This is a genomic window from Myroides odoratimimus, assembly GCF_030326305.1.
GTDB lineage: Bacteria > Bacteroidota > Bacteroidia > Flavobacteriales > Flavobacteriaceae > Flavobacterium > Flavobacterium odoratimimum_A.
This window is the reverse complement of record NZ_JACAKB010000022.1, coordinates 1-57,671: the sequence shown is the minus strand read 5'-3', so window position 1 is coordinate 57,671 and position 57,671 is coordinate 1. Positions and strand designations below refer to the sequence as shown.

Here is a 57,671-nt window from a genome sequence, read left to right as displayed (position 1 = left end):
CGTGTTTTGTGTAGGGAATAGAGAGTATAATGAAGAATATGAGAGGCCTATAAAAGAGTCTAAGGTTGTTTATTATCCTTTGTCTAAATTAAGAAATTATGGTATAAAGAGAGTTGTGTCAGATTTTTTGATGCGCGTCGAAGAGTATGATTTAGAGGGATATTTTATTCATTTAGATGTGGATGTTCTAAATGATAAGATAATGCCTGCGGTAGATTGCAGACAAGAAGATGGGTTGAATTATAAGGAGTTAAAAGAAATACTTATACCTTTAGTTAAAGATAAGAGATGTGTAGGATTGGAGATCGCGATACTGGATCCAGACTTAGATCCTTTAGGTGTTTATACTAATGAGTTTATTGAGAATGTAAGAGATATTATAGAAACATCTCTTTAAGAAAAGGGCTTGTTAACCATTGATTAACAAGCCCCTTTTTTTTATTGTATTATATATAATTTGAAGGAAGTTTTTTTCTTAAAATAGATGTTTTAAAATTTGATTAATAGTAATTCGTTAAAAAAGGTTTTTAGCACGCATATTTCAAATATTTATACTTTATTTTGTATAGCATAAATAATATAAAATGGAAAACATAACAACAGAGCATTACGATATTTTATTCGGACAAGAAGCATACGAACATTTAGGTTCATATTTAAATAACAATGGCTATAGTAAGCTTTTTATCTTGACGGATTCTAATTGTTATGAACACTGTTTGCCTTATTTCTTAAGTAACTTGCCTACAGATGTACCTTTTGAAATTATAGAAGTAGAAGCAGGTGAGGAGAATAAAGTATTAGACACTTGCGCTGGTGTGATTCAGACTATGTTAGAACTAGGAGGAGATCGCAAGAGTATCATTATCACTGTGGGAGGTGGGGTGATTACAGATATGGGAGGTTTTATCGCTTCTATATTTATGCGTGGAATAGACTTTATCAATATTCCTACTTCATTATTAGCCATGGTAGATGCTTCTGTGGGAGGAAAGACGGGAGTGGATCTAAATGGTATCAAGAACTGTATAGGTGCATTCGCTATGCCTAAGATGCTAATCATCGATGTAAATTACTTAGAAACTTTAGAGGCAAGACAAATTAAGGCTGGATATGCTGAAATGTTAAAACACGGCTTGATATTTGATGCCAAATATTATGCGTATCTTAAGGATATCGCGAATGTTGATTTTAATGATTTAGAAACGCTTATTCATCATTCAGTAACCATTAAGAATACTGTGGTAACACAGGATCCAAAAGAACATGGTCTTCGCAAGATTTTAAATTTTGGACATACGGTAGGTCATGCCGTAGAGAGTTACTATCTAATGAATGAGTCTAAAGAAACTTTGCTACATGGAGAAGCTGTTGCATTAGGTATGGTAGCGGAGGCTTATATTTCCAAAGAATTAGGATATTTAACTCAGGAAGAATATTTAGATATAAAAGAAACAATACATACTATATATGGTGTTGTAGAGCTGTCAAATGAAGACATCGAAAACTCGTTAGAGTGGTTAAAGTTTGATAAAAAGAACTACGGTGGTAATATACGTTGTGTATTATTAGATAAAACAGGCTCTGCTATCTATGATATAGAAGTGAGCAAAGAGTTAGTAATAAAGGGGTTAGAGGCTTATTTGAATTAAGGTTCAAAAACAATTAGTTTTTCCTTTTTCATTCCAATATTTTGTTACATTTGCGGTCGTGAAAATAGATGTTTTATATATTAGATTCTGTGTATCTGCAAGGCACAAAGTAAGGCGTTTTGTCATCAGACAAAAGGCCAATTATGTATATGGCATTATCAAGTATTCTAAGGAGGCTCTTAATTCGTTTAGATTCAGAGATAAGTTGCCAATAGTATTTGCCAATATTAGAGTTTGAAAATCAATGTAGTTAAATTTTGATTGTTTTTATGAAGACATAACTATCTAGTACGATAATAATTGACTAATTTAGTTGCAATACAATCAAGTTAATTGAGAAAGAATTTTTTTAACCATTATTAAAAGAAAAAGACATGAACACAAAATATGTTGACTTAATCAACCAAACTTTTTATTTTCCTCAAGAAGAATTCAAATTAAACAAAGATAATCTTCAATTTCACAATATTGATTTAATGGGGTTAGTTGAAAAATACGGAACACCATTAAAATTCACTTACTTACCTAAAATCTCTGAGAACATTAGCAATGTAAAGACTATCTTTAGAAAAGCTATGGAAAAGAATAAGTACAAGGCAAATTATTACTACTGCTACTGTACTAAAAGTTCTCACTTCTCTTATGTACTTAATGAGGCATTCAAGAATGATATCCATGTAGAGACATCTTCTGCTTTTGACGTAAACATTGTAGAGAATTTATTAGAGACTGGTAAGATCAACAAAGATACATTTGTATTATGTAACGGATTTAAACGTGCACAATACATTGATAATATCGCAAATCTAATCAATAATAAACACGAGAATACTATTCCTATTATTGATAACTATGAGGAGCTTGATCTATTACAAGAACAAATAAACAAGAAGTTTAAAATCGGTATTCGTATTGCTTCTGAAGAATCTCCAAAGTTTGAATTCTATACTTCACGTTTAGGAATAGGATACAAGAGTATCTTGCCTTTCTACAGAAAGCAAATCGCTGAGAATCCTAATGTAGAGCTTAAGATGCTTCACTTCTTCATTAATACGGGTATTAGAGATACTGCGTATTACTGGAATGAATTAGTAAAATGTTTGAAAGTTTATATCACTTTAAAGAAAGAATGTCCTACATTAGATAGTTTAAATATCGGAGGAGGGTTCCCTATTAAAGATTCATTAGCTTTTGAATTTGATTACCAATATATGGTAGACGAAATCATCAATCAAATCAAGATAGTATGTGAGGAAGCTGAAGTGGATGTACCTAATATCTTTACAGAATTTGGTTCATATACTGTAGGTGAGAGTGGAGGGGCTATCTATGAAATCTTATACCAAAAGCAACAAAATGATAGAGAGAAATGGAATATGATCGATTCATCATTCATTACTACTCTACCAGACTCTTGGGCTATCAATAAACGTTTTATTATGTTGCCTATCAATAGATGGAATGATACTTATGAACGTATATTATTAGGAGGATTGACTTGTGATAGTGATGATTACTATAACTCAGAGCAAAACTTAAACGCAATCTATTTGCCTAAGTTTAATAAAGAAAAACCTTTGTATATTGGGTTCTTTAATACAGGTGCTTATCAAGATCAGATTGGAGGATTTGGAGGTATTCACCACTGCTTAATTCCACAACCAAAACATATCTTAATAGATAAGGATGAGAATGGAATTATTGCTACAGAGTTATTCTCTGAACAACAGACTGCAGAGCAAGTATTAGATATCTTAGGATATAACAAATAAGAATTAAAAGAAATTATTAATATAAAAAGTAAAAATAAAATGAGTAAAGGACCAATTAGTCAGTTTATTGAGCATAACTATAGACACTTTAACGCTGCTGCGTTAGTGGATGCTGCAAAAGGATATGAAGCACACTTAGACGCTGGAGGAAAAATGTTAATCTCTATGGGTGGTGCGATGAGTACTGCTGAGTTAGGAATTTCTTTAGCAGAGATGATTCGTCAAGATAAAGTACAAATCATTTCTTGTACAGGAGCTAACTTAGAAGAGGACGTGATGAACTTGGTTGCTCACTCTCACTACAAAAGAGTACCAAATTATAGAGATTTGACTCCAGAGCAAGAGAGAGAGTTATTAGATAACCACTATAACCGTGTAACTGACACTTGTATTCCAGAAGAGGAAGCATTCCGTCGTTTACAAAAACACTTAGAAGACGTATGGCATGCAGCTGAAGCTGAAGGAAAACGTTATTTCCCACACGAATTCTTATACCAAATCGTTAACTCTGGTATCTTAGAACAATACTACGAAATCGATCCTAAAGATTCTTGGATTGTTGCTGCAGCAGAGAAGAATATTCCAATCGTATGTCCAGGATGGGAAGATTCAACTTGTGGTAATATCTTTACTTCAAACGTAATTAAAGGAAAATTAAATGTACACACTGTAAAAACAGGTATCGAGTACATGATCTACTTAACAGAGTGGTATAGAGCTAACTCAGGAGGACATGGAGTAGGATTCTTCCAAATAGGAGGAGGTATCTCTGGAGATTTCCCTATCTGTGTGGTTCCAATGATGTACCAAGACTTAGAGTGGGAAGATGTACCTTTCTGGTCATACTTCTGCCAAATCTCTGATTCTACTACATCTTACGGATCATATTCAGGAGCAGTTCCTAACGAAAAAATTACATGGGGTAAATTAGATATCGACACACCTAAGTTCATTGTTGAGTCAGATGCTACGATTGTTGCGCCATTAATTTTTGCATATATTCTTGGTAATTAATTTTTAATTTTTCACAGTAAATAAATGTGATATTTTATTTGTAGTTTACAATTTAGCTATTACATTTGAAACTGAAATAAAGCAAGAACAAAGAATGAAAAGAGTAATTGTTGATTACGCAAAGTTAACGAACGAAATTTTGACATTATTGGTTGAAAAATTTCCTGACGGGTATGATGATGCAGACATTATACGTTTTAAAAACGTAAAGAACGAAACTGTAGAAGCAGTGGAAGTTAGAACTGAGGATACTATATACCTGGTAAAAGTAAGTACTAAGTTAGCAGATAGAATTGAAAACTTCGATGAGGATGAAGAGGATTTCGTAGAAGCTCCAGAAGATTCATTAGATGCACTAAAAGACTTAGAAATTGCTGACGATGAAGATTAACAAAATAATCTAAATATAGAAAAGCCACTCCTAGCGAGTGGCTTTTTTATTGTAGTATATTGACTTTTCAATCTAGCTTAATAAACATAAAAAAATATATGATCTAAAAGGTATTTTTGTTTATGATTATCTAAAGCTTTCTATTCTTATAATTTTTATTATTCTAGATATACTGTATTTGGCTTTTAATTTTATGTAAACTTCCTTAAAGACTATGAACTTCTATAATTTTCAATATATTTGCAAACGATTAAAAATTCACAATATATTTTAAAATATGAAAGCAGGTATAGTAGGATTGCCAAATGTAGGTAAATCAACATTATTCAATTGTTTATCTAATGCAAAGGCGCAGAGTGCTAACTTCCCATTTTGTACAATAGAACCGAATATTGGGGTTGTGAATGTACCAGATCCAAGATTGTCTAAATTAGAAGAGTTAGTAGTACCAGAGCGTGTATTACCTGCTACTGTTGAGATTGTAGATATTGCTGGGTTAGTAAAAGGAGCAAGTAAAGGAGAAGGTTTAGGAAACCAATTCTTAGGAAATATTAGAGAGTGTAATGCTATTATTCACGTTTTACGTTGTTTTGACAATGATAATATCATTCACGTAGATGGGAATGTAAATCCTATCAGAGATAAAGAAACTATCGATATCGAATTACAGTTAAAAGATCTTGAAACTGTAGAAAAGAGATTAGAGAAAGTAAAAAAAGCTGCTAAGACTGGAAATAAAGAAGCTCAAGTAGAAGCTGATTTATTAGAAAGAATTAGAGTAACGTTATTAGAAGGTAAATCTGCTCGTGTAGTAGAACCTAAAAATGCAGATGAGCAAGAGTTATTAGAAGACTTTCAATTAATCACTACAAAACCTGTATTATACGTATGTAACGTAGATGAGGGAGCTGCTGTATCAGGAAATGATTATGTCGTTAAAGTAAAAGAGCTAGTAAAAGACGAAAATGCAGAAGTAATCGTATTAGCTGTAGGAACTGAGGCTGATATTATGGAACTAGAAACTTTTGAAGAAAGACAAATGTTCTTAGAAGACTTAGGATTAGACGAACCAGGTGTATCTAAATTAATTCGTTCAGCTTATAAATTATTAAACTTACAAACGTACTTCACAGCTGGAGTAAAAGAAGTAAGAGCTTGGACTATTAAAGTTGGAGATACTGCTCCTAAAGCAGCTGGAGTGATCCACAGTGACTTCGAAAAAGGATTTATCCGTGCAGAAGTAATAGGATATGATGATTATGTGACTTTTGGTTCTGAAGCTAAAGTAAAAGAAGCTGGAAAACTAAGAGTAGAAGGAAAAGAATATATTGTAAAAGATGGAGATGTAATGCACTTCCGTTTTAACGTGTAATCTATCAAATAGAAAAGACAAAAGAGAAGCTAATTAGCTTCTCTTTTTTTTGCTAATATTTTTAGTAAAAGTAAATTAGGAATTGTTAAAATTTTATAGAATTTTGCAGTAGCAATTAGGCAATTTGTCTTATTATTATATTTGACTTTAAAATCAGTGGTTTAGGGGTTAAATAATCTTTAAGTTTAAAAATATTAGTATCTTAATTCTTTTAATTATAGTCTGACTATGCAGAATAGTGGTTTAAAAAAAATAATCTTATTATTTAAGCAATCTGTGTTTGATTTCTTAGATGACAATGCAATGAAGTTTAGCGCAGCATTGTCCTATTATACCATTTTTGCTTTACCTCCATTAATGTTATTAATTATATCTGCAAGTGGATTTATTTTTGAGGAACAAGAAGTAGCTAATTTCTTCTACGATCAACTAAAAGATATGGTAGGGCCAAATACAACTACTGAGATACAGAATGCCATGAGCAATGTCCAGTTAAATAGAAAAAGTGGCTATATCACTACTATTATTGGGGTAGGTATTTTACTATTTAGTGCTTCAGGGGTTTTTGCAGAGATACAGAGCTCTATAAACTATATTTGGGGACTAGCTGCTAAACCTGATAAAAGTATTGCTAGATTGGTTAAAAACAGGCTGCTTTCTTTCGCTATGATAGGTTCAGTAGGATTTGTCTTATTAGTTAGTCTAATGATTAATTCAATTGTGAGCCTTTTATATAGTTATTTAGGGAATTTCTTTGGAGAAGAAACACTTAGTTTAGTAAAATTACTTAACAATGCGGTGGTCTTTTTAATCATAACTATTCTATTTGTTCTAATCTTCATGACTTTACCTAATGGTAAGTTGAGATGGAAAGATGCCTTTATAGGAGCAGGTTTTACAGCTGTATTATTTATGATAGGGAAGTTTGGAATTGGTTGGTATTTAGGTAATACGGCCTCATCATCACTTTATGGAGCAGCTGGTTCTGTGACAGTTATGTTGATATGGGTATACTATTCAGCGATGATCCTATATTTCGGTGCTGAGTTTACAAAAAATTATGCTATCTTATATGGCAGAAAAATAGTGCCAGGGCCTTATTCCATTGAGATAGAGAAGAATGTTATCAAAAAGTCATCAGAGGATTAAATCCTAAAAAACTGTTATTTCACAATTTTTATTTTAAGCTAATTAGTAGTAAATTAGCGCAAATTCCTACGTTTTTATGCAAGATCAAAATCAATATACCGAAGATAATATTCGTTCGTTAGACTGGAAGGAACATATTCGTATGCGTCCTGGTATGTATATCGGAAAATTAGGAGATGGTTCTTCTCCTGATGATGGTATCTACATTCTAATTAAAGAGGTTATAGACAACAGTATAGATGAATTCGTGATGGGGACAGGTAAGACTATTGAGGTTACACTCAAAGATAAGCTTGTCACTGTACGTGATTACGGACGTGGTATTCCCTTAGGTAAAGTAGTAGACGTAGTGTCTAAAATGAACACTGGGGGGAAATACGATTCTAAGGCATTCAAGAAATCAGTAGGTCTAAACGGAGTGGGTACCAAAGCAGTAAATGCTTTATCTAACTACTTCCGCGTAGAGTCTGTACGTGATGGACAACTAAAAGGAGCTGAATTCTCTGCTGGAGATTTAGTAACAGAAGAAGAATTAGTAGAAACTACTAGACGTAAAGGAACTAAAGTTTCTTTCGTAGCTGATGAGGCAATCTTCAAAAACTATAAATACCGTAAGGAGTATATAGAGCGTATGCTAAAGAATTACTGTTATCTTAATAAAGGATTAACAGTAATGTTTAATGGAGAAAAGTTCTTTTCTGAAAATGGGCTTAAGGATCTTCTTTTAGAGAATATTACGGAAGAAGATCAAGTGTATCCGATCATTCACTTATCAGGTGATGATATCGAGGTAGCATTAACGCATAGTAAAAGTCAATATTCTGAGGAATATTACTCTTTCGTAAACGGGCAGAACACTACTCAAGGAGGAACTCACTTAGCTGCATTTAGAGAAGCTTTAGTAAGAACACTTAAAGAGTTCTATAATAAAAACTTCGATGCTTCAGATATTAGAAAGTCTATCGTAGCAGCTGTAGCTGTAAAAGTAGAAGAGCCTGTATTTGAATCTCAAACTAAGACAAAATTAGGATCTACTGATATGGGACCAGATCTGCCTACGGTACGTACTTTTGTCAATGATTTTGTGAAGACACAGTTAGATAACTATTTACACAAGAATCCTGATATCGCTGATGCGCTATTAAAGAAGATATTACAAGCAGAAAAAGAGCGCAAAGAGTTATCTGGAATTAGAAAGATAGCTAAAGAGCGTGCTAAAAAAGCTAGTTTACACAATAGAAAACTAAGAGACTGTAGAGTTCACTTAACAGATATAAAGAATCCGTTGTATTTAGACAGTACTTTGTTTATTACAGAGGGAGACTCTGCTTCTGGTTCTATTACCAAATCAAGAAATGTTAATACACAGGCTGTATTTAGTTTAAGAGGGAAGCCTCTGAACTCTTATGGAATGACCAAGAAAATCGTATATGAAAATGAAGAGTTTAACTTACTACAGGCAGCATTAGATATAGAAGATGACTTTGAGAACTTAAGATATAACAATATCGTTATTGCTACTGATGCCGATGTGGATGGGATGCATATTCGATTGTTATTAATTACATTCTTTTTACAGTTCTTCCCAGAATTAATTAAAGAAGGGCATTTATACATCTTACAGACACCTTTATTTAGGGTGAGAAATAAGAAAGAAACTATTTACTGTTATAGTGAAGAAGAACGTATAAACGCTATTGAGAAATTAAAACCTAAACCAGAGATCACTCGATTCAAAGGGTTAGGAGAGATTTCTCCTGATGAATTCCAGTATTTTATAGGGGAAGATATACGATTAGATCCTGTAATGTTAGATAAGTCAATGTCTATAGATAAAATGTTAGAGTTCTATATGGGTAAGAATACTCCAGATAGACAAGAATTTATCATAGATAATCTTAAAGTAGAACTTGATGTTGTAGAATAATATTATGAGCCAAGAAGAGAATTTAGATCAAGAGTTAAACAATATAAATAATGAGCATTCAATAGAAGATTTTTCTGATGTTCAAGAAGAAGTAACGGAGACTATTACTAAGGTGACAGGTATGTACAAGGATTGGTTCCTTGACTATGCTTCTTATGTTATCTTAGAGCGTGCTGTACCTGCTATAGAGGATGGGTTTAAACCTGTTCAGAGACGTATTATGCACTCTATGAAAGAGTTGGATGATGGTCGTTATAACAAGGTAGCTAATATTGTAGGACATACTATGCAGTATCACCCTCATGGTGACGCAAGTATTGGTGATGCCTTGGTTCAAATAGGACAGAAGGATCTTCTTATTGATATGCAGGGGAACTGGGGTAATATCCTAACTGGGGATGGTGCAGCAGCTTCTCGTTATATCGAGGCTCGTCTAAGTAAATTTGCTTTAGAGGTATTATATTCTCCTAAAATAACAAACTGGCAGGCATCATACGATGGTAGAAAAAATGAACCTATCAATCTACCTGTTAAATTCCCTTTATTATTGGCTCAAGGAGGTGAAGGTATTGCAGTAGGTCTATCTACCAAGATACTTCCACATAACTTTAATGAGTTAATAGATGCATCTATTAAAATCTTAAAAGGAAAGCCTTTTACTATTTACCCAGACTTCCCAACAGAAGGAATTGCAGATGTATCTAATTATAATGATGGGGCTCGTGGAGGACGTGTTCGTGTACGTGCTAAAATTGCACCGCTAGATAAAAATACTTTAATTATTACAGAGATTCCTTTCTCTACTACTACTACCAGCTTAATAGATAGTATCTTAAAAGCGAATGAGAAGGGTAAAATTAAGATTAAGAAAATAGAAGATAATACTGCGGCTCAAGTTGAAATATTAATTCACTTACCTGCAGGAACTTCTCCAGATAAAACAATAGATGCATTATATGCTTTTACAGCATGTGAGACATCTATAGCACCATTAGGTTGTGTTATCCAGAATAATAAACCTTTATTTACTGGAGTATCAGAAATGCTTAAGAATTCTACTCATCAGACAGTAGAGCTATTGAGAAGAGAGTTAGAAATAGAGCTTAATGAATTAGAAGAGAAGTGGCACTTCCTTTCTCTTGAAAGAATCTTTATAGAGAATCGTATTTACCGTGCGATAGAAGAAGAAGAAACTTGGGAAGGAGTATTAACAGCTATTGATGAAGGATTAAAGCCTTTTGTTGTTAACCTTAAGCGTGCTATCACTCAAGAAGATATTATTAGATTAACAGAGATACGTATTAAGCGTATTTCTCGTTTTGATATTGATAAAGCAAATCAAAATATCGAAGCTCTTGAAAGTGAAATAGAAGCTGTAAAATACAATTTAGAACACTTAATAGATTTCGCTATAAAATACTTTACTACTCTTAAAGAGAAATATGGTAAAGGTAAAGAGCGTCTTACAGAATTAAGAAGCTTTGATACCATTGAGGCAACTAAGGTAGTTCTAAGAAATACTAAGCTTTATGTAAATAGAGAGGAAGGTTTCTTTGGTACGGGACTTAGAAAAGATGAGTATGTATGTGACTGTTCTGATATAGATGACGTTATCGTCTTCTTACGCGATGGTTCTATGATGGTATCTAGAGTAGACGAAAAGAAATTCGTCGGAAAGGATATTATTCATATTGCTGTATGGGATAAGAATGATAAGCGTACTATCTATAATTTGATATATAGAGATGGTAAATCAGGTTCTTCATATATTAAACGTTTTAATGTTACAGGAGTAACTCGTGATAAGATATATCCTCTAACTCAGGGTAAACCAGGATCACAAATCTTATACTTCTCAGCAAATCCAAATGGTGAGGCAGAAGTAGTAACTATCTTATTAAGACAGTTGAGTAATGTAAAGAAACTGAAGTTTGATTTAGACTTTGCTGAGTTACTGATAAAAGGTAGAGTTGCTAAAGGTAATGTAGTTACTAAATACGCAATCAAAAAGATAGAATTAAAAGAGAAAGGTATTTCTACATTACGTCCTCGCAAAATATGGTTTGATGAAACTGTTAAACGACTAAATGTAGATGGTAGAGGAGAATTATTAGGAGAGTTTAAACCAGAAGATCGTTTATTGATTATAAGTCAAAGTGGTAAAGTTAAGACTATTATTCCTGAATTAACAACTCACTTTGATGAAGATATGATCGTTCTTGAAAAATGGAAAGCGAATAAGCCTATTTCTGCATTGTACTTCGATGGAGAGAAAGCTCGTTACTATTTAAAACGCTTTATTATTGAAAACGAAAATAGAGAAGAAGTGTTTATTACAGAACATCCTAATTCAAGATTAGAAATTATATCTACTGATTTTAGACCTTTGTTTGAAATTGTATTCCCAAAGATAAAAGGAGTTCAAAAAGAAAACTTAACTATTGATGTAGAGCAGTTTATCTCTATTAAAGGAATAAAAGCTTTAGGTAATCAGGTGTCTATAGATAAGATAAAACAAGTTAATATCTTAGAATCTTTACCTTATGTAGAAGAAGAGGAAGAAGAGGAGGAGGAAGAAGAAATTATATTAGGAGAAGCTCCTAATATTGAAATAGACGATGACGGTCAGCAAACTCTATTGTTTTAAATTAATTAGATGAAATATAGATACTTATTAACTGCATTGCTATTAACTAGTTTTTTGTTTGCACAAGAGTTAGATGATAAGTTATTTGATAGTAATCGTGGTATTAAAAGTTTAAAAGATAGATGGGATCTTAATCCAGATAGCAAAGGAAAAACCTTTGCTATCACTCCATATAAACCAATATACTTACTTCCTGCACGCTGGTCTAGTAGACCTAATGAGATGCCTACTAGTCTACATGACGCTAACAGTGCTACTGAACCTATTGATTATAATAGAACTGAAATTAGATTTCAGATTAGTTTTAAAACAAAGGTTGTAACAGGATTACTATGGGGAAAAGGAGATATCTGGTTAGCCTTTACGCAAACTGCTAATTGGCAAGCGTATAATGAATCAGAATCTAGACCATTTAGAGAATTAAATTATGAGCCAGAAGTGATCTTTAATTATCCTTTAGATTATTCTATTAATGATTTTAAATTTACAATGGCAGGAATTGGCTTCAATCATCAATCTAATGGAAAGAGTTTGCCGTATTCTAGAAGTTGGAATAGAATAACGATGCATTTAGGAATGGAATATCACAATTGGACTTTCTTAGTTAGACCATGGTTTAGACTTCAAGAAGAAGCTAAGGCAGACGATAACCCAAGGATAGAAGATTATGTTGGTAGAGGGGAGACAATTATAGGATATCAAACTAAAAAGGGGCAGTTATTTACTTTATTACTTAGAAATAATTTAAGATTTAATAAGAGTCATAGAGGGTATGCAGAGTTCACTTGGACATATCCTATAAAGAATAACTTAAAAGCTTTTCTTGTTATAAATCATGGATATGGTGAGAGTATGATTGATTATAATTGGAAACAAACAAATATAGGAGTAGGGATATCATTAATGGAGTGGTTATAAAACTAAAAAAGGAGGAAAACAGTTTATGTTTTCCTCCTTTTTTAATTAAGCTGACTATAGATGAGTAATGCTATTGACACAACAGCTAACGATAAACCAATAATGTTGAGCTTAGATAGTTTTTCTTTAAAAGCAAAATATCCTATAAGCGTACCTAAAAGAATAACTCCATAATTCATTCCAGCAAAGACTACAGTCGGATTATCCGAAAAAGCTTTATGTGCATTTAAGTAGAAGTATATATTCATAAAGTTTAGCAAACCTACTAAACCTCCAAATAGTAAAGTTCTTTTATTTACTCTAAAATTAATTCTTTTAATAATTAAGTAAGCGCTATAAGAAATTAAAGAAAGGATTAAAGAACAAGTAAATATGTAAAATAGAGTAGAAGTGTAGGGAATTGAACTATGTAGCGCTACTTGCTTAAAACATACGTCAATTACTCCAAAACCAATAAAAACAAAAAGTAAGTATAAGTAATTGTTTTTGTTCTTTATTTCATTATTATCGTTTTTCTTTAAGATAAAACCTATAGAGACAAAACCTATCAATAAAGCAGTATATTTTAAATTAGAAATATTTTCTTTAAATATAAAGACAGATGCTAATATTGGAATAAACAAAGACATTCTTTGGGCAATATCAGTTTTTATAATTCCTGTATTTTTAATACTTAGATATTGAACTAAAAATATAGTAGGTAATAAAAGACCTAAACCAATAATTAGAAATAAAGGAAAGTCTGTAATAGATACAGCTGAAGGTTTAAAAATTAAGAATGATAAAAGTACTGTAGTAATATAATTTAAGATAATAATCTGAAATATATTAGTTTTTTCTTTTTTTAAAAGCTTAAACAGAACTCCAACAGAAATACTACTTAAAATACTAAGTATAAGATAGAGCATTAGATTTAATTTATAGTTGATACAAATATACTTTATAATAACTTAGAATAGGAAGTAGAATTAACATTAAAATAATCTATTTTACATAATATGTATTATACACATAAAGTATCTAATATAGATATTACTAATCACTAACTGAATTAACTAGTTCCTATATTAAATAAAATTTACTAATTTTGTACAAAATATTATAGTATATTTATTATTTTTAAGTTTTATAATTAATATGAAAAAGATACCTAAATATAACAGTTGTGACTTATGGGATCAAAATAATGTTTTAAAGGATTGCGTCATTTTTGATTTGCATAGAATTATTCAAATGCGTAATAATGTTGTTTCAGTTGTACATCAACATTCTTTTTATCAAATATTACTTATAATTAATGGTACAGGGATTCATCATATAGATAATCGTATCTATTCAGTAACTAAAGGAGATATTTTCTTTTTAGCTCCAGGTCAAGTTCATAGATGGGATTTTAATGAAACCACACAAGGTTTTATAATAAACTTTACTGCTGATTTTTTCTCTTCTTTTCTTTTAAATAAAGACTTTATTCAATTACTCCCTTTTTTTGAGTATAATTCAGAATATACTAAGCTTAATATATTTAAACAGTATTCTACGATAGTTAATATATTTGACAAAATAACTTTTGAATTTCAAATAAAAGAAACTACAGATCTTAATCTGATTCGTATATATATACTTGAACTACTACTACTCATAAAAAAGCAAGTAAACGAAGAATACAATTTTTCATATACACAGTTACAGCCAACTAATCTTATCAAACAATTTGAACACTTAGTTGAGAAAAACTTCTATGAATTAAGGTTTCCAAAAGAATATGCTAAACTATTATATGTAACGCCAAATTACTTAAATGCTATATGCCAAAAGATTAAAGGACAGTCTGCAGGCGAAATTATAAGAAGTCGTATTTTATTAGAAAGTAAAAGACTACTAGTTAATACTAATCTATCAGCAGGCGAAATTGCTTATAAATTAAGCTTTAAGGACAACTCCTATTTCTCAAGATTTTTTAAGAAATATGTAGGAGTATCGCCTGATGAATATAGAAAATCATAATTGCTTTTAATAGCGTAAAAATGAACAAAAAAATAGCAACAAATGTATTTGTTGCTATTTTTTATTTCTTAATTAACTAAGATTGAATCATCCCATTGAATTTGATCATCATACCATAATGCCCCATTTTTAACTACTAATGGAGCGTTTATATTATTGGTATAAAGTGCTCCTGTTCCTAATCCTTGCGGCATATTAGACTTAAGTGTATAAGTCCACTGTGCTATAGCATTAAGGCCAATATTACTTTCTAATGCAGAAGTTATCCACCAACCAATATTTCTTTCTTTAGCTAATTTTATCCATTCAAGGCTGCCTTTAAATCCTCCTACTAGACTTGGCTTTAAGATAATGTATTGAGGCATAATTTTATCTAAAAGAGTTGCCTTATCATTATAATTAGTAACACCTATTAATTCTTCATCTAAAGCTATAGGAAGTGGAGTTATTTTACATAATTCCTCCATTTTAGCTTCTTGATGTTGTTTTATAGGTTGTTCTATACTATGTAAATTTAATAAGCTCAAGAGCTCTAGTTTAAACATAGCCTCTTCAGGATGAAAGCCTCCATTAGCATCTACTCTAAGTTCTATTTGTTCTGCAGAAAAATGTTTTCTTATGTATTTAAGTAAACCAAGCTCTTTATCAAAATCAATAGCACCAATCTTTAACTTAACACAATTAAAGCCTTCTTTTAGCTTTTCATCTATTTGTTCTTTCATGAAGGCCTCCTCTCCCATCCATACTAAACCATTAATGGCTATAGCATCCTTATTGTCAGTAAAGTTAGAGGGGAATAAGGTAAAGGGATTCTCACTTTCTAAAGAAAGAAAAGCTTGTTCTACACCAAACTGTATAGACGGCCAATCTCTTAGTTCTTCCCAAAGTTTTTCTTGACCTAAATGAATATTCTCTACTGTCCACTGTAGTTTTTCTTCATAATCAGGTCTATCATCAAAACTAAGAGAGCGCAGTATACCGCACTCTCCTATTCCTATCTTATTATTTTCTTCTAATATAAGATACCAAGTTTCTTTCTCTGTAAGAATTCCTCTAGAGGTACCAGAAGGTTTTTTGAATATTAAATTATATTTTTTATATCTAGCAGTCATAACTATAAAGTTAAGCTTTCTCCAATATTTAGAAGCATAAGATCTTTTCCTTTCTCAAAGAACTTACGTTTAGCTTCTTCATGATTTATCTCTATATATCCAAATGTATCAAAGTGGTATCCTAAGACTTTATCACATTTAACAAAGTCTGAAGCTACAACAGCCTCATCTATATCCATAGTGAAGTTACTTCCTATAGGCAAAATAGCTAAGTCTAGATTAGTAAACATAGGTATTAACTTCATATCCATAGTAAGTGATGTATCACCAGATATATAGATATTCTTATTTTTACTTTCTATTACGAATCCACCAGGTTGTCCTCCATAACTTCCATCAGGAAAAGAACTAGAATGAATAGCTGGAGTATATTTTAATTTTCCAAAATCAAACATCCATGATCCTCCATGATTCATAGGGTGAGCCTGAAAACCTTTTGCTTCATAATGTCCTGCTATTTCTGCATTAGATACTATAACTGCCTCTGGATTATTCTTAGCTATACGTTCTACATCAGCTATATGATCTCCATGAGCGTGAGTGATAAGAATATAGTCTACTTTTATAGCATCTACATCTATTGCTTTAGCAGCAGGTAGTGGGTTTCCTGATATAAAAGGATCCACTATAATATTAATGTCTTCGATCTTAATACCTAAGCAGGCATGTCCATAATATGTAATATCCATAATTCTAATTTTTAAAGTACTAAAGCTATTGAAAATAATACAGAAAGTAAAAAAGTACTTAATGCAACTATTTTCATTTGTGAATCTAATTCTCTAGGTTCTCTATTTTTCTTTACAAAACTTAAGTGTTTTAATAAAGGAATATAAGCGATTATAAAAAAATATTTTACTATTGAGAAATTAGCATGTATTCCATAAACGATGAAAGCTACTAAAGCAAACAGAACAATAAAATAATGATACTGTTTAGCGCCCTCTCTACCTAACTTTACAGCTAATGTGTTTTTACCAACTAACTTGTCAGATTCTAAATCTCGCATATTATTAATATTTAATACAGCTATACTTAGATTTCCTACAGCTATAGCAGGTAAGATTACCCAATAATCAAATACTTGACCGTATAGATAGAAAGATCCCAACACACTCACTAAACCAAAGAAGATAAACACAAATAAATCTCCTAATCCTTTATACCCGTATGCTCCTGATCCTACAGTATATTTAATAGCTGCTGCAACACAAGCTACTCCTAAAACAAAGAAAAAGATAGAAGTAAAAAAATTATCCTTACCAAAGGAAATATAAATTAGAACTAAAGCAGAAATAAGCGATAACAATGAAGTAATGATTACTCCTTGTTTCATTTCCTTAGGAGTGATTAAACCACTCTGTAAAGCTCTTTGTGGACCTATACGAGTTTCATTATCTGTTCCTTTTACTCCATCTCCATAATCATTTGCAAAATTTGAAAGAATCTGAAGTAATAAAGTAGTCAATATTGCAAAGGAAAAGATACTTAGAAAAGAAGTATTTGTAGAAAAATAAGGATATGCACACGCACTACCAACGATTATTCCAGAAACAGAAAGAGGTAAAGTACGCAATCTTGCAGCACCTACCCATGCTTTAATTTTTATCATCTATATATTTAAGTAATACTAAAAGCTTATTGCATTTAGAAAGGTATTAGAAGCCAAAATTAAATAGAATTTATGAGATACGATAACGTTTATACGAGTCTATCTACTAATATTTATCCTATTGCTTAGCCAATAAGTTTTAGCTTAAGATATTTATGTGGTTTGGCGAAGGTATAATATAAAGCATAAATTGGATTCGCTCCTTTTACAGAGAAAGTCAAAGTTTGATCATCTGCTATTTCAAAAATAATAGCATTAGATGTGTTCCAATCTATTTTAGTACTAAGAATATGTTTACCTTCTGAAATATCAAAAGTCATTTCTGTTCCATTAGCTATAGACCCTATTTTCTCTCCATCTAAGAAAATAGTATAATTTCTAAATCGCTCTACAAATGCTTTTTTTCTTCTTATTATTAATTTTGCCATTTTCTACTGTCTCCTGGTTTGTAGTAAAGTTAAAAAGTTATTCAAGAATTAAGGGTATAAAGTCAGAAGTTATTTAAAAACTTTTTAAAACAGTATTCTACCCTATTTATTTTCGTTTAAATTACTATATTTTACCCTATAACAATAAGTTATGACTATTTGTTTTTAACTTTAACTTATTTATTTTCAGCGTATATTACATATTATGTAAAGTAATAATTTAAGTAAATAAGAAGCCTTAAATCTAATTTATAGGATTACTGGTATAGAGGATTTGAATCAGGTAAGGGAGTAAAATTAGCTTATAAACACTTCTTTTTTTAAAATAAGAACGTGGTTATTTATAAAAAAGAAATTGGTTTATTACAATTAAGTTAGATACTTATAGACGTTGATTAAATAATTAAATCAATAAAGTTTCTTCGGAGAGTCATTGGGCACTCTTTGGACGTTCTGCGGAAAAAAGGCCTCTGTTCCGAAGAAACACTTAACTTTACCGAATACCTTCCAAGCAAAGAGGATATTGAAATATATTACATCACTAAAAACCAATGAGTTATATCTTTTAAATTGCCTTTTTTTGGAAAAAAGTGGAAGTTTTTGGACTTTTTAGCCAAAAAATGCCAAAATATTCCATCAAGACTTCACCTATAATTAAATTTTAGTTTACTTCCCTCCTTAGCTTATATAAAAAAGCCATCCAATTTTTGGATGGCTTCTATATATCTAGAGTTTATTAGATATAAACTACTATGGAATCCATTTTTTAGGGAAGTTAGGTTTTCTCTTTTCTAAGAATGCATTTCTTCCTTCTATAGCTTCATCGGTCATATAAGCCAGACGAGTTGCCTCACCTGCGAATACCTGTTGACCTACCATTCCATCGTCTGTTAAGTTCATCGCGAACTTAAGCATCTTGATGGAAGTAGGTGATTTAGCTAATACCTCTTGTGCCCATTCATAAGCAGTATCTTCTAATTCTGCATGAGGAATAACAGCATTTACCATTCCCATTTCGAAAGCTTCTTGAGCAGAATAGTTTCTACCTAAGAAGAAGATCTCTCTTGCTTTTTTCTGACCCACCATTTTAGCTAAATATGCAGAACCATATCCACCATCAAAACTTGTTACATCAGCATCTGTTTGTTTAAAGATAGCGTGTTCTTTACTCGCTAGAGTCATATCACATACTACATGTAAGCTATGCCCTCCTCCTACAGCCCATCCTGGAACTACTGCAATTACTACCTTAGGCATAAATCTGATAAGACGTTGTACTTCTAAGATATTTAGACGATGCATACCATCATCTCCTACATATCCTTGATGTCCTCTAGCCTTTTGATCTCCTCCACTACAGAATGAATAAACTCCATCTTTAGGTGATGGTCCTTCTGCAGATAATAATACTACTCCGATAGATGTATCTTCTTGTGCATCATAGAATGCACGATATAGTTCACTAGTTGTTTTTGGTCTAAAAGCATTGCGAACCTCTGGTCTATTAAAAGCAATACGAGCTACTCCATCACACTTTTTATATGTAATATCCTCAAACTCGATAGCTGTTTCCCATTGAATCTTACTCATAATGTTTTTTAATTTAGGGTAAAAATAACCTATTTTTTGCATTATATTGCCATTCCAAAACATTATAATCCATGAAAAAAACACTATTATCCCTATCTGTCCTATTTCTTGGACTAGGCGCATACGCTCAAAAGTATGATTTTCAAAACATTGTAGATATTCAAGGTACACCTGTTACCAGTCAAGGAAAAACAGGAACTTGCTGGAGCTTTAGTACTTCTTCATTCTTAGAATCTGAAATAATTAGAAAAACCAACAAGCATATTGACCTTTCTGAGATGTATAACGTCAGAAATACATACCCTAAAAAAATAGAAAACTATATTCTTAGACAAGGAAAGACTCAATTTGGCGAAGGTGGTTTAGCTCACGATGTGATTAACAGTATGAGAGATTATGGATTAGTTCCTGTAGAAGCATATTCTGGACTAGTAGGACAAGAAACCTATGATCATAAAGAGTTGTTTAAAGTATTAAAGAGTCTAATAGATGCTTTTGCTAAGAGTGAGGCTCCGATCTCTAGTAATTGGAAAGAACTAACTGAACACGTACTAGATACGTATATGGGAAGTAATATTAAAGAGTTTACTTATCAAGGCAAAAAATATACTCCTGAGAGTTTCTTGAAAATGACTACCCTTAATCCTGATGATTATGTAACAATTTCTTCTTTCCAAAATAAAAAGAATTATTCTTCGTTTATTCTTAATATTCCAGATAATTTCTCTAATGGTAGTATGTATAATCTTCCACTAGAAGAGTATATTGCTAATATTGATTATGCTTTGGATAATGGCTATACGCTCTCTTTAGATTGTGATGTTTCAGAAAAAACGTTCTCTGGTAAATATGGAATTGCTTTTATTCCAAATGACAATGCTGATACAGAAAAAGGCTTAACAGAGATTATTAAAGAGAAAGACATTACTGCTGATTACAGATTACAAGAGTTTTATAACTTTAATACCCAAGATGATCACCTAATGCATATCGTAGGAAAAGTAAAAGATCAAAAAGGAAATATTTACTATAAAGTTAAAAATTCATGGGGACCAAATAGTGATCGTGTAGGAAATGATGGTTATATTTACATGAGTATTCCATACATGAAGTTAAAGTCTATTTCAGTGCTTTTACACAAAGATGGATTACTTAAAAAAACAAAAGAACAATTGAGAATACAGTAGTTATAAGATATTAAAATAAGGCCAGTTATAAAATCACTCTAACTGGTCTTTTACTTAAAAGAACGAATGATTAATAAACGATATTTTGCAGTAACATTAATAGCAGTATTATCATTATATGCTTGCCAAGAGAATAAAGAATTAGCTACAAATATTCCCATCATAAAAGAACATAATGTACGTGTGGATAACCCTTATAAAGTGGAGTTTCCAGAGGTTACTACAGATTATATTTTAGAAAAGGCACATATTATAGAGAATTTTTATAACGATAATATTAATAAAAACGGATATACAGGTAGTTTCCTAGTGGCTAAGAATGGTCAGGTTATTTATGAGAACTATTCTGGAGTATCAGATAGAAGTGGAAACGACTCTATAGGAAGCGAGACCTCTATGCATGTTGCTTCTGTTGGTAAGGTTATCACAGCCGTTACTATTCTAAGATTAGTAGACAGTGGTAGATTAGACCTTAACCAGAGCGTATCTGAGATTATAGAAGGATTTCCTTATCCTGAGATAACGGTAAGAACCTTGTTAAGTCACAGAAGTGGTTTGGGGTATTATGGATATTATAAGAATATCTGGGATAATAAAACCACTGTTACAAATGAAGATGTAATAAAAGTAATTAATAAAAAAAGAGTATCACTAGACTTTACTCCTAATACTCGATTTACGTATAGTAATACTAACTATGTATTATTAGCGTCTATTGTAGAGAGAATCACTCAGAAGACATTTAGAGAGGCTGTAAGAGAGTTAATCTTTGATCCGTTAGAGATGAGCCACAGTTTTGTTTTCGATGATCTAACCAAAAAGAATGAAGTAACACAATCTTTCTCTGGAGGGAAGAAACTAATGAGATGGGACTATATGGATGGAACTTATGGAGACAAAAACATCTATACGACTCCTAGAGATTTTCTGAAGTTAGATACAGCTTTATATTCTGATAATTTCCTAAGTGCTGATCTTAAACAAGAAATGTTTAAAGGATATAGCTTTGAGAAAAAAGGAAATAGAAATTATGGGTTAGGAATAAGATTATTAGAGATGGACAATGGCGATATGTATACGTATCACAATGGCTGGTGGAGAGGAAATACTTCTTCATATATAAGACTAGCTAAAGATAATGTATGTATCATCTTGTTCTCTAATAAATATTCTACACTGACGTATAAGACTATTCATTTATCTCATCATTTTGGGGATTATCCCGTAGGAGATATGGAACTCTAAAAATATAGATTATGAAAAAAGCGAACATTATTTTTGGTACAGATTATGCTATTTGCCAAGCTCCTATGTTAGGAGTAGCCACACCAGAGATGGTAGCAGCAGTAAGTAACTCAGGTTGTATAGGTACACTTCCATTAGGTGGCTTCCCTCCTGGCTTAAGCAGAGAGTTAATCAGAAAAACGCAGTCTTTAACAGACAAACCTTTTATCGTTAATATGTTCCTTAATCCTATAGTTGATATTGATCAAAGAGAGATTGATGATATGCAACATACATTAAGTGAGATAGGTAAGGAAATAGGATATTCTCATACTACAATTACCGACTTTGATCAAGAGACATATCAGGGTAATCTAGAAGTAGTAAAAGAACTAGGCCTTCCCTATCTTGCTTTTACTTTTGGCTGTTTTACAGATCAAGAGATAAAAGAACTACACGACCTAGATATATATTTAATAGGTACAGCTACTACAGTAGAAGAAGCTATTTATTTAGATAACAAAGACATCGATGCTATTATTCTTCAGGGGATCGAAGCAGGAGGTCATAGAGGCACTTTTCTGAAAGACTCTTTAGAAGATAACCTCCCATTAGAAGAATTGTTTAATAGCGTATTACCTATCGTACAGAAGCCTTTGTTTGTAGCAGGTGGTTTATACGATGGGTTAATTGGTAGAGATTATTTAGATAAGGGAGCTGCTATGGTATGTTATGGTTCTCTATTTATTACAGCTGACGAAAGTACAGCTATGGACTACCAAAAAGACCTTTTACACAAAGGAGAAGCTGTAGAAACTGTTTTAACGAAATCTTTTTCTGGTAAATTTGCTAGAGGTATTCTTAATAATTTTGTGAAAATGATAGATTATGATAATAAAAACATACCTTTGTATCCTATTCAAAATATTTTAACACAAAAATTAAGAAGTTTTGCTAAACAAAAAAAATTTCATAATTTTAATTCTCTTTGGTGCGGAACTAATGCCCATTATGCCAAAAGAGATTCAACGTCAAAAATTATAAATAAATTGATTAAGGAAGTGTATGACTTATAGTTTTCAATATCGTTTTTTAAAGAATATAAACTTAGAGGAGCTTTTATTGGTTTTTAACAAGTCTTTTTCAGATTATACTGTTCCGATGAAACTAACATTGGAGCAATTAAAAGACAAAATTAAAGCAGAGGGTATTGACTTAACAATTTCTGTAGGGGCTTTTTGTAATAAAGAATTAGTAGGATTTATTCTTCACGGTAAGAATAATGACTATCTATATAATGCCGGTACAGGAGTATTGCCTTCTTTTAGAGGTAATAATCTTACTACTAAGATGTATGATTATGCTATTCCTTTATTTAAGAGCTTTAATATGCGTAAAATCAACTTAGAAGTAATCAGTTCTAATGAGACTGCTTGTAAGTCATATCGCAAGATTGGTTTTAAAAAATGGAGAGTAGTTAATTCTATTAAGGGAATCACTAATGTTAAGAGCTCTAAGTTTGAAGAAATAGAAGGTTTGCAAATCAATAATTTACCATATTATGAGTATCTTATCTATTTTGCAGAGAAAGATATTATCCCTACATGGGAGAATAATGAGTTCTGTGTACACAACTTCGAGACTACCCTAATTATGCGCAAAGCAACTATTAATGGCACTATTACTGTAGGATACTTAATCTATGACCAACGCATTAACAAGGTGCTTCAGGTATGGGTAAAAGAAGGATATAGACGTAAGGGAATAGCTTCTTATCTTATTAAAGAATTAATAGGTAATGATAAAAACTTCTATATCACAAATATAGATGGACAAAACTTCGGTATCCATTCCTTCTTTAAATCTATAGGTGGAGAACCTTATCTAGAACAGGTAGAAATGGAAATGTACTTATACTAAACCTTACCCAAACAAGTAAGAAGTCATACTTAAGGATCCACCTACATATTTATCATTAAAGATGTGGATGTTATCACTACTATTTGTCAATCCTAGAATATATAATAACGGATAATAATGATCAGGTGTAGGTACTGCATATTGCATACTTACACCTTTATTTTTATAATCTAATAGATCTGTAAAAGACCTATTTAGGATTGCCTGCTTTACTAATTCATTACTCTCTATCGCCCAATCAAATGCATAATTGTCTTTATTCATATTATGCCAGTCTAGAGCAGATAGATTGTGTACGATATTACCACTTCCTATTATCAATACTCCTTTTTTTCTAAGGGCTTTTAATTGTTTTCCTATTTCTAGGTGATATTCAGGTCCTTTGTAATAATCTATGCTTAATTGCAATACAGGAATATTTGCCTCAGGAAATAAATGACACAGTATAGACCATGCCCCGTGATCTAATCCCCAAGTTAAATCTTCGTGTATATCTTGATGTTCACTTAGAAGAGTGATCTTATTTGCTAGAATAGGATTTCCTTTTACATTGTATTCAACATCAAATAACGCTTTTGGAAAACCTCTAAAATCGTGAATTGTTTCTAACGTAGAATTAGCAGTAACTAAAGTTCCTTTTGTTAACCAATGGGCAGAGACTACTAAGATCGCTTGTGGCTTAGGTAATTGTCTTCCTAAGTTCTTCCAATATTGAGAGAACTCATTGTCCTCTATAGCGTTCATAGGAGAGCCATGCCCCACAAATAGTACAGGCATCTCCTCTGCTCTATCTTTTAACCAAAACAGATCGTTTAAAACTTGCTCTCCCATTTCTTTATGATTTTAGATTATTCTGCTAATATTTTTTTTATATCTCTGTTATCACCATAGATAACCATGATATCACCTTTATTCAATACTGTTTCATAAGAGGCAATACCTTGTACTTCGTGTATTTTCTTATGCATCCCGATAAAGCTCTTTTCTTCTTTTATCTTCAGTGTTGTAAGAACAACTAAGTTATAATTAGTTCTAAAACCGATCTCTCCTAATGTTCTACCTGCAAAACGGTCAGATACTGTGATTTCTACGATACTGTATCGTCCATTAATCTCATAAGAGTCTACTACACCTTTTATACATAATTTCTTAGCCCATCTCTCTGCTGTTTCTTCTTCAGGATGTACGATTTCATCTACTCCTATGGCTTGTAAGACATTCTCATGTACAGGGCTAATAGCTCTACTGATAAGCCTTTTTACATTTAAGTTTTTTAGAACAGCAGTAGTCATAATATTAGCTCCTTGATCTTCACCTATTGCTACAATAACGATATCTGTATTCGCTAGAGGTAGTCCAGACATCATATATTGATCAGTAGAGTCTAGACAGATAGTATGAGATATCATATCCTTATAAGCATCTACCCTAGCCATACTTTTGTCTACACCTATTACTTCATTTCCTTGTTCTGTAAGTTTTTGTGCTAATGACGCACCAAAATTTCCTAAACCAATAATAATATATTTCATGTCCTATACTAGTTAATCAGAATCTCTTCTGTTGGATATCTATAATTCGTTAATTTTTCTTTTTTGCTTATTGCTATTAGAATGGTAAGCATACTCACTCGTCCAATAAACATAAGCATAATCAGAGTTACTTTACTAGGATCTGTCAGCTGAGCTGTAATCCCTGTACTTAATCCTGATGTACTATAAGCAGAGAATGCCTCATATGCTAACCTTAATAAATCTGTCTTGGGCTCAAAAAACGAGAGCGCAAAAATAGCTATTCCTATCACAAATAAAGATAAGAATATAATCGCAAAAGCACGTTGTACAGACAGTTGATCCACCTCTCTTCTGTATACTTCTATTCTAGATCTACCTTTTATTAAGGCCCAGATGTTTAAGACAGCGATAGCAAAAGTACTTGTTTTAATACCTCCTCCTGTTGATACTGGTGATGCCCCGATCCACATTAAGAGAATCACGACTAAGAATGTAGAAGTAGTAAATAGATTATTATCTACTGTCGCAAAACCTGCAGTACGTGGTGAAGTAGCTGTAAAGAATGCTGTGACTAACTTTCCAAAGCCACTGTGTTCTGCTAGCGTATTATTATATTCTGAGATATAGACTACTGCAGTACCTCCTAAGATTAATACAGCTGTAGTGATTAAGATAATTCGAGTACTTAGATTAATAACACGAGGAATATGAATCTTCGCTTCCTTCATGCTAAAAGGAAGAAGCTTATTGATAATCAAGTGCTTTACATACTTATATACATTAAATACAATCGGGAACCCTAATCCTCCCATAATGAATAATCCTGCTATAATTAAATGCAATGGGTAATTAAAACGGTATTCAAAAGTGTACAAATTCTCTGGTAAAGTAGAGAATCCGGCATTACAGAAGGCTGATACAGCATGAAAAATAGAGAAAAACACTCTGTCAAACAAAGATTCAAAATGCTGATGTCGTATACTGATAAATATCGCGATCATCCCTATAAACTGTATAATACCTGATATAATGATGATTCGTTTCAGCGTAGCGAATACGTCTCCTAGTTTATCGATATAAGACATATCCTTAAGTACTAATTGATTTCCATAAGAGGCTTTTCCTCTAAAGAAAAAACTAAAGTAGCTTGCTAAGGTCATGATTCCAAGTCCCCCACATTCCATTAAAAAGATCATCACGGTCTTTCCAAATATTGTGAACTGCGCACCGATATCTACTGTAGATAAACCCGTTACACACACAGCGCTTGTAGCCGTAAATAGAGCATCTATATAGCGCATACTACCTGGTGTATTCGTCGCTTTAGGGAAAGAAAGCATGAATGCTCCTATAAAAATGATTAATAAAAAACTGACAACAAATAACTGAGCAGGGTTCATTCTAGTCTGTTTTAAGTTCAACTGTAAGACAGAGAATTCCCTTACTAACATTAGAAATAGACCAAAAGAAATAACAGCATTACTGTCAAAGAACCTTATAGTATGCTCAGGCTGCCATCTGGCTATAATCAAGATTAAAAACAATACAATACTAAAACAGTCAAATATCTTCACTCCTAAAGTCTCGTGGTTATCTTTATTAAAATAACGTCTAGCGATAGCAAGCATTCCAATACTTAAACAAATATTGTAAAAAATATTTAAGTGGTAATGATAATCGTTAAGTGTATTAAAACCTAAATCGTATATCATTAAAAACAACGCTATGAAACTAACCCAAAAAGGCAATCTTTTCAGGATGAACGTAGTTTGCTTTATTATTTTATCTTTAAGGTAGTACAGTGGCATCTTATAATACTAATTCTTTAAAAAGCGTGGTTAATACTTCCTCTATATCATCTGACATACCAGGATGTGGACGAGAAGATTGTATACAAGAGCTCTTTACAGCGGTTAGCCATCTAAAGCGTTCTGCCGCATCTAAAGCTCCTATAGGTGATATTTTGCACTGTCCCTTTGCAATGCGTTCAAAAGCATCTACGTGGTCCTTTAAAGTATCAAAGTCTAACTCGCTTTCGAAGCATTCAATCTTCTTCTTGTCTAAATGAAATGAAGAGATCAACATTCGCTTAGCCTTACAGAATACTAATACCCCAATATTGATAAACTCTTCTCGTTCTACTTTAGGAGTGTACCTTATTATTGCATACTCATATACCTGCATCTTGATGTTTTTTTGCTTCGTTAACAAATAGATCAGAATTAGCTAATCTGTTCTTTAAAAAAGAGAAATAAATACTTCTTATCTCTTCAGGAGTCAAATCGCTCTCTTCCCATTCTAACCAATCAGTAGGTATCTGATCTGTAATATATTTAAGATCTTCTTCTTGAAGTAATGCTTTAAACTCTTTATCCACTATATCTAGCTCTTTTGCCACAGGTAGTAATGCGTGATCCTTTATAAATGAGAAAGGAGTCAACGCACTTTTTTCCCAATTCGTAAAGGAATGATGGAAGTAAAAAGAAGCGCCATGATCTATTAACCACAACTCTTTATGCCAGATTAGCATATTCGTATTTCTAAATGTGCGGTCTACATTGGTGATAAAAGCATCTAACCACACGATTTGAGAAGCTAATTTACTTTCTATCTCTAAAGCAGAAGGGTCGTAAGTCAAAGCTCCAGATAAGAAGTGAAGACCTAGATTTAAACCTTTACTAAACTGTAATAGGTCTTGTATTTCTTCATCTGCTTCTGTTCTACCAAAAGCCTCATCTAGCTCAGCAAAGACTAATTCAGGTACATTTAATCCTAATTTCTTAGCGATTAAACCACCTAATAATTCTGCAATTAACGCTTTGATACCATGACCAGCTCCTCTAAATTTTAATACATATTTAAAGTCGTCATCAGCATCTGCAAGCGCAGGAAGTGAACCTCCTTCTCGCAGTGGCATAATATACCTAGTAACAGTAACTGTTCTTAACCCCAATTGATTCTCCATTTGGCTATTTTATAATGAAATGATCATGCAATATTAACCAAAAAACCCCCAAAGTAACTTACTTTGAGAGTTAAATTTTAAACTACTGCATTCCAGTGATTGTATCTCTATTTTACTTGTCTAAGTAAAATCTTGTATTTTTATGGATAGGACAATCTACTCGATGTGATCCTGGCAAATAAGCTGTACTCATTAAAAACTCATTTACAATCTCTCCTCCTACGAACTTAAAGTGTTTTTTAAACAACTTTACCCATTCTTCTAGTGTATACTCCTTATGTAGGTCTAGCCAACTTTTAAAGCTTCCGAATTCTTTTTGTAACACGATGATTTGATTAGCGTTATAGATCGCAGCATTAACCTTTAGTTTATTGCGAATAATCCCACTGTTTTGTAATAATCGATCAATATCAGCCTGCGTAAAATTAGCCACCTTGTCTATATCAAACCCTAAATAAGCTTTTTGGAAGTTTTTCCTTTTTTGAAGAATAGTATTCCAACTCAGCCCTGCTTGGTTAATCTCAAGAACTAATCTTTCGAATAATTCATTGTCATCCGTTAATTCGAAGCCATATTCATAATCGTGATAGTACTTATTCGGATTATCAGAATCTAAAGGTAGCTCATTACAAAAATCACAGTAATGCTTTTTAACAACAGCCATTAATTAATCACTTTTATTTTAGCATCGTTTAAGACCTTTCTGAATGCATTCTTAGCATCAGGAGTTTTAAGTCCAAACACGTCTCTAGTCTTTTTATTATTCAGTTTTATCACAGCTTTAGTACCTAATGCTTTGGGCATCTTCACATACTTAATATCATATTTGTCGATAGAGTCAACAGCAGTCTGCATTAAGAAGTTCTTTACTGTAATATATAAGAAGGTAGCCACAATAATACAAAACACATAGTCCATCTCTTTAGGCTGTTGCCAGTTAGCAGTATATAGCCTAGCCACTCCTAAGATTAGGATAGCAGAAGACATAATCCTAGAAGATGTTAAACGTCCTTTTTGATTATCTGTTATTTCAAGCTTTTTAGTTTCTTTATTGAATTTGATCATTTATTTCAAGTATTTATAATAACAAATCTACTAATAAAAAATAAATCTAAAAGCCAATATAATGTTAGTATTACAGATAATAATAAAGGGGTATTAAACGAACTTAATACCCCTTATACTATTATTTAATATGGAAATACAAATAGCTTTTTCCTTTATTTAGACTTCCTTCCGAACTATTAGACATCTTATCTTCTATTCTTAAATATCCTGCTTGAAAACCAACTTCTAAATTACCTTTATAAATGTATACTGATCCTAATAAGCTAGAAGATGTGGTTACTTCACTTAGCATCTTCCCCGCCTCTTTAAGTTCACTTACAACAGTCTTTCCTGGATAATCCCAAACAAGCTTACATTCTTTGCCTTCAAAATTACCAAAAACATAATACTCTAATACTGCTTTCTTTTCATCTATGACTAATGCATCTAATTTCTTACAAGAACTGCTGTTAGCATCTATTAATCCTACTGGCTGACTTCCTATCTTATTACCTGCATATTTTAAAGTACCTACTGGCAATTCATCTAGACTTTTTAAGCCACGATAAGGAGCATCAAATATAGGATCTCCTGTAGTGTTGTTATCATCACTCTTACTACAAGAGAAAGCTAATGCAGTAAAACAAAGAATTAAGTGTTTTTTCATATTTAATTGTTAATTTATAGTTAATACAAGCGTAATTAAATTAACAATAGAAACAAATATTATTCTGTGGCCTTAAGCTGGTAATTATAAATAAAACTTACATGATATCGGGTATCACCAACAGCCATTAAAGTCACAAGCGTATCAAACCTAATAGGTTATCGCTTAAAACGGTATCTTAGTACCAATAATCAAAAAATACGACCTATGGCTGTCAATGGATTACCCTTTATCTTAGACCGTGGTTGTGGATTAGATGTTCACAAGGACACAGTCGTAGCTACCATTAAAGGTAGTGATTTTGAAACACAAACAAGAACATTTCTAACATTTACCGATGATCTGTATGAATTCGTTTCTTGGTTACAAGAATATTCAATTACTGAAGTAGCAATGGAGAGTACAGGAGTTTATTGGAGACCTGTATATTCTGTTTTAGAAGACTACTGCCATGTAATTCTTGTTAATGCCCGGCACATTAAGAATGTTCCTGGTCAAAAAACTGACAAAAAAGATAGTGAGTGGATTTGCAAACTTTTATTATCAGGTTTACTTAAAGGTAGTTTTATACCTGATCAACAGACACGTGAATTAAGAGAACTCTATAGGCATAGAAGAAAGCTAGTTTCTTCAAGGACAGCAGAAAAAAATAGACTGCAAAACGTATTAGAATCTGCCAATATAAAACTACGAAGTGTAGTTAGTGATGTCTTTGGGGTAAGTGCTATGCAAATGATTCAAGCTATCATTCAAGGGCAAACTGACCCTGAAATATTAGCAAGTTTTGCTAAAGGGTCTTTGAAAAGCAAAAGAAATGAATTAATCAAAGCACTCAATGGAAAAGTAACTCAACATCACATATTCATGCTTAAAACTATACTAGAAACCATTAACAATATAAATATACAAATAGCACAATTAGAGGCTCAAATGGAAAGCTATAGAGTTAGTATGGAAAAAGATGTTGAACTATTAGAAACAATACCTGGTGTATCAAGACAAATAGCATTGGGTATCTTAGGTGAAATTGGAAATGACATGTCTTTTTTTTCAGATCATCAAAACTTGTGTTCTTGGGCGGGTGTATGTCCTGGTAATAACGAAAGTGCTGGTAAAAAATATTCCACTAGAATAACAAAAGGTAACAAATACTTAAAAACAACACTAGTAGAAGCTGCATGGGTAGCAATACGATCCAAAGCTAATCCTATTTTTGCAGTAAAACACCAACATATTTCAAACAGAAGAGGAAAGAAAAAAGCAACTATTGCAATAGCTCATAAGTTACTTATTGCTGTATATCACGTCCTAAGAGATAAGGAACCTTATACTTTACATAGTCAAGATCAAAAAATACTAGATAATAGAAGATTAAAAAAGATAGATAGACTTGAAAAAGAATTAAGTAAACTCAAAAACTTACAATAAATTCTAAAATCGTAAACAGTCTTTACATAAAGAGAGAAAAAGCTTACTCGTCATTTTTATATAAGATCGACTTTTTTTTGGTGGTTAAACTCCCCGGAAATAAAACTGATAACAGACGTTAAGAACCAACAGTTGATGCCTTTTGAGCTCGTAGAAAAAATTATACTCCTTTTTAAGTACTGTTTAAATATAACTCAATAAATGAAAAACGATTAACTACTTTATTTTAAAAGTTTAATAAAGCCTGATATAACAAACATCTAGGCTAGTATCATATTGGAATTAATCTCCTCTTTTATATTAGACTTTCAGAAAAAAAAAGCCTAGAGTATATCTAGGCTTTTCTATGTATTTCAGTATAATCATATTATACGTGTAATGCTCTGTTATCAGTTGCAGCTAACGCAGCTTCTTTAATAGCTTCTGCGAAAGTAGGGTGAGCGTGAGACATTCTAGAGATATCCTCTGCAGATGCTCTGTACTCCATAGCTACTACTGCTTCAGCGATTAAGTCTGCAGCACGAGCTCCTACCATGTGTATTCCTAATACTTCGTCAGTGTTTTTATCAGCTAATATTTTAACTAATCCATCTGTTTCAGCACTTGCTCTTGCACGTCCTAAAGCTTTGAATGGGAAGCTACCAGCTTTGTACTCAATTCCTTCAGCTTTTAATTGCTCTTCTGTTTTTCCAACAGCTGCAACTTCTGGCCAAGTGTAAACTACACCAGGGATTAAGTTATAATCGATATGAGGTCTTTGGCCTGCTAAGAACTCAGCTACCATTACTCCTTCTTCTTCAGCTTTATGAGCTAACATAGCACCACGTACTACGTCACCGATAGCGTAGATATTAGAAGCAGAAGTTTGTAAATGATCGTTTACCTCTACTTGTCCTCTTTCTGTTAATTTAACTCCAGCTTTGTCAGCGTTTAATCCATCAGTATATGGACGACGACCTACAGCTACTAAAGTGTAATCTCCTTCTAGAGTCACTAATTCTCCTTTTTTATCTTCTGCAGTTACTGTTACTACATCTCCTTCACGTACTACTCCTTGTACTTTGTGAGAAGTATAGAACTTCATACCTGCTTTTTTAAGCACTTTAGTTAATTCTTTAGATACAGCGCTATCCATTGTAGGTAATACTCTATCAGCATACTCTACTACAGATACTTTAGATCCTAATCTCATGTATACTTGACCTAATTCAAGACCAATAACACCACCACCGATTACGATTAAGTGTTTAGGTACCTCAGGAAGTTTTAAAGCTTCTGTTGAAGTAATTACTCTTTCTTTATCTAAAGTAATGAATGGTAAAGTAGATGGTTTAGATCCTGTAGCAATAATACTATGTTTAGCTTCGAATGTTTCTACACTTCCGTCTGCTTTAGTTACATTGATAGTAGTTGCGTTCTCAAATGATCCAACTCCTTCAAAAACAGTAATCTTGTTCTTGTCCATTAGATATTTAACACCTGAAGATGTTTGATCAACTACTGCTTGTTTTCTTTCGATCATTTTTGATAAATCGAACTTTACTTCTCCAGTGATTTCTATTCCGTGATCAGCAAAATGAGCAATCTCTTCCATGTGATGAGATGATGCTAACAATGCCTTAGAAGGAATACACCCTACATTAAGACAAGTTCCTCCTAAGTTAGAGTATTTCTCTACTATAGCAGTTTTAAATCCTAATTGAGCACAACGAATTGCTGCTACATATCCTCCAGGTCCTGAACCAATTACAACTACGTCAAATGAATTCATAATATATTATCTTATTTGTTGTTTTTATATATCTTACAAAGTTACACTTTTTATATAATTTAGTCTAAAAAGAGAACTTTAAAGTTTCTTAATTTTATCAATAATAATCACTACTAGCACAATACTCTTAGTCCTCCTTTAATAACTCTAATCTCAAACTGATTAGTATCATACTCATAATATTCTCCATCCATCTGAAAACCATTTCTTTCTTGTCCTATGATCTCTACTGTAATATGATCAGACTGAACATAATCTGTCTTTCTAAACTTCTCTGTTTTCTTTAAGATCACATAGAGCCCAAAAGTTAATTGCTTTAATAAATTGATTTTTGGCACCATTAAATAATCTAATAGCCCATCTGTCAGACTTGCTTTTGGAGTCAGAGACATATTATATCCCATCTCATTAGAGTTAGAGATAAATAATAGTAGCGGATTTACTTCTTTGGTTTGCCCTTTATAAGTAACGAGCATTCGCTTAGCTTTATACTGTTGTGCAGAGTTTAATGCTGCTTTGATATAAGCACCTAATTTGCGCTTGCCTGATTTTTCATAGTTATCTATAATAGTAGCATCTATACCGAATCCCATATTACTAAAGAAATATTCTCCATTAATACTACCGACATCCATATTCATTACTTTTCCATCGCGTACACGTATTATCGCCTGCTCTATATCTTTAGGAATAGATAGATTAGAAGCCAATCCATTACCTGAGCCTACAGGTACTACTCCAAATACAACATCTTTGCCCACTACTTGTGTAGCTACTTCATGAATGGTTCCATCCCCTCCACAAGCTACGATAATATCTGCACCTGCTGATAGTGCTTGCAGTGTTAATTCAATAGCATGTCTTTTATAAGTAGAATATAGTACGTGTATATCAAATGCTTTTTCATCAAAGAATGTTTTAATATAATCAGCAGTAATATTGTGCTTTCCTTTTCCAGAAATTGGATTAACGATAAAAAAGATTTTTTTCATAATAAGATTTGAATATATCATAGCTCGTACAGTATGTACGCTATGTGAATACAAATATACAAAGCTATTCTAATTATGATATGGCATAATACTTATGATATCCTTAAAATTTAGGTTACAGTATCTTTTTATAGGCATACTATACATCATAAGTATAGCGTCTCGCTTGCTGATTTTAGGGGATTGCTTGCGGTTTTCTTGCCCAGAGCACCTCTTTCCTGAATGAATGTGCAAGAATACCCCTGACATAGTGCAAGTATATTCATCCATAAATAGAATAGAGATAAGGTAAAATAACCGTATAGATACAAAAAAGCCAACTCTAATGAATTGGCTTTAATATACTTTATTTAATAGGACCTTCCCATTCCGTAATACCTCCTAAAAGGTTATGTGTCTCTTCGAAACCTAAAGACTCCATTACATGACATGCTTGGCTACTTCTTCCTCCTGATTTACAATAGATATAGTAAGCTTTAGTTTTGTCTAGGTTAGCTATTTCATCTAAAAAACCTTGTCCTTTATAGATATCTATATTGATAGAACCTGGGATAGCCTTCTCTTCTACTTCTTCTTCTGTACGTACGTCTAGTATAATAGCATTAGAATCAGCTTGTGCTTTTTCCCACCATTGTTCTTGTGATAAATTTGTCATTGTTTGTTCTTTTAGTAATTGGGTCAAATATAAAGTTATTCTATTTCAAATGAAATTTTTTTAAAATAAATTGAGTCTATATCCTACATTATACCTTAATTTGCCTTATCAAAACTCACTAATATGTCTTCACATCACATTGTCAGAGATGACCAAGAACCTGCTTTAATCATTGCTAATGGTGCTGCCTGTAGCCAAGAACTTATGGGACAATTACTTGAATGGTCTCCCCTAGTTGTTGTACTAGACTCAGCTATCGAGAGAGTAATTGATTTAGGTGTAAAAGTAGATGTGTTACTTGGTGATTTTGATAGGGACTTCGATGCAGATGCGTATAGAGAAAAACAGTACCCTATAGAGATTGTACATATAGCTGATCAGAACTCAACTGACTTAGAAAAGGCATTTGACTATCTTATAAAACGTGGTATACCTGCTGCCAATGTAATCTGGGCTACTGGTAAACGAGCAGATCACACCATTACAAATATTACGAATATCTGTAAATATAAAGATAGACTGAAGATAACAATGTATGATGATTACTCGCGTATATATCCACTCCCTAATCACTTCAAAAAGTGGTACGAAAAGGATACAATTATCTCACTTATCCCAGTAGGTGAAGTAAGTAATATTACAACAACGAATCTCCTCTACCCTCTTCAAAACGAATCTCTCGTACTAGGTGAGCGCACAGGAAGTAGCAATACAGTAGCTGAAGATGGACTAGTTACAATAGATTATTTAAAAGGGAATCTTTTGATGATGGAATGTCATGATTAGTGATACTTAATTACTTTTCTTTTATATGTCTATCGTATATTTGGGGTTTAAGAAGTATTATTATCTTTGTTTAAGATCTTAAGTAGATAAATATGGACTATTTAAAAGAAGGAGAACACTTCGGAGAAAAGAAACAACAACTCGTTGTGAAAGATGTTATTCTAAGCAAGGCAATTGCCTCTCCTACTGATCATATTCCATGGCATTATCACAAACATGCTTATTTCTTATACAATATAAATGGCTATTTAAATGAGGTAACTAAAAAAGGTACTTTAGAACTACTGCCTAATACACTCTTATACCATCATAGTCAAGAACCTCATTACAATAAAGATATCCAGAAAGAGTTTGATTTCTTACATGTAGAATTACCTTCAGCTTGGTTTTTAAAATACGATTTGTCTCCTAGCCTTATAGAAGGAGACTTACTCTTAAAAGATCCTAGTCTACAAACGCTATTTCATAAAATACATGTCGAATCTCAATTAGCTGATCAGGCTACTAATCTTGCTATAGATGGCTTATTATTACAGACTTTTGGTCAGATTACACGTCTTCAAGCTCAGGATATACATAGTCATAAACCGCTATGGGTAAATAAATTGATAGAACTAGTCAATGAAGAGCGTTGGGAAGTATTAAGCTTAAATTATCTCGCTACCGAATTACAATTGCACCCTGTTTATTTATCGAGGAAGTTTCCTGTGTATTTTAAAATGAGTTTTGGAGAATACGTAAGAGAGCAAAAACTAAAGAAAGCAATCGATTTATTGTTATACCACCCTATTAGTCAAGCTGAAATAGCTTATCAATGTGGCTTCTCAGATGAGAGTCATTTTATACGCATCTTTAAATTAAAATATGGAGTAACTCCTGCTGTGTTTAAAAATCAACACAGAGGTTAAGTCTATTCTATTAGGTTTAGAACATTCTATTTTTTATATTTATTTCTACTGTATTTTTGTGTGTCAATTAATACGAAGTGATTATGTACAGTTTTAAAAATGATTATGCAGAAGGCATGCATCCTAATATACTAAATAGAATAATAGAGACTAATCTAATCCAACAAGCAGGATATGGTGATGATGAATATACTCTAAGAGCAAAAGAATTAATCCAAGCTAAAATACAGAACCCTCAAGCACAGATCTACTTCGTGTCTGGAGGAACTCAAGCGAACTTATTAGTTATTTCTTCTATCCTACGTATACACCAAGCAGTTATAGCGCCTCAAACAGGGCATATCTTTGCGAATGAGACAGGAGCCATAGAAGCTACAGGACATAAAGTAATCGCAGTAGTGACTACTAATGGTAAGCTAACGGCTCAAGATATAGAACGTACAGTAGGTGAATATGGATTAAGACCTCATGTGGTAGAACCTAAGATGGTATATATTTCTAACTCTACAGAGCTGGGAACTATCTATACTAAGGAAGAACTAACTACCATCTCTTCTATTTGTAAGCAATTAGGGTTATATCTTTTTATAGATGGAGCTAGATTAGGACACGCATTGACAGCTGATAATAATGACCTCACACTAAAGGACATAGCAGATTTAACAGATGTGTTTTATATAGGAGCAACTAAAAATGGCGGGGTATTAGGTGAGGCTATTGTGTTTAATAATACTGAATTAGCCACTTACTTTGATTATAATTTAAAACAGAAAGGTGCTTTACTAGCCAAGGGAAGATTATTAGGATTACAATTTGAAACTTTATTTACAGATAATCTATATTTTGACTTAGCCAGTCATGCCAATAGAATGGCTACCAAACTAACAGAAGCATTTAAAGCAAAAGGATATCATTTCTTAGGAGATTCTACTACGAATCAGCTATTCCCTATTCTTCCTTTAACATTGATAGAAGAGTTAAATAAAGATTATGATTTCTATATATGGAAAGCAATAGATCAAGAATATGCTGCTATTAGACTAATCACTTCATGGGCTACAGATGAAGAGATGGTCAATCAATTTATAGAGAAGATAAAATAAGAAAAAGCTCCTATAAAGGAGCTTTTTATGTATTATTCTTTCACTAATTGATAGTTTAAATTCTCTTTATTCTGTTCTACTTTATAGCTTTCGGTTAATTCTAATACCCATCCATCTCCGAATACTTTATTTTCCTCTACCTTAGTAGGGTTAGTTATAGATAGTCGATCCCAATTAGGACTCATCAGAGCTCCTTTTTCTACAGTAAGAATACCCCATTTATCACTTATTCTCATAGTTGGATACACTGTTCCCTTATCTTCTAATGCTACAAGATTAGAGGGATTAAAAGAAATATTCATCTTTTCAAATTTGATTTCAAAATGAGGATTTTCTACGAATTGAGCTTTATACGCCGCTATTATCTTTTTAACCTTATTCTCTCTTTCTACTTCTTGTTCTATAATGAGAGTTCCATTATATTTAATTTTTAAGTGATTAACAGTGCTTTCTAAATTGTTGGGAATTTGGATATTCCAAGCCTTAATAAAGTAATCAGTAAGATTAATAGTTGTATTAATCTTCTTATTCCACTCCTTATCTTGTTGTGAAAGCAGATAGCCATATACAGGAGTAGTATGATAAGCGAATGATCTTATATAGGTAGAATTTTTAAAGAAATCATCTATCCCTTTTGAGACATAGTCTACTGTTTCTTTTTTTGTACGATTACTAACTATTAATCCTGTAAACTCTGCAATTCCTTCGTTTAACTCCAAAAGATTTTCTGTAGTACTTGCTTCACTATAAATGTTCTGTCTATATTTTCTAAACGAAAGAGCAGCTGTAAGATGCTGGTTTATTTCTTTTATCGAATTAGCCTGAATAGCTTGTTTTAAAGCCTCTAATTCTAAGCGGAGATATACTCTCCCCTCTTTTTGATCTAAATGGTTGTTATCTGTGTTATTTAATTTAAAACCTAATGTTGGTTGAACACGATGAAAAGACTCATGCCCTAATAGGTTAATTCTATTTTGTACATTATCAGATAGGGGTAACATAATCATAGCCCATCGCTTGCCTTCCCATTCAATAGCTGTATTAGCTATATTAATATTTTTATGTAAGGTACCAATATATACTCCTCCTTCAGGTTTTAATTTATTTTCTTTATCCTCCTCATTAGCATAAATAGTTCTTGTCTCAGAATCTATTAATAGTATGGGGCCATATAAATCAATATCCCATAGAGATTTGTGCTGTTCTGCTGCATGCTTAAATTCATCAAAACAAACATTCGCTTGCTCTAACATACGCTGTTCATTCTGACTAAAGATACTTTGGGTAAGTAAAAAAAGAGAGAGAGCGATTAGTTTTCGTTTCATATTTCTAGTTAAAGGTGTTTAGAAACGAATATATTAAAATATCTGGTTTACTAAGAATTATTTATATAATCGAGTAGGAGGCTGAAGATTATTTCTTCAGCCGACCTCTCACACCACCTGACATACGGATCCGTACCAAGGCGGTTCTTAATTTACGATACAAATCAACTAAATAGATTAGCTTATCGTACCTCCATGAGGTTGTTTTCAGTTATCCAAATAAAAGTCTGCTATTGCTTGATAGCTCTCGGGTTCCGCCCTATCAATTCTCAAGTCAATTTCCAGGGAAGAATAAAGGTATAGAAGTCCAATTTCTAAATCAAAAAACTCATGTGTACACTGGTGCAGAACAAATAGCTAGAAAGCTTAATGCCTATGTAATCTATCGTGAAATGACACCTTTTGGCAATAAAAAATGGCAACTATCTATAAGTACCATTTGTCAAGAAGCTAGAGAAACGAAAGAAGGTTTTATCTCCATTCACTTTACTGAAGAATTAGAAGCAAGTATTCTAAAAGATCCATCATTATGGTTATGGTCTCATAAACGATGGAAGAATAGATACAAAAAAGCCTGAGCATTGCTCAGGCTTTCTTTATTCATTTTAATCACTTTAAATGATTAGTTTTTTCCTAAGAAAATTTGGAATCCTAAAGATAATCCCAATCCATTATGTGCAGAAGCACTTGCTTGATTAGATTTACTGTAGTTATATCCTACAATAGCTTCTAAAGCTACGTTACGAGTTACAAAATGAGAGTACCCTGCATTTATATTAAATGCAAAAGAAGTATCACTTTTATTACCTGCTTCAGCACCAGAAAGACCTAAAGCTCCTTGTCCAAAGAATCTACCTGTAGCACTAGCTCCTTCAGGGAAATAATAACGAGCAAATGGCATTACTTTATAATTCCATATGTTGTCACCACCTTTAACTGTTTGAAGACCAGCACCAATCTCAAGACCTATTGCAAAACCATCTGAGATAAAGTATCCTGCTCTTGGAGTAACATTAATATTAAAGCTTTCTTCCTCGAAGCTATATCCTGTTGATCCTAAAGCACCACCTACTATCCAGTTACCTTTTTTAATAGGAGTATCTCCTACTTTAGCAGATAATTTAGGAGTTTCAACATTTACCTGTGCAGTAGTAGTTAATAATCCACCAACTAATAATGCTGCCAATAAAGTAATCTTTTTCATAATTTTTACTGTTTAATTTGTAATCCTTTTACTAGACTAATTAGTATTTGTTTTAATAAAAGCTAAATTAATAAATTTAAACGTATTTATTAATGTTTTTTTAATAATTCTTGTTTTAGTTTAAGAAATTCAATATTTGAACTCATTAAACCATTTATTAAGAACGTTCTAGCTTCTTCAATTTCAATAAAGTCTAGATACTTATACCATCCATCTGTTTCTAGTATTTCTTTGACTTTAGTAATTCTTTTCGCAGTCTCAGAAGCACTTCTCAACACATGGTTTGTATCATTAAGACAACCTTTATGTTTAAAAGTCACATATTTTTTTTCTAAATCTAGAATTATAGCATACAAAGGTTCTTGTTCATTGTTAGGAAAGAAGCTATCCCAAGTAGCATAAGCAAGTGTGTATACACTATTCTTATATTCGTCTGATGCGATCTTCCAACGACAGTTAGCTGCTCTACCCCAGTGATTTGCATATCTTGCCACACCTTTCTCATCGTAATAATACATACTGCCTGTTTTACTTTTATAGTCAGGTTTTCTCCCTTCAATAAATGACATTGGTATTTCTTGCCATTCGCAATAAGTATGTTTAAAAAAATTGAATCTACTGTATTTCTTCATTGTTTTAATTAAGCGCTAGTTGATTATTTAGGATCGTAATTCCTAAGGATTCCATTTCTTTTATTGCTTGAGATAAACCGTCTTCAGTGATAGGTTTAGTAGCAAAATTAAGAAAGAATGTTTTGATACCTGCTTCTTGTGCGTCTTTGGCGCTAAAATAAACGCAAAACTCAGCAGCTAATCCACATACGTATAACTCTGTTACTTGCTTATCTTTTAAGAAACCTAAAAGACCTGTGCTATATTGGTGATCATTGTCATAAAAGCCACTGTATGAATCGACTTCTACATTCATTCCTTTTCTAAAAATAGCAGCTACTTTAGCAGTATCCCATTCAGCAGTAAACTCAGCTCCTTTCGTTCCTTGTACACAGTGATCTGGCCAAAGTACCTGTGGTATTTCGTTTAGATTGATTAAATCAAATAAATCATTGTCTGGATGTTGGCTAGCAAAGCTCTTATGGTTACTTGGATGCCAGTCTTGAGTCGCTATGATTAAATCAAATTGCTTTTGGATTGTATTAATAACAGGGATAATCTTATCACCATCTACTACAGCTAAGCTACCCCCTGGCAAAAAATCATATTGTAAGTCTACTACTAATAATGCTTTCATATCGAGATTTATAAATATATGTGTTCTAGAACAAAAATACTAAAAGAGTAGCATTAGAGATAGAGATTATGCATATTACTTAGTCTTCCTTTCTATTAGTAAAAAGTATACTAAACAGATATATTTCTTTTATTTAATATCTTTATATTTATAATCAAATAAAATTAACTCTAAACACATAATAAAACATGTTTTTTAATAATAAAACAAACATAACAACTGTATTAGTCTTATTATTTTCTTTTAGCTTATTTGCACAAAAAGGAATTTTTAAAAATGGAATTATAACCCCTAGTACTTATAATGAAACTTTAAATTACACTCTAAAAGAGGACCATATCTATGTGGATGTAATTATTGAAGATAAGATATATAAATTCATTGTAGATACTGGTGCACCAACATCAATTACTTTTAATGTAAAAGGAGATTTTAAATTTATATATGAAGACGAACTACATGATGCTTCTAACAATGTATCTAAAGTTAAGTATGTAAGTATTCCAAGCATTAAAATCGGAAACTTAGAATATAAAAACTTTACTGCTGTTCAAAGTGATATGGATGCATTTAAATCATTAGGTGTAGATGGTCTGATAGGCGGCAATATGATAAGTAAAAGTTGTTGGGATTTTGACCTTGAAAACAATAGGATAACACTCTCTAATACTTTAGATAAAAAAGAAATAAGCTCATTTAACAAAGTTAAAGTAAAAAAAGAGGTTACAGGTACTCCTACCCTAACAATGGCTTATTTTAATGGTCTAAAAGAAAAGAATATTTTCTTTGATACAGGTTATAATGATTTCTTTTACCTAAGTGAAGATATGTTTAATACCTTGAATGATAAAAAAGGAGATTATAAAGCACTTACTGGTGAGGGGGTGATTAGTTATAGTGCTTTTGGTCCAAGTATAGGTAAAACATACATTGCTCCTTTAGAGATGAAAATAGGTAATTATGAAATCCCTGTATTTATCACTGCTGTAGATGTAGATGATACTAGTAACTTAGGATCTAAATGGCTCCAATATTATCGCACCATCTTATATAAGAATCACTTTTACTTTAAACCTTACAATAAAAGCTTTTCTCTAACTTATGAGCATATAGGGATTAAAACTAAGCTAAAGAATAATGAACTAGTTATTTCTTTTGTTTGGGACAATCCAGCTATTAGAAAGAATAATCTAAAAATAGATGATAAAATATTATCAGTAAATGATAGAGAGATAAGCGCTATGTCTAAAGAGGAACTTAAAGAAGTACAATGCAATGCATTTAAGGCAGATAAAGTAAAAATAGAAGTGAATACAAAAGGTAATTTTATTGAATTAAATAAAGAAACAATCTTGAGTATTTAAAAACTAAAAAAGGCATTCAATTACTTGAATGCCTTTTTTTTTTAGGGTAACTAATGGGTTTCGAACCCACGACCTTCGGAACCACAATCCGACGCTCTAACCAGCTGAGCTATAGCTACCATTTAACAATGTAAAGTACTTAGGGTGACTAATGGGTCTCGAACCCACGACCTTCGGAACCACAATCCGACGCTCTAACCAACTGAGCTATAGTCACCATTTAATGATATATAAGTACTTAGGGTAACTAATGGGGTTCGAACCCACGACCTCCGGAACCACAATCCGGCGCTCTAACCAACTGAGCTATAGTTACCATGTTAAACTGTATTAAAATACTAGGGTAACTAATGGGTTTCGAACCCACGACCTTCGGAACCACAATCCGACGCTCTAACCAGCTGAGCTATAGCTACCATGTTTCTGTTTAACGAGTGCAAATTTAGCGATTATTCTATACTTCGCAAGCTTTTTCGCTTATTTTTTACACTAAATTTATATCAAATCTTCTAAAGTATTGACTGCTAAATACCTTTCAACTGTAAAACCTTCAGCAAAATCTTTATTTATTAGTCTTCCTAGGTCCTGCGCACGATAAGTTATGCTATCTAAGAAGTTTTTTGACGTGATTGGAGTACTCGGTTCTTTAGAATTTTGATCAAAGAATTGCGTACTATATGCCATTACAGAATCAACTTTCTGATCCATGAAGCCAGTTACATCTACAACAAAGTCTGGCTCTATGTTTTTCCATTGAATATAATGATACACAACCTTAGGTCTCCATGCCTCTTGTTCTTCTCCGTCTAAGCTAGTTTCAATCTTTCTCAATCCTGAAAGGAAACAAGCATCAGATACTAGTTTGCTCCCTTTACCATGATCGATATGTCTATCGTCAATAGCATTACACAATACTATCTCTGGACGATACTTACGAATCATTTTAATGATCTCTAATTGATGCTTTTCATCATTGATAAAGAATCCATCTCTAAACTTTAAATTCTCTCTTGCAGACACTCCTAATATAGCAGCAGCATTAGTGGCTTCTACTTTTCTAATCTCTGCAGAACCTCTAGTTCCTAATTCTCCTTGAGTAAGATCAATAATTCCTACTTTTTTCCCTAGAGAAACTTCTTTTGCTATAGTTGCTCCACATCCTAATTCCACATCGTCTGGATGAGCTCCAAACGCTAATATATCTAATTTCATTTGTTGTCTTTTATTATTCTATAATTTGAAATTTTTACATGAATACTTGCTTCATGGTAGAAGACTTATTGACTGTTTCTATAAATTCACTTGAAGGATCACTATCTATAGTTACTCCACAACCAATATATAGATTAACACTATCCTCTTCTATATTCATACAACGCAAATTTACAAATAGATTCGTTTCATCTGTATTTTCTTGTTCTACATTACAATTTAATTCTCCTAAATAACCAGCATAATACGCTCTATAATATCCTTCTTCTCTAACCAAAAAGTTGCGTGCAATATCCTTGGGCATCCCACAAACAGCAGGAGTAGGATGAAGTGCTTCAACTATTGGTTTAAGACTATCATCATTTAATATAGCTGTAATATCTGTACAAATATGCATCACTTTAGCCGCACGTTTAGAGTAAGGTTCCGAAGTTGAAATATTTTGTACGAAAGGCTTTAAAGTTTCTGTAATAAAATTAGTTACAAACAATTGTTCTTCCTGCTCCTTAATCCCCCACTCTACTACTTCTTGTCCATGATTTACTTGTGTACCTGCTAGAGCCATTGTTTTTAAAGTATTGTCCTTTATAGATAATAGTGTTTCTGGCGTTGCTCCCATCCACAGTCCTATTTCTGGATGATATACTAAAGAACAGAATGCAGTTGGATAAGTATTACACAATTTATTGAATAACTGCCCTAAATCTTCTACTTGATAAGGAACATTTTCCTTTCGAGATGGAACTACTTTTCCGAATTGTTTATCTTTAATAGCATTTACACAACGTTTTACAAGGTCTTCAAAGTCTTCTTTAGCTTTCTTATCATCATAATTAAGTACAACTTCAGGAAGGTCAAAAGCAATATCTTGTTGTGCTTCTTTTATAATAGCAGACTCTGCTAATGGAATATAGAATCGTGTTCCTTCAGCAAAAGGCGCAAACACAAAACCTTGTTCTTCAAATGTTTCTACCTTATGAAGAGCATACGTTTTTTGAAATAACCCTACTATTGTTTTAGAATTTGGTTTACGATAGATAGCAAAAGGCTTTTGATCAGCGTACTGCTTTGCTAAGCATTTAAATAAATACATTTATTTTCTCTGTTATTTTAAACTCTAAATTATTTATCGATAACGATATTTGTAATCTTACAGATAGATACCAATACATCATTCTCATCTGTTATTCTTATTTCCCATAAGTGCAGTGTGCGTCCTCTGTGTAATAATCTGGCTGTACCGACTACATAGCCAGAACGCTTACTCTTAACGTGATTAGCAGAAATCTCAATCCCTCTTATCTCTTGCTTACTAGGATCGATTAACATTAAAGAAGCTCCGCTACCTAGACTTTCTGCTAAGGCTACAGAGGCCCCTCCATGTAAGAGTCCCATAGGTTGGTGTACCCTTGGATTAACAGGCATTTTTGCTACTAAGAAGTCTGGTCCTGCATCTATATATTCTATTTCTAATGTTTCCATCAGTGTATTCTTACATACTTTAGCATACATAGCCAATAACTCTTCTTTATTAAAGTCTTTCATATTCTTTTTGCTCATTGTTTGTTAGAAGTTTAAAACATAGGTCAAGCGATAGTTTAACTAGAAGAATTGAGTTTAAAAAATCGCTGTTTAAATATACTCCTCCAAAATTATAGATTAATAACTAAAACTATTGAAATAATAACTCTAATCCCAATTATTTATCATATGAGGTTCATCTAGTGGGATTAAAATTAAAAGAAAATAACTCTTGATTTCTTAAAAATATTATAATTGTTTTGAATTTGGCTTAGTCAGCATTTTTAATGACTTCTATCAGTTAGTTCTATCCTATTTTTTTAGTAATTTTACCTCCTTGATTATAACGATACTATTTACAACAAAATAATGGAAGATATCCAACAAGAAGTTTTCAATGCATACGAAGTCATCAAAAATGGCGGAATTATACTATACCCTACTGATACTGTATGGGGAATAGGATGTGATGCAAATAACCCTGAAGCTATCAAAAAAATATATGCACTTAAGAAACGTGCAGAATCAAAAAGTATGATTGTCTTAGTAAATGAGAGAATATTCCACAGAGTATTCAATTCTCCACCAGCTGTGACATGGGATATCTTAGACTGCAGTGAGAAACCTACTACTTTAATCTTAGACAACCCTAAGTATGTAGCTAAAGAAGTAGTGTCAGCTGATAACTCTCTAGGAGTTCGTATTGTAGAAGAACCTTTTTGCTTTAGATTAATTGAAAAAATGAAATCACCTTTGGTTTCTACTTCAGCTAATATTAGTGGAGAACCTTCTCCTGCTAACTTTAGCGAAATTAGTAAAGAGATTATCGAGGGAGTTGATTATGTAGTTAACCTACGTCAAAAGGATACAAATCCTGCAAAACCTTCTACAATTATTAAATTAAAAGATAATAGCCTAGTTACTATCATTAGAAAATAGTATCTCCTATTGAATATATTATGACTGAAACCCCAATATATAAAGAAGCCATTACACATCCTATATTTGACTATATCTCTAAAGCAGCAGAAAGTTTAAATGTAGATAGCTATGTAATTGGTGGATTTGTAAGAGATTTTTTATTAAAAAGAGATTCTAAAAAAGATATTGATATCGTTGCTGTAGGTAGTGGTATCGAATTAGCTTTAAAAGTATCTGAATTACTTCCTAACAAACCTAAAGTACAAGTTTTTAAAAACTACGGGACAGCCATGTTGCGTTATGATGACATTGATATTGAGTTTGTTGGAGCAAGAAAAGAGTCATATCACTTCGACAGTAGAAAGCCTGTTGTAGAAGATGGCACATTAGAAGATGACCAGAATAGACGTGACTTTACTATCAATGCCTTAGCAATATCTCTTAAGAAAGAAACTTATGGAGAGTTAGTAGACCCTTTTAATGGGGTTGCTGATTTAGCTAATAAAATTATTCGTACTCCTCTAGATCCAGATATTACGTATTCTGATGATCCATTGCGTATGATGAGAGCCATTCGCTTTGCAACTCAACTAGATTTTATGATAGAACAAAATTCTCTTGATTCTATCACTGCTAATCACAAGAGATTAGAGATTATCTCTGGAGAGCGTATCGTAGATGAGCTAAATAAGATATTAATGTCTAAAAAGCCTTCTAAAGGGTTCTTATTGCTTTATAAAACAGGTTTACTTGATTTAATTTTACCTGAGCTTACTGCTCTTAACCAAGTAGAAGAAATAGAAGGACATACACATAAAAATAACTTTTATCACTCTCTAGAAGTAGTAGATAATATCTGCCCTAATACAGATGACTTATGGCTTAGATGGTCTGCCTTACTTCACGATATTGGAAAAGCTCCTACTAAACGCTTTTCTAAAAAACAGGGATGGACATTCCATGGACATGAATTCCTTGGTGGTAAAATGGTAAAAAAGATCTTTATGAGATTACATATGCCATTAAACCAGAAGATGAAATTCGTACAGAAAATGGTTATCATGAGTTCAAGACCTATTGTTCTTGCTCAAAAAGAAGTAACTGACTCAGCTGTAAGAAGATTAGTATTCGATGCAGGAGAAAATGTAGAAGATTTAATGATTCTATGTGAAGCTGATATTACTACTAAAAACCCTTCTAAGTTTAAGAAATATCACAACAACTTTAAAATAGTTAGAGATAAAATAGTTGAAGTAGAAGAACGCGATCACGTACGTAACTTTCAACCTCCTATTACTGGAGAAGAGATTATGGCGATTTATGACCTTAAACCATGTCGAGAAATCGGTATGATTAAAGAAGCTATCAAAGAAGCTATTTTAGAAGGTGTTATTCCTAATGAATACGATGCGGCTTTTGAATTCATGAAAGCTAAAGCGTCTAAAATGGGACTTGAAATTGTAAATAAATAATAAAAATAATGAGAAACTATTTTTTGCCATTAGCTAAAGTATCTCTTATACTAGTTTACCTAGTAATCTTTGCAGGTGCAGCAGTAAGAATGACAGGCTCAGGAATGGGATGTCCAGATTGGCCAAAGTGTTTTGGATATTACATCCCTCCTACTGAAGAACAAACTATCACGTGGGAACCGAATAGAGAATACGAAAAAGGACAAATGATCATACATGATCAAAGTCTGTGGAGAGCAAAAGAAACTTTTACAACCACAGATACCTATAATGAAAGTCATTGGGATAAATATACTCGTCATGATTATGCTGAGTTTAATGCTAAACACACCTGGACAGAATATGTAAATAGACTTTGTGGCGCATTAGCAGGATTAGCTTGTCTAGCAATGGCTATAGCTTCATTTTCTTTCTGGAGAGACCGCAAAGGTTTAGTATTAGCGTCTTGGTTAGTTGTATTCTTAATGGGATTCCAAGCTTGGTTAGGTGCTACTGTAGTATACTCAGTACTAAACCCTATCAAGATTACAGTACACATGGTAATGGCTTTAGTTATTGTTGCTATTATTATCGGAATCATTAAAAGTGCTAAAAAAGAAACTGAAATTAAAAAGTACAACGGTACATTTAGAAGTTTATTAGTAGTCTCTCTTATTTTCACACTTGCACAAGTAGTCTTAGGAACACAAGTACGTGAATTTATTGACGAACAGGTACAAGCAGGTATAGGGAATGAATATTTATGGTTAAATAATCCTACTGTAGAATTCTATATCCACCGTAGTTTCTCTTTCATAGTAATGTTTTTGAATATGTATCTGTTTTATATTAACAGAAGATCTAATTTAGGTTTCGATAAGATGAAATGGGTAATGGTACTATTAATTCTAGAGATATTCACTGGTATTATGATGTATTATGTTCATTTCCCATTTGGGACTCAAGCGGCTCATTTAGTATTAGCGTCTATCCTTTTTGGAGTTCAATTCCAATTAATTTTAGAAGCAAGAAGATGCTATCACTGTGGAAAAAGTAATCTAGACTAAAATATATAGTCATATCATAAAAAGGGAGAGGTAAAATGATATCATTTTACCTCTCCCTTTTTTTATTTAAAATCGATAACTATTTCGTTGAATGAATAAATTGACTTGTAACTTTAGCGACATGCTCTAAATGCTTAGGCAATGTTTGTTCTGTATAAGGATGTCTAGAGCCAAATACGTGATCTGCATCGTCTACTACATCCAAAAGAGAATTAGATATCCATTGATGTAGTAATTGAGCTTCTTTTAACGGTACAGCAGGATCATTAGTCCCTTGTACTATTAAAGTAGGTTTCTTTAAATTTTGAGCAGCTTTCTGTACATTTAAGACTGTTTCATTTTGTTCATAATCTTCCCAAAAAGTAAAGTAGTGTGGCATTTGCTGTTTTGTTCTACCGTTTTCACTATAAAAGACTCCTTTTACTTTCCATTCTTCAAATCGATCTCCTTTAGGAAATCTCTTTCTGTAATCAGATACTCCTGCCCAGGTAATAATCCCTTTTACATCTGCGTTATAATAACCTTGTAAAATAACAGTTCCTCCTCCTCTACTATGTCCTATTAGATAAATATTCTCTTTATCTACTTCTGGCTTTGTTTTATAGTATTCTATCACACTTGTCAGATCGCGTTGCTCTTGAGAGTAAGTATTGTCCCCAAAAGCTTCTAAATCATCAAATTCAGAAGGCTTATCTATGGTTGTGCCATTTAATGAGAAATTAAATTTAACCACATAACATCCTGTCTCTGCAATATAATCCATGGCTTTATTCCATGCCCCCCAATCTTTAAACCCCTTATATCCGTGACAGAAAATTACCAATGGTAATGAACTATCTAATCTAGGATAGCTACTGTCTGAAAGAAAAGGACGGACAGTTCCTTCTATTAATACTTCTTCTTTTATTAAGTCTTTAGTCATATCTTTTTTTGTTTTTTAACACTCGTAATACTAACTTTAAAAAAAGTTTAAATTTTAAAGACTTAAATTCGTCTTTAAACTTAAAAACATTTTATTACCTAAAATCTATTATTATGAATGCATTTAAAAAGTTAATTATTCCAACTAAAACATTACTAGTTCCTGTCTTAGCTACTGTGCTATTCTTTTCTAGTAGTACAATAAACGCACAAGAGAAAGAGGGTTTAAATATTAAGAGTACTACAATAGAATACCATATCAGCAAGAATACTAAAGATAGTGAATTAGATGAGATTAAAAAAGAAGTTAACAACGAAAAGATAGCAAACCTTACATTCTCAAATATAAAGAGGAATGTTAAAGGAGAACTTATTTCTCTTAAAACAAGCTTTAAAGACCAAAGAGGATCTTCTCAACAAAAGTCGGAGTATAACTCTAATGGAATAGCGGATTTCACAGTTAAAATACATCAAAACGAATCAGGTGAACGTTATTTAGAGTTAGGTAATCGAACTAACCCTATGCTAAATACTGCAAATGATCCACATGCAGAAAGAGCATTATATTCTGAGCAAGCAAATGATGAGTTTGAAGAGTTCTTTGCTCAAGATTTTATGCAATTGATGAAAGGTATGCAAGAAGACATGAAAGCTCAACAAGAGATGTTCTTTAATTTATTGCGCGAGCATGAAGAAGCAAAAACAATTCAAAAATCTGATTCGAAAGAAACTAACAAAGAACAGATTAGCAAATAATCACTTACAGCTTCGATAAAGAAGCTTTACGCTGATAAAAACAGAAGTCCTTATGTACATTACGGTATAAGGACTTCTGTTTTTATCTTAACTCATTATATACTAAACAAATTTTGAATAGAAAGATGACTGTAGACTCATTATTCTTTTGCTTTATTCCAATATTGATCTAGTTCTTGAAGGGTTACATCTTCAAATCCTCCTTTTTCTTGATTAACTAATTCCTCAACAACATTAAAACGAGAAATAAATTTACTATTAGACCTAGCTAAAGCTTTTTCTGGATCGATTCCCTTATGACGAGCATAATTAACTAGTGTAAATAAGATATCTCCAAACTCCTCCTCCATTAAGTCTTGATTGTCTGCCTTTACTTCTACTTTAAATTCTTCTATCTCCTCCTCTACTTTGTTCCAAACATCACTAGCATCATCCCAATCAAATCCTACTCCACTTGCTTTTTGTTGGATTCTATAAGCTTTGATTAATGCTGGTAATGCCTTAGGTACACCTGATAACACTGTTCTATTACCTTCTTTTAATTTTAGCTTTTCCCAATTAGCGAGTACTTCTTTCTCTGATTCTGCCTTTGTGTCTCCATAAATATGTGGGTGTCTAAAGATTAGTTTTTCAGAAATACTATCGGCTATATCTTTAATATCAAACAACGATTGTTCACTACCTATCTTTGCATAAAAGATAATATGCATCAATAAATCACCTAACTCTTTCTTCATTTCATTAGTATCTTCTTCAGTAATAGCATCTACTAACTCATAAACCTCTTCTACTGTAAGGTTTTTTAAACTCTCGAAAGTTTGTTTTTTATCCCAAGGGCATTTTACTCTCAGTTCATCTAATATTGTCAATAAGCGATCTACAGCTTGCAATTGTTCTTCTCTTGTATGCATAATTCTACCTTTTTAGCTAAAAATAAAAAAAAGCCCGCTTATTACAAAGCGGGCTTGATACATATAATTTATATTAAATTATTTTGCTTCAGTTTCTGCAGCAGCTTGAGTAAAAGCTTCAGCAATTAATCCTCTTCTTTGAAGGATATTGTACCAGTTTAATACTTTCTTGATATCAGAAACGTATACTCTTTCTTCATCAAATTCTGGTAATACTTCTCTGAAGTATGCTACTAATGTAGGATTATCTTCTTTATGAGAAATAGCTTCACCATTGTTTTCTTTTGTAGCAATGTTTCTGAAAACTTCAAATAACTTTACTTCTTCATTGTAAGTATAGATAGAAATTTCTGATAGTAAACTAACGTTGTTTCTTAATCCTACTGTACTTTTTTTCCCATCAGCCAATGATTCAGCGATAAATCCTGTACGAGTTTGTACTAGTAACTCATATAAACCTGGTTTTCCCGAAATAGCTAAAACTTTTTCTAAACTCATTTTTGTCTAAATTTTACTTTAAGAGTCGCAAATATCTTAAATTGTTATTAATAATCAAGTTATTTATCTACCTTTTTTCTTAGTTAATTTCATTTTATAATCTGTAAATATTTTTCCTTCAAGGATATTATTTAACTTTTTAGAAATTAACTTCTTTTTTAAGATAGATATTTTATCTGTAAATAGCACACCTTCAATGTGATCATACTCGTGTTGGATAACACGTGCAGCAAGACCATCAAATTCTTCTACATGTTTAACGAAGTTTTCGTCAAAATACTCTATTTGTATCTTAGATTTTCTTTTAACTGGTTCGTGAACATCTGGAATACTCAAACATCCTTCATTAAAAGACCACTCTTCTCCTTCTTCTTTTAAAATTTTAGCATTTATAAATGTTCTTTTAAAAGTAGTTAAAAAAGCTATTTCTTCTTCTGTATTCCCGTCCATTTCTGCAAAAGGAGCTGTATCTACAACGAATAATCTAATAGGTAATCCTACCTGAGGTGCTGCCAATCCTACTCCATGTGCTCCGTACATTGTGTCGTACATATTAGCTATTAGCTCTTGTAAGTTTGGATAGTCTTTAGTGATATCCTCTCCTACTTTACGTAAAACAGCATCACCGTATCCAACTATTGATAATATCATGTCTTCTTATTTTATTCTAAAGGTGCAAAAATACTCAAAAATAAATGAATAAATAATACTACAAATTATTTTTGATGTCTTATTTGTATTATATTGCTTGATAAAAAGTACTATTCTCTAATTAAAGCCAAAGATTAAGTAACCTATGCTAGGAAAAGCTAGAAAATTCACAGATAATACGCATCTTGCAGATTCGTTAAAAATCACTATATCAGCTGTTGTACCTTTTTTACTACTAATGCCTTATGAGGCTTTTGATTGGGCTTTTGCCGCAGCTATTGGTGCTATGTTGACTGCTCCTGTTGATATTCCTAGTAATAAAAAAGACAAAATAATAGGGCTATTAGTTGGTGCATTTACTGTGCCTGCGGTCACCTTTACTCTATCCATCACTGATGGTAACTGGTATTTCTACCCGATATTTGTCTTTATATTCTTCTCTTTAAGCATGATATCTGTATATGGTCATCGTGCAAATATGCTTTCATTTACAGGACTATTAGCGGCTAGTTTAGGGTTAGCACATAGTTATGAAGGGCATGCCTTATTTATGCACTGTTTAATGCTTCTATTAGGAGGATTACTTTACTTATTGGTATCTGTTACTTTTAATCTACTTAGACCAAAGCGATATGCCGTATTACAGACATCTGAGTGTATGGAGCTTACAGCAGATTATCTAAAACACAGAGGGCAGCTGTGGGATAAGAATGCAAATGTAGAAAAGATCACAGAAGAACAATTAAATATACAAGTAAGCCTAAATGAAGTTCATGAGAATCTAAGAGAATATTTAGTTAGAAATAAAGCTAATACGGGTAACTCTTCGAATAACCGTAGATTATTAGTAGCTTTTTCTACTCTAGTAGAAATACTTGAAGTAGCAGTATCTACTTCTTTTGAACACAGTAAATTACATGATTTATTTAGCAAAAGACCTGACATCATAGAACGTTATCAGAGGTTAGCTTATCACTTTGCCGAGACAATTGACGATATTGCTTACTCTATAAACCTGGGAAGTAAATACAAATCTAAATATGACCTATCTAAAGAATTAGCTGAGATTCAAGCAATGCTTAACGATTTTGTTAAGAATGGAGAATCTACCAATATGGTAGAAGCTGTAGTTATGTTCTCAAACGTTATTCACTATGCTGAGAATCAGGTAAACAAAATTCATGATTTAGAAAAATCACTTACAGAAAAAGCATTTAGTGCAGATGTAGAAGAACGTTTTAAAGATCTAGAGAAGTTTTTAACCCCTGTACATTATCGATTAGAAACTCTAAAAGAGAACTTAAACTTTACTTCTACCATATTTAGACATGCTCTAAGACTTACCTTGACCATATTAGCTGGGCTTATCGTTAGTAAAATATCAGGTGTTTTAAACGGGTATTGGATATTACTAACTATCGTTGTTATTATGCGTCCTGGTTTTGGATTGACTAAGCAGCGATCTTTTGAACGCGTTATCGGTACTGTTATTGGAGGTTTAGTAGCTATAGGATTGTTATATATTATTCCTAGTGCCACAGTTATTGCATATATTACAGTACTGACCATGATTATAGGCTATTGGTTCTCTCATACAGATTATAAAGTTGGAGTAACTTTTATCACGATGTATGTAGTGTTGATATACGGATTACTTACACCTGATTTTATGGATGTAATGATCTACAGAGTTATTGATACAATTATAGGAGCATTATTAGCCTTTGGTGCGAATTATCTTTTATGGCCTTCATGGGAATTCTTAAATCTAAACACACATCTTAAAAAGTCTATAGAAGCGAATAAAGAATATGTAAAGGAAATTACGCTTTACTACAACGAAAAAGGAGAAGTAACTCTGCCTTATAAGTTAGCTAGAAAATATGCTTTTATTGAGATAGGAAACCTTATGGCTTCTTTTCAACGTATGATCCAAGAGCCTAAATCTAAACAGAAATATAGAACAGAACTCTACGAATTAGCTGTGTTAAATCACACCTTCCTTTCGACAGCTGCCTCTATAGGAATATATGTACAGTCCCATACAACTACCAAAGCTTCTGAAGCATTTAATGTAGTTATGGATTACACAATAGGTAATTTAAAGCAAACTATCGCTCTATTAGAAGACCATAATAACAATGAAATAACGATCATAGAACGTAGTGAGAACTTTAACCTAAGTATGTCATACCTAAAAGGCATCCGTGAGTATGAATTAAAAAAGACTTACTCTGATGACAAGCAAATACAGAGTCTGATGGAAGAATCTGTTTTAGTTATTGAGCAACTGATGTGGTTATCCTCACTTTCAGAAAAGATATTCAAAATTACTGCAAGTATAGCTGCATTAAAAAAACAAGAAGAACTAGAGGATTCTTCAATGCTAAGTTCATTAAGAAAAAAGATTATACCATAAAGTAAAGGGGGGGATGTACATAACATCCCCCCCCTTTACTTATTATTAGTATGTAGTTCTACTCTTCACTACTATCTACATAATTTTTCATCTCTATATTATAGTCAAGATTATTTAGTCTATTAAGGATAGTACTACTTTTCTTATCGATAAGCCTTCCTCCATCTTCGATAGTTAACTCTTTTAAATTTAGAAGCTTCTCAAATGGTTTTAATGATTCAATATCTCCCATAGCTGATAAATAAACAGTCTTTAACGTACTTATCTCTGCAATAGACGTTATCACATTATTTATCTTTTTGCAAGCACTCAACTCTATATCTTCTAACTGTGTAAGTGTACTTAACCAATTAACATCTATCAACGTAGGTATGTTTACTAAATAAAGTGCTTTTAAGGCACTTAAGTTAGCTAAACTACTCCATGTACACTCTTTACTTTTTTCTATTAATAAAGATTCTATTACAGCGTTTAAGGGAAAAACAAAACCTTCCTTATCAAAGTTTTCTATAAAGACTGTTCTTAGAGTAGGATGTATAAACAAATTCTCAAATAGCCTAGAATAGGATGTAAACAATTCTTCCAATGCTGTAAATTTCAACCAATCTAATGGTTCTGTCCCCTTATACTGACAACCTTTAATCTCTAAACGCTTTAAGTTTACAAACTGATATAACCAGTTCTTATCAATACTTATATTTTTTAAATGAAGAATATGTATCTTTTTAAACAAAGGAGCAAAGGATTCATCTAATAATATTTCTAAGCCACTTTCCTGTCCTGATATAATTAAATTAGTTATTCGTTCTTCTTGACTAAAGATTAAGAGAGATTGAGCAGAATCCCCTTTTTCTACTATAATGAATTTTTCTTTACGTCCAGGAGTTGTTGTACCTATATACATCTTTATTATACTCTTTATATTATTTCAAAGATAATACTATTCTCATTTCATAAATATCCCCATTTACAGCGAATATTCTTACAGTATATATAGCTTACCTTTGCCTCACAAACGATCATAAAACAGAAATTAAAGATGAAAAAAATCGGTCTTAGCTTATTACTATTCATAACAGTACAAATAAGCAGCTGGGCACAAGAAGGAACTGTTCAAGTAGAAGTGAAACAAAATGGTAATATCGTTCCTATGCAGGATGGAGTTGTTACACTTAAAAGTAATGAATTTGTATTCGAAGTTACTTCAAATAACGTAGATGGTTTTCTAATAGGAGCTACCTTTGATAACGATATCTATCGCTCTGCTATAGGTGAAGCTGATTTAGAAGTAGAATGGTTTAACAGTACTGCTATCGCAGATGAAGCCTTTAATCCTAATAAAGAACTGATTATTTCGGATGAAGTACCAACCTATTGGTATTACACAAATACTAAAGACCATCGATTTGATAAAAATCCAAAAGGAAATGCAGAACACTGGGTTGGAAATAGAACAATAAAAGTACTTAATAATTTGTCTAGCTATGAGACAATTCCCCTAACGAAATTTAACGATTCTGTATACGTGTATTTTTATTCCCCTATTTACGATGAGGACTATAATCTAACAGAAGTTATTATTCTATATACAGCAGAATTAAGATTTAATTAAAAAAAGAAAATCGCTTATTACTTAAAAAGCCAATGATAGAAGACTATTATTGGCTTTTTTTAGTTTAATATCGTAGGTATACACCTGATTATTAATATTATATTCTTACGAACTTATTCTACACATTTTTAAAAATATAGGTAAGACACCTTTATACTTTTAAATTATTACAGATGATACTCCTCCTACACCCTCTTTTTCTCCTATCTATTTTTTTACTACCTTTGCCTACAGTAAAGGCATTTGACTCAATGCCTATTATTGAGAATATTCTTCTATTCAAAGTCTGGTACATCTCACCAAAAAGAAAGCATAAATCACAGCTTTCAAAATCCAAAATTTAAAATTTTAACAAGCTTTTTAACACTATAAATTCACTATGAATCGAGTATTCATGCGGTCTCAGTTACGTTTTGTTCGGAAGGTGTTCGCCCCCCCCTTTTCCAAACACCTTGCAAAGAACTTTCGAACAACGCTAAAGCAACCTCCCTCAAAGCCTTGCGATCACTGACTTTATCGCGTGTTTCAAATCACTAAAAACATCACTATGTTAATATTTTTAACAACTGTGATTTATCCTGTTTTTAAAATTTATAGTGGTTAAAATATTCTCAGATTAGGATATTAACAGAATCTATGATTTATTAGATATACTTTTTTAAATCCAATAGACTACTTCTATTTATCTTTAATTTTACTTCTATGTTTTTGGCTAAACTCTATTAAAGATTCTAATTATTCCTACTGAAGAATCATATGTTCTTGTGATGGATCGCACCAATTGGAAGTTTGGCAAACAAGACATAAACATCTTAATGCTAGGTATTAGTTA

Annotated in this window: 55 protein-coding genes, 4 tRNA genes and 1 pseudogene (1 of these 60 running past the window's edge); 27 read left to right on the top strand and 33 right to left on the bottom strand. The window is 32.3% G+C overall.

The genetic code is table 11. The features are described 5' to 3' along the window. The 10 genes and pseudogenes from HX049_RS14065 to HX049_RS14020 form a co-directional block, all read left to right on the top strand. Positions 1 to 397, top strand: partial view of an arginase family protein gene (locus HX049_RS14065; protein ID WP_286416608.1) — the final stretch only. Its footprint begins 500 nt before the window's first position; the window shows 397 of its 897 coding nt (coding positions 501-897); the start codon falls outside the window, past its left edge; its stop codon occupies positions 395 to 397. Between the two features lie 187 nt (positions 398 to 584). Next, on the top strand, positions 585 to 1,652 hold the full coding sequence (gene aroB, locus HX049_RS14060; RefSeq protein ID WP_286416607.1) for a 3-dehydroquinate synthase: 1,068 nt from the start codon (positions 585 to 587) through the stop codon (positions 1,650 to 1,652). A 374-nt stretch (positions 1,653 to 2,026) separates the two neighbouring features. Continuing rightward, positions 2,027 to 3,424, top strand: coding sequence for a decarboxylase (locus HX049_RS14055; RefSeq protein WP_006261249.1), 1,398 nt, complete (start codon positions 2,027 to 2,029; stop codon positions 3,422 to 3,424). Positions 3,425 to 3,463: 39 nt separating this feature from the next. Continuing rightward, positions 3,464 to 4,438, top strand: coding sequence for a deoxyhypusine synthase family protein (locus tag HX049_RS14050; protein WP_286416605.1), 975 nt, complete (start codon positions 3,464 to 3,466; stop codon positions 4,436 to 4,438). A gap of 94 nt (positions 4,439 to 4,532) precedes the next feature. After that, positions 4,533 to 4,826, top strand: a pseudogene (locus HX049_RS14045) (hypothetical protein); the annotation flags it as partial. A gap of 280 nt (positions 4,827 to 5,106) precedes the next feature. Continuing rightward, complete coding sequence (gene ychF, locus HX049_RS14040) at positions 5,107 to 6,201, top strand: redox-regulated ATPase YchF (protein ID WP_286416602.1); 1,095 nt, start codon at positions 5,107 to 5,109, stop codon at positions 6,199 to 6,201. A 228-nt stretch (positions 6,202 to 6,429) separates the two neighbouring features. After that, positions 6,430 to 7,350 (top strand): YihY/virulence factor BrkB family protein, encoded by a 921-nt coding sequence (locus tag HX049_RS14035; RefSeq protein ID WP_286416600.1) that lies wholly within the window; start codon positions 6,430 to 6,432, stop codon positions 7,348 to 7,350. Positions 7,351 to 7,426: 76 nt separating this feature from the next. Continuing rightward, positions 7,427 to 9,277: a DNA topoisomerase IV subunit B gene (locus HX049_RS14030; RefSeq protein ID WP_006265332.1), complete on the top strand. Its 1,851-nt coding sequence runs from the start codon at positions 7,427 to 7,429 to the stop codon at positions 9,275 to 9,277. A gap of 4 nt (positions 9,278 to 9,281) precedes the next feature. Then, a complete protein-coding gene (locus HX049_RS14025; RefSeq protein ID WP_286416599.1) occupies positions 9,282 to 11,924 on the top strand; it encodes a DNA gyrase/topoisomerase IV subunit A in 2,643 nt (880 codons plus the stop codon). Positions 11,925 to 11,933: 9 nt separating this feature from the next. After that, a complete protein-coding gene (locus tag HX049_RS14020) occupies positions 11,934 to 12,842 on the top strand; it encodes a phospholipase A (RefSeq protein WP_286416597.1) in 909 nt (302 codons plus the stop codon). Positions 12,843 to 12,883: 41 nt separating this feature from the next. Here the strand turns inward: HX049_RS14020 and HX049_RS14015 are convergent, their stop codons facing one another. Then, positions 12,884 to 13,750 (bottom strand): EamA/RhaT family transporter, encoded by an 867-nt coding sequence (locus HX049_RS14015; RefSeq protein WP_286416595.1) that lies wholly within the window; start codon positions 13,748 to 13,750, stop codon positions 12,884 to 12,886. A gap of 229 nt (positions 13,751 to 13,979) precedes the next feature. On the opposite strand from HX049_RS14015, the gene HX049_RS14010 reads away from it, so the two are divergent. Further along, entirely contained in the window at positions 13,980 to 14,849 is an 870-nt protein-coding gene (locus HX049_RS14010) for a helix-turn-helix domain-containing protein (RefSeq protein ID WP_286416593.1), read from the top strand. Between the two features lie 68 nt (positions 14,850 to 14,917). Here HX049_RS14010 and HX049_RS14005 read toward each other — a convergent pair whose 3' ends face one another. The 5 genes from HX049_RS14005 to HX049_RS13985 all read right to left on the bottom strand — a co-directional run bounded on the left by HX049_RS14005 (position 14,918) and on the right by HX049_RS13985 (position 19,591). After that, the gene (locus HX049_RS14005; RefSeq protein WP_286416592.1) at positions 14,918 to 15,961 is read right to left on the bottom strand and encodes an o-succinylbenzoate synthase; all 1,044 of its coding nucleotides are present in this window, start codon (positions 15,959 to 15,961) and stop codon (positions 14,918 to 14,920) included. A gap of 2 nt (positions 15,962 to 15,963) precedes the next feature. Next, positions 15,964 to 16,650, bottom strand: coding sequence for a metal-dependent hydrolase (locus tag HX049_RS14000; protein WP_286416590.1), 687 nt, complete (start codon positions 16,648 to 16,650; stop codon positions 15,964 to 15,966). Positions 16,651 to 16,661: 11 nt separating this feature from the next. Further along, on the bottom strand, positions 16,662 to 17,573 hold the full coding sequence (gene menA / locus HX049_RS13995; protein WP_286416589.1) for a 1,4-dihydroxy-2-naphthoate octaprenyltransferase: 912 nt from the start codon (positions 17,571 to 17,573) through the stop codon (positions 16,662 to 16,664). A 125-nt stretch (positions 17,574 to 17,698) separates the two neighbouring features. After that, positions 17,699 to 18,001: a hypothetical protein gene (locus tag HX049_RS13990; RefSeq protein WP_286416587.1), complete on the bottom strand. Its 303-nt coding sequence runs from the start codon at positions 17,999 to 18,001 to the stop codon at positions 17,699 to 17,701. Between the two features lie 750 nt (positions 18,002 to 18,751). Continuing rightward, positions 18,752 to 19,591 carry a 1,4-dihydroxy-2-naphthoyl-CoA synthase gene (locus HX049_RS13985; RefSeq protein ID WP_006258825.1) on the bottom strand — a complete coding sequence of 280 codons (840 nt, stop codon included), beginning with the start codon at positions 19,589 to 19,591 and terminating at the stop codon, positions 18,752 to 18,754. 71 nt (positions 19,592 to 19,662) lie between these two features. On the opposite strand from HX049_RS13985, the gene HX049_RS13980 reads away from it, so the two are divergent. The 4 genes from HX049_RS13980 (at position 19,663) to HX049_RS13965 (ending at position 23,922) form a co-directional block, all read left to right on the top strand. After that, positions 19,663 to 20,778, top strand: coding sequence for a C1 family peptidase (locus HX049_RS13980; protein ID WP_286416585.1), 1,116 nt, complete (start codon positions 19,663 to 19,665; stop codon positions 20,776 to 20,778). Positions 20,779 to 20,877: 99 nt separating this feature from the next. After that, complete coding sequence (locus tag HX049_RS13975; protein WP_353653722.1) at positions 20,878 to 22,023, top strand: serine hydrolase domain-containing protein; 1,146 nt, start codon at positions 20,878 to 20,880, stop codon at positions 22,021 to 22,023. 11 nt (positions 22,024 to 22,034) lie between these two features. Continuing rightward, positions 22,035 to 23,078: an NAD(P)H-dependent flavin oxidoreductase gene (locus HX049_RS13970; RefSeq protein WP_286416581.1), complete on the top strand. Its 1,044-nt coding sequence runs from the start codon at positions 22,035 to 22,037 to the stop codon at positions 23,076 to 23,078. After that, on the top strand, positions 23,068 to 23,922 hold the full coding sequence (locus HX049_RS13965; protein WP_286416580.1) for a GNAT family N-acetyltransferase: 855 nt from the start codon (positions 23,068 to 23,070) through the stop codon (positions 23,920 to 23,922). The genes HX049_RS13970 and HX049_RS13965 overlap by 11 nt, the downstream gene beginning before the upstream one ends. A gap of 3 nt (positions 23,923 to 23,925) precedes the next feature. Here HX049_RS13965 and ygiD read toward each other — a convergent pair whose 3' ends face one another. The 8 genes from ygiD to HX049_RS13925 all read right to left on the bottom strand — a co-directional run bounded on the left by ygiD (position 23,926) and on the right by HX049_RS13925 (position 30,115). Continuing rightward, a complete protein-coding gene (gene ygiD, locus HX049_RS13960) occupies positions 23,926 to 24,753 on the bottom strand; it encodes a 4,5-DOPA dioxygenase extradiol (RefSeq protein WP_286416579.1) in 828 nt (275 codons plus the stop codon). 17 nt (positions 24,754 to 24,770) lie between these two features. Next, positions 24,771 to 25,454 (bottom strand): potassium channel family protein, encoded by a 684-nt coding sequence (locus tag HX049_RS13955; RefSeq protein ID WP_006261234.1) that lies wholly within the window; start codon positions 25,452 to 25,454, stop codon positions 24,771 to 24,773. A gap of 8 nt (positions 25,455 to 25,462) precedes the next feature. Next, on the bottom strand, positions 25,463 to 27,244 hold the full coding sequence (locus HX049_RS13950; RefSeq protein WP_353653721.1) for a TrkH family potassium uptake protein: 1,782 nt from the start codon (positions 27,242 to 27,244) through the stop codon (positions 25,463 to 25,465). Between the two features lies 1 nt (position 27,245). After that, positions 27,246 to 27,620, bottom strand: coding sequence for a DUF3037 domain-containing protein (locus tag HX049_RS13945; RefSeq protein WP_286416576.1), 375 nt, complete (start codon positions 27,618 to 27,620; stop codon positions 27,246 to 27,248). Continuing rightward, positions 27,607 to 28,401, bottom strand: a complete 795-nt coding sequence (locus tag HX049_RS13940; protein ID WP_286416575.1) for a HipA family kinase — start codon at positions 28,399 to 28,401, stop codon at positions 27,607 to 27,609. The genes HX049_RS13945 and HX049_RS13940 overlap by 14 nt, the downstream gene beginning before the upstream one ends. A gap of 112 nt (positions 28,402 to 28,513) precedes the next feature. Beyond that, on the bottom strand, positions 28,514 to 29,065 hold the full coding sequence (locus HX049_RS13935) for a DNA-3-methyladenine glycosylase I (RefSeq protein WP_286416573.1): 552 nt from the start codon (positions 29,063 to 29,065) through the stop codon (positions 28,514 to 28,516). Beyond that, a complete protein-coding gene (locus HX049_RS13930; RefSeq protein WP_286416572.1) occupies positions 29,065 to 29,466 on the bottom strand; it encodes a hypothetical protein in 402 nt (133 codons plus the stop codon). Before HX049_RS13930 ends, HX049_RS13935 begins: the two co-directional genes overlap by 1 nt. Positions 29,467 to 29,587: 121 nt before the next feature. Continuing rightward, complete coding sequence (locus HX049_RS13925; RefSeq protein WP_286416571.1) at positions 29,588 to 30,115, bottom strand: hypothetical protein; 528 nt, start codon at positions 30,113 to 30,115, stop codon at positions 29,588 to 29,590. A 207-nt stretch (positions 30,116 to 30,322) separates the two neighbouring features. On the opposite strand from HX049_RS13925, the gene HX049_RS13920 reads away from it, so the two are divergent. Then, on the top strand, positions 30,323 to 31,543 hold the full coding sequence (locus HX049_RS13920; RefSeq protein ID WP_286416569.1) for an IS110 family transposase: 1,221 nt from the start codon (positions 30,323 to 30,325) through the stop codon (positions 31,541 to 31,543). A gap of 367 nt (positions 31,544 to 31,910) precedes the next feature. Here the strand turns inward: HX049_RS13920 and lpdA are convergent, their stop codons facing one another. From lpdA to HX049_RS13905, 3 genes are all read right to left on the bottom strand, one after another. Continuing rightward, positions 31,911 to 33,314: a dihydrolipoyl dehydrogenase gene (gene lpdA / locus HX049_RS13915; protein ID WP_006258839.1), complete on the bottom strand. Its 1,404-nt coding sequence runs from the start codon at positions 33,312 to 33,314 to the stop codon at positions 31,911 to 31,913. 113 nt (positions 33,315 to 33,427) lie between these two features. Continuing rightward, the gene (locus HX049_RS13910; protein WP_286416567.1) at positions 33,428 to 34,306 is read right to left on the bottom strand and encodes a diacylglycerol/lipid kinase family protein; all 879 of its coding nucleotides are present in this window, start codon (positions 34,304 to 34,306) and stop codon (positions 33,428 to 33,430) included. 346 nt (positions 34,307 to 34,652) lie between these two features. After that, positions 34,653 to 34,961: a rhodanese-like domain-containing protein gene (locus HX049_RS13905; RefSeq protein ID WP_006261228.1), complete on the bottom strand. Its 309-nt coding sequence runs from the start codon at positions 34,959 to 34,961 to the stop codon at positions 34,653 to 34,655. A 123-nt stretch (positions 34,962 to 35,084) separates the two neighbouring features. Between HX049_RS13905 and HX049_RS13900 the strand changes: the two genes are divergently transcribed. The 3 genes from HX049_RS13900 to HX049_RS13890 all read left to right on the top strand — a co-directional run bounded on the left by HX049_RS13900 (position 35,085) and on the right by HX049_RS13890 (position 37,758). Then, positions 35,085 to 35,747, top strand: coding sequence for a thiamine diphosphokinase (locus HX049_RS13900; RefSeq protein ID WP_286416565.1), 663 nt, complete (start codon positions 35,085 to 35,087; stop codon positions 35,745 to 35,747). A 92-nt stretch (positions 35,748 to 35,839) separates the two neighbouring features. Then, positions 35,840 to 36,655: a helix-turn-helix domain-containing protein gene (locus HX049_RS13895; protein WP_286416563.1), complete on the top strand. Its 816-nt coding sequence runs from the start codon at positions 35,840 to 35,842 to the stop codon at positions 36,653 to 36,655. 83 nt (positions 36,656 to 36,738) lie between these two features. Next, positions 36,739 to 37,758 (top strand): threonine aldolase family protein, encoded by a 1,020-nt coding sequence (locus HX049_RS13890; RefSeq protein ID WP_286416562.1) that lies wholly within the window; start codon positions 36,739 to 36,741, stop codon positions 37,756 to 37,758. 32 nt (positions 37,759 to 37,790) lie between these two features. Here HX049_RS13890 and HX049_RS13885 read toward each other — a convergent pair whose 3' ends face one another. Next, positions 37,791 to 39,083, bottom strand: coding sequence for a hypothetical protein (locus tag HX049_RS13885; protein ID WP_286416561.1), 1,293 nt, complete (start codon positions 39,081 to 39,083; stop codon positions 37,791 to 37,793). Positions 39,084 to 39,316: 233 nt separating this feature from the next. On the opposite strand from HX049_RS13885, the gene HX049_RS13880 reads away from it, so the two are divergent. Continuing rightward, a complete protein-coding gene (locus HX049_RS13880; protein ID WP_286416559.1) occupies positions 39,317 to 39,661 on the top strand; it encodes an LpxL/LpxP family acyltransferase in 345 nt (114 codons plus the stop codon). A gap of 44 nt (positions 39,662 to 39,705) precedes the next feature. Here the strand turns inward: HX049_RS13880 and HX049_RS13875 are convergent, their stop codons facing one another. From HX049_RS13875 to pncA, 3 genes are all read right to left on the bottom strand, one after another. Further along, entirely contained in the window at positions 39,706 to 40,287 is a 582-nt protein-coding gene (locus HX049_RS13875) for an outer membrane beta-barrel protein (RefSeq protein WP_286416558.1), read from the bottom strand. Between the two features lie 89 nt (positions 40,288 to 40,376). After that, complete coding sequence (locus tag HX049_RS13870) at positions 40,377 to 40,919, bottom strand: hypothetical protein (protein ID WP_286416557.1); 543 nt, start codon at positions 40,917 to 40,919, stop codon at positions 40,377 to 40,379. A 4-nt stretch (positions 40,920 to 40,923) separates the two neighbouring features. Further along, on the bottom strand, positions 40,924 to 41,535 hold the full coding sequence (pncA, locus tag HX049_RS13865) for a bifunctional nicotinamidase/pyrazinamidase (RefSeq protein ID WP_286416556.1): 612 nt from the start codon (positions 41,533 to 41,535) through the stop codon (positions 40,924 to 40,926). 188 nt (positions 41,536 to 41,723) lie between these two features. Here pncA and HX049_RS13860 point away from each other — a divergent pair, with 188 nt between their 5' ends. Then, positions 41,724 to 42,899: an aspartyl protease family protein gene (locus HX049_RS13860; protein WP_286416554.1), complete on the top strand. Its 1,176-nt coding sequence runs from the start codon at positions 41,724 to 41,726 to the stop codon at positions 42,897 to 42,899. Positions 42,900 to 42,944: 45 nt separating this feature from the next. Here the strand turns inward: HX049_RS13860 and HX049_RS13855 are convergent. The 7 genes from HX049_RS13855 to HX049_RS13825 all read right to left on the bottom strand — a co-directional run bounded on the left by HX049_RS13855 (position 42,945) and on the right by HX049_RS13825 (position 45,656). Beyond that, positions 42,945 to 43,018, bottom strand: a tRNA-His gene (locus HX049_RS13855). 24 nt (positions 43,019 to 43,042) lie between these two features. Next, positions 43,043 to 43,116: transfer RNA gene (locus HX049_RS13850), tRNA-His, on the bottom strand. 25 nt (positions 43,117 to 43,141) lie between these two features. Continuing rightward, positions 43,142 to 43,215, bottom strand: a tRNA-His gene (locus HX049_RS13845). 26 nt (positions 43,216 to 43,241) lie between these two features. Continuing rightward, positions 43,242 to 43,315 (bottom strand) — tRNA-His (locus HX049_RS13840). Between the two features lie 79 nt (positions 43,316 to 43,394). Further along, positions 43,395 to 44,111: a bacillithiol biosynthesis deacetylase BshB1 gene (bshB1, locus tag HX049_RS13835; RefSeq protein WP_041891790.1), complete on the bottom strand. Its 717-nt coding sequence runs from the start codon at positions 44,109 to 44,111 to the stop codon at positions 43,395 to 43,397. A 34-nt stretch (positions 44,112 to 44,145) separates the two neighbouring features. Further along, positions 44,146 to 45,204 carry a chorismate-binding protein gene (locus tag HX049_RS13830; RefSeq protein WP_286416551.1) on the bottom strand — a complete coding sequence of 353 codons (1,059 nt, stop codon included), beginning with the start codon at positions 45,202 to 45,204 and terminating at the stop codon, positions 44,146 to 44,148. 29 nt (positions 45,205 to 45,233) lie between these two features. Then, on the bottom strand, positions 45,234 to 45,656 hold the full coding sequence (locus HX049_RS13825; RefSeq protein ID WP_286416611.1) for a PaaI family thioesterase: 423 nt from the start codon (positions 45,654 to 45,656) through the stop codon (positions 45,234 to 45,236). Between the two features lie 345 nt (positions 45,657 to 46,001). Between HX049_RS13825 and HX049_RS13820 the strand changes: the two genes are divergently transcribed. From HX049_RS13820 to HX049_RS13810, 3 genes are read left to right on the top strand one after another with little or no spacing between them, the layout of a single operon-like run. After that, positions 46,002 to 46,571 (top strand): L-threonylcarbamoyladenylate synthase, encoded by a 570-nt coding sequence (locus HX049_RS13820; protein ID WP_286416549.1) that lies wholly within the window; start codon positions 46,002 to 46,004, stop codon positions 46,569 to 46,571. A 20-nt stretch (positions 46,572 to 46,591) separates the two neighbouring features. Further along, complete coding sequence (locus HX049_RS13815; protein ID WP_041891803.1) at positions 46,592 to 48,025, top strand: CCA tRNA nucleotidyltransferase; 1,434 nt, start codon at positions 46,592 to 46,594, stop codon at positions 48,023 to 48,025. 8 nt (positions 48,026 to 48,033) lie between these two features. Continuing rightward, entirely contained in the window at positions 48,034 to 49,071 is a 1,038-nt protein-coding gene (locus HX049_RS13810) for a COX15/CtaA family protein (RefSeq protein ID WP_286416547.1), read from the top strand. A 79-nt stretch (positions 49,072 to 49,150) separates the two neighbouring features. On the opposite strand, the gene HX049_RS13805 is transcribed toward HX049_RS13810, so the two are convergent. After that, entirely contained in the window at positions 49,151 to 49,993 is an 843-nt protein-coding gene (locus HX049_RS13805) for an alpha/beta hydrolase family protein (RefSeq protein ID WP_286416545.1), read from the bottom strand. 113 nt (positions 49,994 to 50,106) lie between these two features. Here HX049_RS13805 and HX049_RS13800 point away from each other — a divergent pair, with 113 nt between their 5' ends. After that, positions 50,107 to 50,748: a hypothetical protein gene (locus HX049_RS13800; RefSeq protein WP_286416543.1), complete on the top strand. Its 642-nt coding sequence runs from the start codon at positions 50,107 to 50,109 to the stop codon at positions 50,746 to 50,748. Positions 50,749 to 50,888: 140 nt separating this feature from the next. On the opposite strand, the gene mazG is transcribed toward HX049_RS13800, so the two are convergent. The 3 genes from mazG to def all read right to left on the bottom strand — a co-directional run bounded on the left by mazG (position 50,889) and on the right by def (position 52,808). After that, on the bottom strand, positions 50,889 to 51,659 hold the full coding sequence (gene mazG / locus HX049_RS13795; protein ID WP_286416542.1) for a nucleoside triphosphate pyrophosphohydrolase: 771 nt from the start codon (positions 51,657 to 51,659) through the stop codon (positions 50,889 to 50,891). A 78-nt stretch (positions 51,660 to 51,737) separates the two neighbouring features. Next, positions 51,738 to 52,157, bottom strand: coding sequence for a DUF5606 family protein (locus HX049_RS13790; protein ID WP_041891819.1), 420 nt, complete (start codon positions 52,155 to 52,157; stop codon positions 51,738 to 51,740). Positions 52,158 to 52,220: 63 nt separating this feature from the next. Beyond that, a complete protein-coding gene (gene def, locus HX049_RS13785; RefSeq protein ID WP_006258863.1) occupies positions 52,221 to 52,808 on the bottom strand; it encodes a peptide deformylase in 588 nt (195 codons plus the stop codon). A gap of 145 nt (positions 52,809 to 52,953) precedes the next feature. Between def and HX049_RS13780 the strand changes: the two genes are divergently transcribed. Beyond that, positions 52,954 to 55,227: an FUSC family protein gene (locus HX049_RS13780; protein WP_286416540.1), complete on the top strand. Its 2,274-nt coding sequence runs from the start codon at positions 52,954 to 52,956 to the stop codon at positions 55,225 to 55,227. Positions 55,228 to 55,285: 58 nt separating this feature from the next. On the opposite strand, the gene HX049_RS13775 is transcribed toward HX049_RS13780, so the two are convergent. Next, positions 55,286 to 56,131 (bottom strand): hypothetical protein, encoded by an 846-nt coding sequence (locus tag HX049_RS13775; RefSeq protein WP_286416538.1) that lies wholly within the window; start codon positions 56,129 to 56,131, stop codon positions 55,286 to 55,288. 135 nt (positions 56,132 to 56,266) lie between these two features. On the opposite strand from HX049_RS13775, the gene HX049_RS13770 reads away from it, so the two are divergent. Then, on the top strand, positions 56,267 to 56,839 hold the full coding sequence (locus tag HX049_RS13770) for a hypothetical protein (RefSeq protein ID WP_286416535.1): 573 nt from the start codon (positions 56,267 to 56,269) through the stop codon (positions 56,837 to 56,839). The last annotated feature ends 832 nt before the right edge of the window (positions 56,840 to 57,671 follow it).

Bases quoted from the DNA above. Each gene is read 5' to 3' on its own strand.
- HX049_RS13875 (WP_286416558.1), bottom strand. From the start codon at position 40,287: ATGAAAAAGATTACTTTATTGGCAGCATTATTAGTTGGTGGATTATTA.
- HX049_RS13900 (WP_286416565.1), top strand. From the start codon at position 35,085: ATGTCTTCACATCACATTGTCAGAGATGACCAAGAACCTGCTTTAATC.
- pncA (WP_286416556.1), bottom strand. From the start codon at position 41,535: ATGAAAGCATTATTAGTAGTAGACTTACAATATGATTTTTTGCCAGGG.
- HX049_RS13980 (WP_286416585.1), top strand. From the start codon at position 19,663: ATGAAAAAAACACTATTATCCCTATCTGTCCTATTTCTTGGACTAGGC.
- HX049_RS13925 (WP_286416571.1), bottom strand. From the start codon at position 30,115: ATGAAAAAACACTTAATTCTTTGTTTTACTGCATTAGCTTTCTCTTGT.
- mazG (WP_286416542.1), bottom strand. From the start codon at position 51,659: ATGCATACAAGAGAAGAACAATTGCAAGCTGTAGATCGCTTATTGACA.
- HX049_RS13790 (WP_041891819.1), bottom strand. From the start codon at position 52,157: ATGAGTTTAGAAAAAGTTTTAGCTATTTCGGGAAAACCAGGTTTATAT.
- HX049_RS14000 (WP_286416590.1), bottom strand. From the start codon at position 16,650: ATGGATATTACATATTATGGACATGCCTGCTTAGGTATTAAGATCGAA.
- HX049_RS13910 (WP_286416567.1), bottom strand. From the start codon at position 34,306: ATGAAAAAAATCTTTTTTATCGTTAATCCAATTTCTGGAAAAGGAAAG.
- HX049_RS13920 (WP_286416569.1), top strand. From the start codon at position 30,323: ATGGCTGTCAATGGATTACCCTTTATCTTAGACCGTGGTTGTGGATTA.
- ygiD (WP_286416579.1), bottom strand. From the start codon at position 24,753: ATGGGAGAGCAAGTTTTAAACGATCTGTTTTGGTTAAAAGATAGAGCA.
- HX049_RS13820 (WP_286416549.1), top strand. From the start codon at position 46,002: ATGGAAGATATCCAACAAGAAGTTTTCAATGCATACGAAGTCATCAAA.
- HX049_RS14050 (WP_286416605.1), top strand. From the start codon at position 3,464: ATGAGTAAAGGACCAATTAGTCAGTTTATTGAGCATAACTATAGACAC.
- HX049_RS14030 (WP_006265332.1), top strand. From the start codon at position 7,427: ATGCAAGATCAAAATCAATATACCGAAGATAATATTCGTTCGTTAGAC.
- HX049_RS13800 (WP_286416543.1), top strand. From the start codon at position 50,107: ATGAATGCATTTAAAAAGTTAATTATTCCAACTAAAACATTACTAGTT.
- HX049_RS13930 (WP_286416572.1), bottom strand. From the start codon at position 29,466: ATGATCAAATTCAATAAAGAAACTAAAAAGCTTGAAATAACAGATAAT.
- HX049_RS13775 (WP_286416538.1), bottom strand. From the start codon at position 56,131: ATGTATATAGGTACAACAACTCCTGGACGTAAAGAAAAATTCATTATA.
- HX049_RS13860 (WP_286416554.1), top strand. From the start codon at position 41,724: ATGTTTTTTAATAATAAAACAAACATAACAACTGTATTAGTCTTATTA.
- HX049_RS13985 (WP_006258825.1), bottom strand. From the start codon at position 19,591: ATGAGTAAGATTCAATGGGAAACAGCTATCGAGTTTGAGGATATTACA.
- bshB1 (WP_041891790.1), bottom strand. From the start codon at position 44,111: ATGAAATTAGATATATTAGCGTTTGGAGCTCATCCAGACGATGTGGAA.
- HX049_RS13770 (WP_286416535.1), top strand. From the start codon at position 56,267: ATGAAAAAAATCGGTCTTAGCTTATTACTATTCATAACAGTACAAATA.
- HX049_RS13885 (WP_286416561.1), bottom strand. From the start codon at position 39,083: ATGAAACGAAAACTAATCGCTCTCTCTCTTTTTTTACTTACCCAAAGT.
- HX049_RS13940 (WP_286416575.1), bottom strand. From the start codon at position 28,401: ATGGAGAATCAATTGGGGTTAAGAACAGTTACTGTTACTAGGTATATT.
- HX049_RS14035 (WP_286416600.1), top strand. From the start codon at position 6,430: ATGCAGAATAGTGGTTTAAAAAAAATAATCTTATTATTTAAGCAATCT.
- lpdA (WP_006258839.1), bottom strand. From the start codon at position 33,314: ATGAATTCATTTGACGTAGTTGTAATTGGTTCAGGACCTGGAGGATAT.
- HX049_RS14010 (WP_286416593.1), top strand. From the start codon at position 13,980: ATGAAAAAGATACCTAAATATAACAGTTGTGACTTATGGGATCAAAAT.
- HX049_RS13810 (WP_286416547.1), top strand. From the start codon at position 48,034: ATGAGAAACTATTTTTTGCCATTAGCTAAAGTATCTCTTATACTAGTT.
- HX049_RS13805 (WP_286416545.1), bottom strand. From the start codon at position 49,993: ATGACTAAAGACTTAATAAAAGAAGAAGTATTAATAGAAGGAACTGTC.
- aroB (WP_286416607.1), top strand. From the start codon at position 585: ATGGAAAACATAACAACAGAGCATTACGATATTTTATTCGGACAAGAA.
- HX049_RS13895 (WP_286416563.1), top strand. From the start codon at position 35,840: ATGGACTATTTAAAAGAAGGAGAACACTTCGGAGAAAAGAAACAACAA.
- HX049_RS13890 (WP_286416562.1), top strand. From the start codon at position 36,739: ATGTACAGTTTTAAAAATGATTATGCAGAAGGCATGCATCCTAATATA.
- HX049_RS13990 (WP_286416587.1), bottom strand. From the start codon at position 18,001: ATGGCAAAATTAATAATAAGAAGAAAAAAAGCATTTGTAGAGCGATTT.
- HX049_RS13830 (WP_286416551.1), bottom strand. From the start codon at position 45,204: ATGTATTTATTTAAATGCTTAGCAAAGCAGTACGCTGATCAAAAGCCT.
- HX049_RS13780 (WP_286416540.1), top strand. From the start codon at position 52,954: ATGCTAGGAAAAGCTAGAAAATTCACAGATAATACGCATCTTGCAGAT.
- HX049_RS13870 (WP_286416557.1), bottom strand. From the start codon at position 40,919: ATGAAGAAATACAGTAGATTCAATTTTTTTAAACATACTTATTGCGAA.
- ychF (WP_286416602.1), top strand. From the start codon at position 5,107: ATGAAAGCAGGTATAGTAGGATTGCCAAATGTAGGTAAATCAACATTA.
- HX049_RS14015 (WP_286416595.1), bottom strand. From the start codon at position 13,750: ATGCTCTATCTTATACTTAGTATTTTAAGTAGTATTTCTGTTGGAGTT.
- HX049_RS13815 (WP_041891803.1), top strand. From the start codon at position 46,592: ATGACTGAAACCCCAATATATAAAGAAGCCATTACACATCCTATATTT.
- HX049_RS13965 (WP_286416580.1), top strand. From the start codon at position 23,068: ATGACTTATAGTTTTCAATATCGTTTTTTAAAGAATATAAACTTAGAG.
- HX049_RS13905 (WP_006261228.1), bottom strand. From the start codon at position 34,961: ATGACAAATTTATCACAAGAACAATGGTGGGAAAAAGCACAAGCTGAT.
- HX049_RS14025 (WP_286416599.1), top strand. From the start codon at position 9,282: ATGAGCCAAGAAGAGAATTTAGATCAAGAGTTAAACAATATAAATAAT.
- HX049_RS13955 (WP_006261234.1), bottom strand. From the start codon at position 25,454: ATGAAATATATTATTATTGGTTTAGGAAATTTTGGTGCGTCATTAGCA.
- HX049_RS13945 (WP_286416576.1), bottom strand. From the start codon at position 27,620: ATGCAGGTATATGAGTATGCAATAATAAGGTACACTCCTAAAGTAGAA.
- def (WP_006258863.1), bottom strand. From the start codon at position 52,808: ATGATATTATCAATAGTTGGATACGGTGATGCTGTTTTACGTAAAGTA.
- HX049_RS13970 (WP_286416581.1), top strand. From the start codon at position 22,035: ATGAAAAAAGCGAACATTATTTTTGGTACAGATTATGCTATTTGCCAA.
- HX049_RS13825 (WP_286416611.1), bottom strand. From the start codon at position 45,656: ATGAAAGACTTTAATAAAGAAGAGTTATTGGCTATGTATGCTAAAGTA.
- HX049_RS14005 (WP_286416592.1), bottom strand. From the start codon at position 15,961: ATGACTGCTAGATATAAAAAATATAATTTAATATTCAAAAAACCTTCT.
- HX049_RS14055 (WP_006261249.1), top strand. From the start codon at position 2,027: ATGAACACAAAATATGTTGACTTAATCAACCAAACTTTTTATTTTCCT.
- HX049_RS14020 (WP_286416597.1), top strand. From the start codon at position 11,934: ATGAAATATAGATACTTATTAACTGCATTGCTATTAACTAGTTTTTTG.
- menA (WP_286416589.1), bottom strand. From the start codon at position 17,573: ATGATAAAAATTAAAGCATGGGTAGGTGCTGCAAGATTGCGTACTTTA.
- HX049_RS13950 (WP_353653721.1), bottom strand. From the start codon at position 27,244: ATGCCACTGTACTACCTTAAAGATAAAATAATAAAGCAAACTACGTTC.
- HX049_RS13935 (WP_286416573.1), bottom strand. From the start codon at position 29,065: ATGGCTGTTGTTAAAAAGCATTACTGTGATTTTTGTAATGAGCTACCT.